The organism is Parachlamydia sp. (genome assembly GCF_050255895.1).
Classification (GTDB): Bacteria; Chlamydiota; Chlamydiia; order Chlamydiales; family Parachlamydiaceae; genus Parachlamydia; species Parachlamydia acanthamoebae.
In genome coordinates, this window is record NZ_JBFWIR010000001.1 from 1 (window position 1) to 57,671 (window position 57,671).

The following is a 57,671-nucleotide window of genomic DNA, read 5'->3' on the forward strand; positions in this document are numbered from 1 at the left end:
TCGCTTCAAAGATAAATTTAAACAATTCTACGTAGTATTTTGAAAATGTGTGCGCATTAAACTTGTTTACAAGGGCCCGCGATTGAACGAGGATATTGACGATTTCATTGCTTTGCTTCGCATGCAAATCGATTTCCTCAACATCATTTTCAACGAAAATTTTCACATTCAAAGAACTTCTTAATGCAGGCATACAAAATCCCAAAAGGTTCTTCTCCATCATAAATGCCGTGAGCTTTAAAAGCGGCGGATGGGCATTTATATCTGGAGATTCACTCTGAATAGTACTAATTAAAAGCACAATGCAGCGATAGAAAAGCATCACATTCATCTCCTCAATCTTGCTGTGGTGCGGATCTTCATTCACTAACATCGTGATTGCTTGATCAACCAAACGATAGAGCTCTTTTGATTGACCAAGAAAAGCACCTTTCTCGTTTGCTTCAAATAGGAATGTCATGAACTCGAGGTAATACGCTCGAAATTTAAATGCGTCAAAATCCTTTAAATGATCTCTGGCTTTTATTATCACTTCAGCAATTTGAAGAGTCAGCTTTGAAAAAAAATGTGTCCCTATTACCGATCCATAGAGATCCCGCAATTCCTCCCCATGAAAAAAGAAAATTTTTATAAAATATTGGATTAAAGGAGAACCATTAAATTCAAAAAAACCTTTTGTTTTTAATAAATCCCAAAAGACCTGGTAACAATCATACAATAATTGGTAACCATATTGATCCCGCTCTTCCACGCTGCGATTTTTTAAAACCTCTTGGATGTATTGCAGCATATAAAAACTATAAGACACAGGGAATCGATCGGATGCAGAACCTATTGCTAGATAGACCAAATTAAATAATAGTTTATTTTCTAAATATTGGAAAAGCTCTTCAACACATTGAGTACCTTCCTCTGACCTTGCTATAAAAGAGCACAGTATCTGTAAGCGACTTTCAAACTCATCGGTTTTGCACACATTTTGACTTAAGGAAAAAGCGCTTGCGAATGTATTCATCCAGTACGTCATTTCTTCGATCCGCTGCACCCTTTCCTTTAAGTTCATGGTAGGCACTCGATAATTCTCAATCTCAAGAAATAACAATGGCAAGAAGTCATGTTTATAAACCGACCGAATCTGGTCAACTTGGCATGCTTTCATGCAAGAAAACATGTGATTTCCAAACACACGCATTTTGGCATAAAAAAAGGCAAAATGTTCAGAAAAAAGACCGATACTTAAAGTTTTTTTAAATAATTCAGTTCCTTTTTCAAAAAAATCCTCTTGTTCTAAAAAGCCTTGCATAAGCTCTAAGACTTTCGAGAATAGCTCTATCGAAGTCTTTTGTTCTGCTTTGACCAAATAGACGCCATGACATATAAACAAGTCTATCACAGGTTTAACAAATGCTTTTTCTTCATGCGCAATATTTAAATAAACATCAAAAAACTCCCTATAGCGAGAAAAGAATTGCTCGATCACCAGGGATCCAAACTCTTTTAGGATTGCCATTCCGCTTTTGAGACTATCTTCCGATTTTTTTTCTAAAAGAGCAGAAAGTATTTCGACAACAATTTCAGCTCTCTCTTCTTCTGCAATCCCATGACTTCCTTTGAGATCAAACTCAGGCCATTTACCAAACAAACACACATAATATTTGAGCAAAGTGTGGGAAGAATGCTTTGCAGAAGAATGGCCCTTTAATAAGCTATTTAGATTGAATTTTGATGCAATTTTTTCTGTGCACGAAAGATAAAAATCTTCTCTTTGATTGATAAGAAGGCTCTCAAATTCATGCATAAGAAGGAGACTTCTTTTTATCTGAGAAAGATCCGGCTGATCTAAATAGATGAGAATAGCTTCCTCTAAAAGGTCCATTTTCTCTTTTGGATATTCTAACCATAATTCATTCTTTAGATGATCAACAACCGCATTCACTAAAGAGTTATCATCCTCCTTTAAGTTCTTGAGCAAATATTTTAAACTTAGCAAGTATTCATATGCGTTAGATTTTAAAAATAGTTTCCCGAATTTGACAAATAGGTCTAGACAAGCTAAGCGTGCAGTCGCATTGCCTTTTGAGAGAATTCTAAAAATGGCGATTAATTTTTCCCCTTTTTGTTTTCCTGAAAACTGATTGGACGTACCTAACCATTTTTTAAAAATTCCACTAAACCGTGCAAGTAAATTGAAAGAAAGTTTATTCGTTTGAACATCCTTCCATATCACCTGAAAACATGATAGATATGCATCCACATTTTCCTGAATCAGCAATGTTTCAAACTTGGTAAACAAACGAAGAGACATCGGAAAGTGATAATTATTTGGATGAGTCGTCAATAGCTTAATAAGGTCCACAACGCATTCAGCCTTTTTTTTGTTCTCTAAATTCAGAGGATGAGAAATTTCTTGGCCTTCGAAGAAGAAAATTCGGAGTCTATAATAAATAGAGGCGGAAATCTTATCTAAATCAATGCTAGTTATAATATCTTTATAATCTTGTCGGTTCACGTTATTGCCAAAAAGATAACAAAAGAAATATTTATCTAGATGACCATGCAAGATCTTTAGATACTCACCTTTTTTCTTCCCCGTAGTGTTCTCAAACATCAGTAAAAGAATATTCATCACAGATTTCAAATGCTTGAGAATGACTTCTTGATTAGATGCTTTAGAGATAAATTCAAATGTAATCCCATTGAACACCCCTTTGCAAAACTCGAAAACTTTTTCGCTAACAGAACTGTCTAAAAAGTCGCTAATCGGGTTCTCATCTAATAAGGCAAGCTCATGAATTTTTTTTTGTTCAGGAAATTGTTTAATCCAAAGTACCAAATAGGCGCTGAAATAACGATTAAATGTGTCCGAATTAAGTTTTCTTTGTGCAAGCATAAATTTTCCAAATGCTTCTAAGCAAAGAGCTTTTTCGGCGGGGTAAGGCTTAAATTTTAAGAAATACGCGTAAAAAAATTCCGCATTTTCATAATTCATATCCCTTACCATTCTTGCTGTAATGGCTCTGACAAATAATTCATCTAACTGATCTGGAGGAAAAGCTTCATGCATGCTATCATTATGTAACACCTGAAAAAGGACATGTCCTGAATTAGAAAGCTCCTGCACGCGTTTTAAAATAAATGTAAAATGCTTAGATTTTTGAGAAGCCAAAAAATGGGGAAATGTATCCTTCATTTTATCTCTGATCGCGCTGTTGGAATGTTCACAGCAAACCTCAAAGATTGGATCGATCAAAGCAAATTCTTTTCCCTTCATATAAACTTCTATGAGCTCAACTAGTTTAGGAATTAATTTTTTGGATGCAAAACCTTTCATGCAAGATTTTTTTAGTATTGTTAACAAATTTTGCTCATCCTTAAGCGAAGCTTGTCCTTCAAATCTTTGCTTAAGGATCTGGAAAGCCTTGATAACCATTTCTTGAACAGGATGATCGATAAGATATTCGACATTATCGCCATTTGCATATTCAGGAAGGATCAATCCCTTGTTGTGGCCTAGCTTATATAGACGCTCATAAAACTCCTTTTTTTCGGCCTGTAATTCTTCAACTTCCAAAAAGGCTGCAAGATCCGGATCTTTTATCCACAATTCAACGGAGAATAAACGACTTTTTTCGATTAATGGAAAGATTTCATTTAAACAAGCAAATTTTGTCTTTGGGAATGTTTTCAAACGATCTTTTCTAATAAAAATTTCCTTAAAAATGTCAACCAATTGCTCTTTGATTTTGCGAGATCCCTGTGCACTTACTTTTTTAATCAGATCCATCCAATATCGGGTTTTCTGCGTATCCATAGCTGCAATCAATTTTATGTATGCGCTTAAAAGGATATTATCAACCTGTGAAGTCTTTTTTAAGGCATTGAGAAGAGCCTTTGAATATTCTGTCTTGAAATTATCACGTACAACAAAGCGCTCTAGCGAAATCAAATGGTAAATAGGCCCGTAATTTTTTTTCTCCATGCAAACATCTAGCAAAGCTTCCCAAATCAAGCAGTCACTTGCCTCAACTGTCATTTTTTTATCATAGGAACTGATCAACAAAGATTTAAAACCATTTTCATCAGCTGGTAATAGATGATTGCCTAACAAGATAAGGGCTTGCACAGTCTCAGCATTCAGCTCGACAAAATGCTTACATATATAGTCGCCCCAAAATGATGCAAAAGGAAGATTTGCGTAATGTGTCAATGTTTTAATAAGCTCTTCAATCACTTTGATATGATGCTTTTCCATGCTTCTTTCCGATACAACCGCTTTCCACAAATGGTGGAAGCCAAGCACCTCCTCAACCGTTGCATCTGACTTTTGTAATGTTTCTATGCTCAGATCATACAAATGTTTTTTGCGATCCCCAAGAAAGCCTTGAGAAGTTTTCCACATGATTAGATTCTGTATAAGACGAGAAAATTTGTCTTTAGAACCGAGCGATAGGCTATAATTGATCAGATGTAATTGACGAACTTGCAGGGTCTCTTTTAAACCTCTAGAAATGTCTGAATACTCCAATAAAGTATCTAAACAAAATTCTGTTTGAATGGGGTAGCGATGATAGTCAGGCAAAACTTCGTCAAGTAGAAGAGAAAGCAGTTCATTAAACTCCATTAAAAAATCTTTCTTAGAAAGATTTTGAAGAATGGTAAAAATCCAAGTCACCTTCTCATTTTGTTCAATCTGCAAATGTTGGATATCAGGACTCAAAATGATCCCTTGAATCTTTTGTAAAATCCTTTTATTTTGATATTTCTTCTGTTCCGCAATAAATGTGGAGAAAAATTGTCTAACAATCTTTTTTAATTCCTCCGAGTGGTTTTTCAGACACCTCGAAGCCAAACGTTGGATAGATGCTGCGGCAGACTCAACATGTAACGAGTCAATCTCTTGTTTTAAAGCATTAAGCTGAATATCCATTTTGTCATCCTCGCTCAAATAAGCCATATAGCTAGAGGGAACTGATGCGCTTACAACAACTTTTCCTCCATTTCTTATGTGGTTTTGAACAAGGCTTCTTAATCGATGAGAATAGATTTCTGCATCAGGTAATGGACTTGTCTTGCAAATCAAATTGATCATTTTTTGCTGATCCTTGTGAAAATGCGTTCCAATCAAACGTGTAGCTAAATCCACGATTGGATAAAAATGCCTTGGAATCGGTTTCCAAACCTGAAAGTCTCTTCCTTCATTCCACAAAGTGACACTTGATTCAATCGATCCTTTTTGCAATGTTTTTTCTAATAAAGATGTCCATATTTCATGACGAGTAGAATGAATAATTTTATGACGCACTAAAAAGAGTAAAAATTCATGCGCAAAGGTTAAATGCCCTGCCTCACAAAGAGTATTCAGAAATTGGCCAAATATGAAGTGGCTTTCATTTTCAAATTGCTTTAAATATCTATTTAAGCGCGTATTTTCCAATATATGTCTGATTACTTCTAAAAATTTAACAATTTGATCTATGGGTAATTTTTGATAAGTAGAGGCAAGTTCTAAAACCAGACTGTAACATTCAGAAACATTTTTAAATGTTCCCAGCTTCATTTTAGAAAGAATATCAAAAATATAATGTGGGCTCGCAAATCGCATGGTTTTAATTAATTGCATTGCGCATGATTCGTCTAAAAGCACAAACGGAGATTCTTTCCACAGATAAGACGCATATACGTGTGAACTTTGAATACCTGCTAAGGCCAGTATCCAAGACTGCAAGGGCGAATATTGTTTTTGATGAAAAGCAAATTTCTCGAACAACTTTGTTCCCCAAGGTACATTGGAGAAAACCAATAAATTGTGAATTTGTTCTGTTAATATCACTTGCTTTTTCTCATCTACATTCGCATGCACAACAGGAAAATTGTGAATAAGCGCTTCTAGATAAAGTTGTTCTGGAATGCATGTTTGGCATGTCGCTAATAAGTAAAAATTCAAGCAAAATAAGAAATCATTTTGAACACCAGTATTTGCATAAATCGCTTCTTGGAGAGGATAAAGAAGATTTTTTAGATGAAAGTGATAAGGAGATAGCTGTGACCCTTCATTTGGATAAAAAGTATTAAGCGGCATATAGGCGTCAAAAAGTGCTTTCAAATACTTTTGATGATGTGTATTTCCTACGACAGTTTTTACGCAGGTATGATAGCCTTGCAATGGATCCATTCGAAGAAAAATGGAATACCCGTCTTCTTGAATTCGAATAGCTGGCAAACCTTCATGTTTAGTTAAGATAATCCTTATACCAGCATGATTAAATAGTGGACGCTTACTCCCTAGTGCCAATAGTGCAAAACATTGATGCATTTGAACCACTTCTTCTACCGAGAGACCATACTCCAAAATCCCCTGCCTCATCAAAGCAAAAATAGAGTAGGATTCTGCGGAATCATCTCTCGATAACAATTGATCACAAATAAGGTCTAAAGATTCTGAACTAACATGCTCTCGCAAGCTTAAACACGTATTCCAGATGATTGCAAAGGACATTTTTGGATTAAATGAGCCTTCTCTATTTTTAAAGTAATTTAAAATAAGGGATGTCACATTGCTAACTGTCGATTCATCATGTTGGCCTACGATGAATTTATGCACGATTTGCCAAACCATGCTCTGGGAGGCATCTTTTCCCTGTTGTGGTTCTTTAAAACCGTTTCCATAATCTCTTCTTCCCATAGAAATAAGGGTCATCAAAACAGGAAAAATATCTTTATTCACAGTATTGATAGAGGGAAGGTGCAAAATATGCGTTAAATAATCGATAAACCCTTGAAAGTTGTCATCTTCCAAAATAGGACATATGGGGATATGAAACATATGTGAAAAGAGATGTTTGTTAAAATGCTCAAGGATAGGATCGAGCGGAATGTGCACTTTCTCGTAAAAGTTTCCACTGGAAATTGCAATGGAGACAAGCTCATATTTCTTTGCAGGATCATTTACATCTGCCATCCATGATACACGTGAAAAATACGGGGGTATAGTATGAGAATCGACAAGCTTAGGATCATGTTTTGTAATGCACCTTCCTAGGGTTTTCAGGGCAATATAAGTGGAAACTTTTGCAACTGAACCATCCAATTCATCTTCAGATCCGCTTGAGTTAATAAGTGCCACTTGAAAAACATGCTTATTTTCTGCTGCTTCTAAGCCTATCTCTTTAGTCATGTAAGTGAATTGTCCTTCTGTAAGCCATGCTGAGAAACGAGAAAGATACGAGCCCTGCAGAATGCTTTGTGTCACGCCATCCCCTGCATAATAGGCATGGACTTGCGATCCAATTTTTCCTCCAAATACCTTTTGTAAACATTCAACCATGTTAAATCTTCCATATGGAGCTCCATGGATTTTCATACTACGGCTTAAAACATTCCAAAGCAGTTTAAACTCTGTTTCATCGAGAACAAGCTCTTGCCTATTTAAGCTTTTTAAATAATCTGTCGCCCATGCACCTACATCAAGCTTTCCAAGTGCGCATAATTGATTGAGAAGCCAATCTGAAATATCTTCAGCGGGGATAAAATGGGTAAAATCTAAGCAATTGGGAGCATAGTAAACGTTGTCATAACCTGAATAGGCTGTTTCAGCATAAACGGCATGAATGGGATAGGTATTATAACTGTACTGGGGGTGGCTAGAAATACGTGGATCAAGCATAATTTTATCTCTATAAAATTTTTAAAATAGAAAAATGGTTACTGTGCCAAAAATTGGATAGTAACTTTCCTATCAAAAAGAGATTTTTTATGTGTAGAAAATTGTGTGAGCAGGACAAGATTTAATAAAGTTTGAATGATCGGCCTGTAAAATAAGCTACAGACTTTTTAAATAAAAAAATAGGCATGCAAATATGAAATCCCTACGGCTAAGCATGCCGTACTGGGAATTGTCAAGATCCAAGCCACAACCATTTGAGAAACAATCTTCCACTTGATCGATGAAAGTCTTTTCCCAACAGATCCGACTCCCATGATTGCTCCTGTCATGGTTTGAGTAGAAGAAACAGGCACGCCCAGTGAAGTGGCTAGAAACAGGGTAACGGCGCCCGCAGCCTCTGCACAAAAGCCTCCCACGGAACGAATTTTTGCGATTTTCATTCCCATGGTTTTGACAATGCGCCAACCCCCTAAAGCAGTTCCTAAGCTCAATGCAGCCTGACAAGATAAAATAATCCATAGCGTGTGGATATCGAATAAGGATAACTTTTCATCCTCTCCTAAAATGCCTCCTGCAATTAAAATCGCTAAAATGATCCCCATCGTTTTTTGAGCATCATTTGCTCCATGAGCCAAAGAATAAAAAGCAGCCGAAACAAGTTGTGCTTTTCTAAAGCCTGCATCCAGCTTAGAAGGGCTCCAAGCATAAAAGATACGATATAACCAAACCATGAAGAGAGAACCCATAAAAAACCCAAGAAAGGGCCCTAGAACGATAAAGAATAAAATTTCGCTTAATTTACCCCAATCTAAAGCTTCCCATCCCGCATGTGCGAGCCCAGCCCCTGCATAACCCCCAATTAATGCATGCGAAGAGCTTGAAGGAATACTCAAAGACCAGGTAAAGGCATTCCAAAGAATAGCACTGGCAATCCCAATCAACACAACAAAAACATATTCGCTATGATTTGGTTGAATTTTTACAATTCTTGACATCGTTTCTGCAACACGTGGGACAAATAGCAAGATTGCAGCGAAGTTAAAACCCGCCGCCCAAAGGATTGCGGTTCTAGGTTTAAAAACACGCGTAGAGACAGCTGTTGCAATAGAGTTGGCCGCATCGTGAACTCCATTAACAAAATCAAAAATAAGCGCACAAATAACTGCGAGAATGATCAAAAACATTTTAGGAATTCTCCATCAAAATGCCTTCGACAATATTGGCAACTTCCTCACACTGATCAATTGTTTTTTCCAAGATTTCGTACATCTCTTTCCATTTGATGACGGCCAAAGGATCTAACTCTTCATCAAATAGGCGACCCATTGCGTGTCTAAAGGTAATGTCTCCCTCATCTTCTAAAGCATCGATGACAGAGCAATGTTGCTTGATTTCAGTATGTTTCATCAAACGAAGCTGTTTAATGGCTTTATGTAGTTCTTCTACACACATCAAAAGAATGCGTGCTAAGTGCTCAAAATCTGCGCGCATTTCACTAATTTTAAAAATGATGAGCGATTCAACCGCTTCTTCAATTCCATCAATGATTCCATCCATCCAACTGATTAACTTGTGTATGTCTTCTCGATCAATGGGAGTTAGAAACGTTTTATGCAAATCTTCAATGCATTCCCGTGTTAGCTCATCTGCTTGATGTTCAAGATGTTGAACGATAATGGAAAGATGTTTTGGATCTTCGTTGTCTTTCACAAGCACATAAAATTTTTGAGTGGCATCTAAAGTTAAATCCACGAGCTTCTCGAAAAAATCAAAGAAACGGGTCTCTTTGGGAATCAAATTCGAAAACATACAATCTCTCCATTAGTGATGGAATATTAGCCCTTATTTTTTGTGACATTTTTATAAAAAAAGATAAACAAAATTCATAATTATCTGAGATTTAGGAGATTGCCATTAATGGCACGAATTGTGTTAGTAAATATTTGAAAATGCTATGGTGCAGTTTAGGTCATGAGAAGTCAAAAGGGGACATATGGATAATCAAGATCGAGAGATTGCAGAAGAACTTCTATTCTCAGAAAAGAAAAATCCTAGCCTTGCTAAAAAATTATTCTTTGGGGAACTCGATCCTCAGCAAGTTTTTCCTTTCCCCACCGTCTCGGAGGAAGAAAAAAAGCGCACAGAGCAACTCTTAGAAAAAGTTAATGCATTTGCCGATCAAAATATTGATCCCGATCAGATTGATCGAAAGGCAGAAATCCCAACAAAAGTCATTTCAGGTCTGGGTCAGCTTGGCGTATTGGGAATGACAATTCCACAAAGGTATGGAGGGCTTGGCATGACCCAATACGCCTACTGCAAAATCATGGAATCGATTGCAAGACGCTGCGGTTCCACGGCGCTCTTTATCAACGCCCACCAAAGTATTGGTCTCAAGGCATTGCTTTTATTCGGAACAGAAGAACAAAAAGGGCGCTGGTTACCCTCTTTAGCTATAGGTGAAGACATTGCAGCATTTTCCTTGACGGAGGAAAATGCCGGTTCCGATGCTAATGGAGTTACTACACGTGCCATTTTTGATCCTGAACGCAACCTTTATCGCATTACAGGGAAAAAGCAATGGACCACAAATGGGAGTCTCGCAAAAGTTTTGACGGTCATGGCAAAAACAGAAGTCGACACCCCCACAGGCAAGCAAGATAAAGTAACGGCTTTTCTTGTCACTCCTTCGATGCCCGGTTTTAAAGTAGCAGCAGTTGGTTTAGAAAAGGTAGGCATGCGTGGCACGCGCACCAGTAACTTGGAATTCGATAATCTTGAAGTTCCCGCCGCGAATGTTCTAGGACCAGTGGGAGGAGGACTAAAAATTTGTTTAACCGTTTTGGATTATGGTCGCACAACTTTTGGAGCTTCATGCACCGGAACAGCCAAATTTCTTGTGGAAAAGGCCATTCAACACGCCCAAACCCGCTACCAATTTAAACGTCCTTTAGCCTCTTTTGCCCTGGTAAAGAAAAAAATTGCCGACATTTCAGCTCTAGCCTTTGCGATGGATGCCACCACTTATTTCACGGCCGGGATGATCGATCAAAAAATCGAAGATTTTATGTTAGAATCTGCCATCTTAAAAGTATTTGCCAGTGATTCACTCTGGACCATCCTTTATGAAACCATGCAAATCTTTGGTGGACGCTCCTTCTTTACCAATTACCCTTTTGAAAGAATGATGCGCGATGCACGTCTTAATATGATCGGAGAAGGCTCAAATGAAGTTATGCGTGCCTTTATAGGACTCGTGGGTATGCGCGATGTGGGCCAGCACCTACAAGAAGATTTAAAAAGATTAAAGAGCCCTTTTGAAAACTTTAAAAAAACCTTAGATCTCGCGGGTGATTACTACAAAAAACTACAATCCCCAACGATCCCTTCTTCCAAGCTCTTGAAAAGCGAAGCAGAACAACTGAGTGTGAATGTGCGCAATTTTGGATTAGCCATTATTCGCTTACTTGCCAAAGAACGGGAAGGCATTATTGAAAAACAACTTTCCTTAGACCGTATTACAAATGGAGCCATTGCGCTTTATACAACCACAGCAGTGCTGAGTAAACTTGAGACAGACTTGAAAAATGATTCTCCCTCTATTAAAAAAGATCTCATTTTAGGGAAACATTATTTTCAAATGGCTCAAGATCTGTTTTCACAAAACATTGGGTCAATTTTTTCTAATCATGATGTTGAAACTGAAGATGTTTCTGATCAACTTACCGAGCTGAAAAATCTATGGCAACCAAACAAGTAAAACAGCATAAGCTGGATCACATTCGTTCTCTGCGCCATTTGACAGAGAATATTCTGCAAGAAGAAGCCATTTTAAAAGAAGGGGGCGGACAAGCAGGTCAAGAAAGACAGCAACGTCTGGGGCGTCTGACTGCACGTGAAAGATTAAGATTCTTGCTAGATGATATTGATTCGTTTTTTGAGCTCGGCATTTGGGCAGGCTACCAAATGTATACCGAATGGGGAGAGCTGCCCGCTGCAGGGGTCATTACAGGTATTGGAAAGGTTCTCAACCGACCATGCATGATCATCGCAAATGATGCCACTGTAAAAGCAGGTGCGATGTTCCCACAATCTGTAAAAAAGGTATTAAGAGCGCAGCGTATTGCTTTTGAATGCCGTTTACCCATCATTTACCTAGTCGACTCATCAGGTGTTTTCCTTCCTTTGCAAGCTGAAATTTTTCCGGATGAAGATGATTTTGGACGTATCTTCCGAAATAATGCCATTTTATCTGCTGCTGCCGTTCCTCAATTTGCCGCCATTATGGGAAATTGTATTGCAGGCGGTGGATATCTTCCCGTTTTATGTGACAAACTTCTCATGACAAAAGGTAGCGGATTATATCTGGCAGGTCCTGCACTTGTTAAAGCCGCAATTGGGCAGGTTGTGGATCCAGAAGAGCTAGGTGGAGCGGACATGCATGCGGCAATCAGCGGTACCGTAGATTTTCTGGAACCTAATGATCACGCTTGTCTAGAACGTTTGAGACAGTTGACTGACCTCTTACCTTCTCCCAAGATATTCTCAGAATCTTTGCCTATTGGAGAAACCGAATACGAGCCCCTCGAGTTATATGATCTAGTGAGCGGAGATAATCAAACCAGCTATTCCACGCATGTTCTCATGAATTGCATTGTGGATAAAGGTTCCTTGATTGAATACAAAAGTGAATATGGCAAGTCCCTTGTTACGGCTTTTGCCAAAATTCAAGGAATGCCGGTCGGGATTATCGCGAATCAACGTGAGCAAACCACGAATGGACGGGGAGAAATTGAAATTGGTGGGGTCATTTATGCGAAAAGTGCCGATAAAGCCGCGCGCTTCATTATGGATTGCAACCAAACCAGAACCCCTCTCATTTTTTTGCAAGATGTGGTCGGTTTCATGGTAGGTAAAGAAGCCGAGCAATCGGGAATCATTCGAAGCGGTGCCAAATTAGTCAATGCGATCAGCAATTCCATCGTACCTAAAATCACCATTATTGTTGGAAATTCTTTTGGGGCTGGTAACTACGCACTTTGTGGTAAAGCCTACGATCCCAATTTCATTCTAGCCTGGCCCAACGCTAAGTACGCCGTTATGGGAGCAGACCAAGCAGCCAATACCCTTTTCACCATTCAAAAGCAAGCAGCCGAAAGAAAAGGCACTCCCATGGATTCTGAAGAAGCAGAAAAGCTGAGACAAAAGATCAAACAGGTCTATGACATACAAATGGATATTCGTTATGGGGCTGCACGTGGTTGGGTTGATGCCATTATTCCTCCTCACGCCACAAGATCCGTTTTGATTGATCTTTTGCATCTTGTCAACGAAGCCCCTCAGCTACCTAAAACCTTCCACACTGGCGTCTTTCAGGTATAATTGCAAATCAAGGTTATAAAAATACCGTTCATTGTCATTGATAGAAATGCAGACTTAATAATATCTAAAACTCCCCTACACTATATCTACCCACTCAAAAATCTTCTGCAAATTTTGAAAACCTCTGATTTGAATTTTCCGAAATTAACGCTAACGTTTATTTTAATGTATTCACCATATTTTCCTTGAAAATCTCTAAGAGAGTGGATTAGATTCAAAATTTCGAAACTCATACTTGCAAAGATCAAATGGATAGACTTATTCGCATTGCTAACGCATCCGCTTTTTGGGGAGATCGCCCTTCTGCAGCTGCAACACTTCTTCAGCAAGTTCCCGATTTGGATTACATTACATTGGACTACCTAGCTGAGGTCTCTCTGTCGATTATGGCCATCCAACGAGAAAAAAATCCTACTCTAGGTTATGCTAAAGATTTTATCGAAACAATTCGATCTCTTGTCCCCTTTTGGAAGAAGGGTTCGAAGGTTAAAATCATTGCAAATGCGGGTGGATTGAATCCATTTGGATGTGCCCAAGAATGCGCCAAAATCCTTAAAAGCACTGGCTGTGTTCATTTAAAGATTGGAATTGTGACGGGAGACGATGTCCTTTCCATCCTTCTCAAGTCCCCTGAAAATTTTCACAATTTAGAAACTCATGCGTCGATTGAAACGATTTCACCAAAGCTTGTCACCGCAAATGCTTACCTAGGAGCTTCTGCAATTGTCGAAGCGTTACAACAAGGCGCCGATATCGTGATTACAGGACGTGTCGCAGATCCCAGCTTAACAGTAGCTCCTGCAGCCTTTCATTTTGGATGGGATCTTCAAGATTATGATCTACTTGCCAACGCGACAATTGCTGGTCACTTGATTGAATGTGGAACGCAAGCAACAGGAGGAATTCTGACGAATTGGCTAGATCTTCCGGCATCAGAAATGATCGGATTTCCGATTATCGAAATGGATCAAAAAGGGCATTTCACCTTAACAAAGCCCCCTCACACTGGTGGAATTGTGAATCTTCCTGTCATTAAGGAACAGTTGTTATATGAAATTGGAGACCCTGGCTCTTATTTAAGCCCAGATGTCAATGTGTCATTTTTGAACATTCAACTGCAAGAAGAAGCCCCTAATCGAGTAAGAGTAAGCGGAGGTAAAGGATCTCCCCCACCTACCAGTTATAAGGTGAGCGCCACATATAAAAATGGGTATCGAGCCGATGGACTGCTCACAATAATTGGAATGGATGCGGATAAAAAGGCGCGAAAATGTGGTACCATCATTCTTGAACGTGTCAAACAAGCTGGATATAACTTGCAAGATTCATTGATTGAATGCATTGGAGCTGGAGATGCCACTTTAGGTATTATTCCGCAAGGCGCTTGTACAGAATGTGTATTAAAAGTCAGTGCCGCAGATGAAAACCGGGAAGCTTTAGAGTTTTTTGTTAAAGAATTTGCACCACTTGTCACAAGTGGTCCTCAAGGAACCACGGGCTATTTAACAGGCCGTCCCAAAATTTTACCCGTCTTTGGTTATTGGCCCTGCTTAATTGACACAAAAGATGTCACGCCTTGCACTCAAACGTATGCAGTGGAGCAACTATGCACAAATTGATCCATCTTTATGACATTGCCCATGCAAGAAGTGGTGACAAAGGTTCTGATTCCAATATTGGAGTTATTGCTTATACCAGTGAGGGTTATCAATTTCTTGTCGAAATACTCACATCGGAAAAAGTGCTGCAGTTTATGCAAAAGACGCAGGTAAAGAGCGTGATCCGTTATGAGTGGCCTAATTTAGGGGCATTGAATTTTGTACTTAAAGGGGCATTAGGAAAAGGTGCAAGCCGTTCCCTTCGCATTGATGCACAAGGCAAAGCACTAGGTCAAATCTTGCTTGAAATGCCTCTTGAAATCGATGAAAACAGATTAACAAAATGCTTAGCCTCATGAATACAAATATATTCGTCGAACATCCCAGCCATAACGTCGTGATCATCAAGTTAAACCGTCCTGAGAAAAGAAATGCCTTGAATATCAGCTTATTGCAGGATTTTCTTTCTACCTTGAAATCAACTGAAAAGGATCCCTCAAAAAGGATTTTAATTCTTCAAGGAGAGGGTCCCGTTTTTTGTGCAGGCATGGATCTTGCCGAAGCCTGTGATACATCAAAATCAATCGAGTCGAGCGAAATTCTCGCTCAAGTTTTTTCCGCCCTTTATCACACACCCTTAATTACTATTGCGGCTGTACATGGGGCAGCTATCGCTGGTGGAGCGGGCCTTGTCACAGCATGTGATCTCGCCTTAGCTAGTGAAAATACCTTTTTTGGCTATCCTGAAACTCGACGAGGTTTAGTTGCCGCGCAAGTGATGGTTTTCTTAATGCGACAACTTAAACAAAAAGATTTGAAAGAACTCTTGCTGACAGGTGAACTAATTGATGCAAAAAAAGCGCAAGTGATTGGTTTAATTAATCAAGTTGTTCCTCAGGAAAAACTTCTTTTTGAAGCCTTAAAAATGGCAAATTCGGTTATCAAGGGTGCTCCCGAGGCAACTCAAGAGACAAAACAACTCATTCAAAAACTCTATCCTTCAAAATTTGAAGAAGACCTCCTTTTAGCCCTCAGTAATCACCAACAAAGACGCCGCTCAAAAGAGGCACAAGAAGGGATGCAGGCCTTTCTAGAAAAAAGAAATCCGCAATGGGAAATATAAAGATGCAGCTACGTATTTTAGAAGGGAATCGACTGAGTTTGGATGGAGGAGCCATGTTTGGCAATGCTCCAAAAGAATTGTGGAAACGGTGGATTGCTGCTGACGAATTGAATCGAATTCCTTTAGCAAGCCGCACGCTCCTCATTCAAGTTCAGGATCAAAATATTCTACTAGAAGCAGGAAGTGGGGCTTTTTTTGACCCGAAATTGCGTGAACGCTATGGAATTAACAACGAGAATGTGCTGATTGAGAATTTGCAAAAGATAGGGCTTTCTCATCAACATATCGATGCAGTCGTGCTATCTCATTTGCATTTTGATCATGCAGGAGGCCTTTTATCTGCTTACAAAGCAAATTCTCCTCTCCAACTCCTTTTCCCGAATGCCCAATACTTTGTGGGAAAAGAGCATTGGGAATATGCTCAAAAGCCTCACATACGAGAAACAGCTTCGTTTATTCCTCAGCTCCATACTTTACTGCAAGAATCGGGTAGGCTTGTTTTGATTGAGGGAACATCCCACCCATCTTTGAATTTTGGTATTTCTTTTGTTTATTCCCATGGGCATACCCGAGGACTCATGCTAGCCAAATTGCGTGTTAATCATCACACAATTCTATTTGCCAGCGATTTAATCCCAGGCATTCCTTGGTTACATTTACCGATTACTATGGGGTATGATCGTTTTTCCGAGCTCATGGTGGACGAAAAAAGGCAAATTTTGTCCCAACTTGAAAAAGAAAATGGAGTGCTTATTTTTTGCCATGATCCATCCATGAGCTGTGGTAAACTTGGACGTAATCACTCAGAACGATATTCTGTCACTGCGATTCTAGAAAAAGATGGAATCCTTCAATTGAATTAAGCGACTAAATGCTTTTCTAAAATTTCTCTAAATTTTTTGGGGATTTCGATTTTTTGGCGCGTTGTGGCATCCAATGTCACATGAACCGTTTTGGCTGTCCCAACCAATTGTTGGTTTTCTTTATAAATGCGGTAATTCACAGTAAAAGCACTTGTTCCCACCCTTTCAATGGTCAAATGTACTTCCAACTTATTCCCTACTTGTAATGATACCAAATAATCGGCTTCCGCATGTACAATCACAAACACAAACTTTTCGTGATGGAAAACCTGGTTAAATCCCAATCCTTCAGATTCCACCCAATCTTCTAGAGCATCATGGGCAAAACGAAACTGACGCGGGAAATACAAAATTCCTGCCATATCTGTATCATGCATACGAACTTTATTATGACTGATGTACATGAGCATTCTCGATAAGTAAGAGGTTAAAAGAGTCCTTTGATGTAGCATATCCTGCAGAAAACTTTCAAGATTTTTAAAAAGAGGAATTGCAATTGCAGGATTTTTATGGCAGAACAGAAAGAAAGGTTTTGCCGTGAAACATCCATTGTCTCTTTACATGATTGTCACTCTTTCCGCCTTGGGAGGTTTGCTTTTTGGCTATGATACAGGCGTGATTTCTGGTGCCATTCTTTTTATTCGACATGATTTCAACCTGTCTTCATCACAAGTTGAAATTGTCATCAGTTCAGTCTTATTAGGCGCCATCGTGGGTAGTGCTTGCGCGGGTTTCCTTTCTGATCAATTAGGAAGATGGCGCTTGCTGTTCTTTACTGCTTGTTTGTTTACGATTGCCTCCGTTGCTTCAGCATTTGCGCCCCAGTTTAGTTGGTTAGCTATCAGTCGCATTTTTATTGGGATAGCCCTGGGGATTTCTTCTGCGATTGTTCCCCTATACATTTCTGAAATCTCCCCCGCTCCCATTCGGGGACGTCTCGTTTCTCTTAATCAATTAGCCATCACCATTGGCATTTTAGTTTCCTATTGTGTCGATTATGCTTTTGCGTATAGCGAAAACTGGCGTTGGATGATCGGGCTTGGAGCGTTTCCCTCTTTCATTTTTGGAATCGGCATGCTCTTTCTCCCAGAAAGCCCCCGTTGGCTGATCAAAAAAGGGCTAGAAACAGAAGCCAAACGGATTCTGCATATTCTTCACGGGAAGAAAGAAGCGGAACGGGAGATTCAAGAGATTCGTCAAGTATCTGCCGGCTCGAACACAAACGCTTTTGTTTTCACACCATGGGTAAAGCGCATGCTGGTCGTTGGAATTGGCCTGGCGATCTTTCAACAAGCGACTGGAATCAATACAATTATTTACTATGCTCCGATCATTTTTGAATTGGCTGGGTTTAAATCTGCTGTGGGAGCCGTTTTTGCAACGAGTATTATCGGTGCCGTTAATCTCATTGCCACCCTCTTTGCACTTAAGCTGTTAGACACTTTAGGAAGAAGAATTTTGCTCTTAATAGGGCTGGCAGGGATGATTTTCAGCTTGTTTGCTCTCGGTTTGGCCTCTTCAATCCCTCATGTTTCCGAAATGCTCGGAGAAATCACCCTCGCCTGCTTAATTGTGTATGTTTGCTCTTTTGCGATTAGCTTGGGCCCCATCTTTTGGTTGCTGATATCTGAAATTTATCCTCTCGAAATTCGCGGTAAAGCGATGAGTATTGCGACTATCACGAATTGGTTAACCAATTTCATCGTAGCGTTCACTTTTCTTACGCTAATCCACTCTTTGGGGCAAGCGGGGACTTTTTGGCTGTATGGCCTCATCTCCATCGTAGCATGGTTTTTTTGTTACTTTCTTGTTCCTGAAACCAAAAATAAAACATTAGAAGAAATCGAAATGCAGAAAATCGTCTAGTAATAAGCGGTTCACACTCTTGTGCGAATAATGCAAATCGGGTATTTTTTGAGGATCTTTACTGAATAAAAGGACGTTTAAAACGCCATGCAAATCTCCACGATTTCCTATTTAAATGAAAAAGGGATTCTCTCTAAAGAATGCAAGCATCAGATTGCGGATGATGTATTAATTCGCGGCTACGAAACAATGGTACTAACCCGCAGTGTGGATGATCGGATGATTACCCTCCAAAGGCAAGGTAGCATTTCATTTGCCTTAAGTTCGCTTGGAGAAGAAGCCTGTGCCGTTGCAAGCGCGGCCGCTCTCGATCTTGCGGATTGGATGTATCCGCAATATAGAGAACTCGGAGTGATGTTTTGGCGTGGTTTCACCATTCAGCAATACCTCCACCATATGTTCGGGAATAAGGAAGACTTGATTATGGGCAGACAAATGCCCAACCACTTTGGTTCTAAGGCTTTAAATGTTGTGCCTGTCTCCTCTCCCATCGGAACGAAAATCCCTCATGCTGCTGGCTGCGCTTATGCGATGAAAATACAGAAAGAGGAAGCTGTGGCAGTTGCCTATTTTGGCGACGGAGCTACTTCTGAAGGAGATTTCCACGTGGGCCTTAATTTCGCAGCAGTCCGTAAAGCTCCAGCCATTTTCTTTTGTCGCAATAATGGTTACGCTATTTCAACTCCTTGTACCAGTCAATTTGCCTCTGATGGAATTTATCCCAAAGGGATTGGTTATGGAATTCAAGCTTTTCGAGTCGATGGCAATGACTTTTTTGCTGTCCACGAAACGGTAGCAAAAGCTAAACAGCTCTGCCTCGAAGGGCATGGTCCTATTTTAATTGAAGCGATGACCTACCGAATGGGAGCTCACTCAACTTCGGATGATCCAAGTCGCTACCGTTCTGAGGAAGAGGTTAAGTCATGGGAAAATAAATGCCCTGTTCGCAGATTGCGTTTGTACTTGGAATCTAAAAAACTTTGGAATGCTGAAAAAGAAGAAGCTTTGCTTGCAAAAATTAAAAAAGAAATCGATGAAGCGATCCAAGTGGCTAAAAAAACGGAACACCCGCCCCTACACTCGATGATCGAAGATGTCTATTTTGAAATTCCACAACGCCTAAAAGAGGAATTTCAAGCTGTGAATCAATTATTTGGGGAAAAAGGATAGATCCATGCCAGAAATGAACATTATCCAAGCTTTAAATCATACGCTGCATCAGCAATTCGCTAAAGATGGCCGATTGGTCGCTTTCGGTGAGGATGCCGGTTCTTTTGGAGGCGTTTTTCGTGTCACAGCAGGTTTACATGATGCCTTTGGAGATGACCGCTGCTTTGATACACCTTTGGCAGAACAAGGGATTATTGGATTTGGTATCGGAATGGCACAAAGAGGATTAAAACCGATTTGTGAAATTCAATTTGCCGATTATATTTTTCCTGCTTATGACCAAATTGTGAACGAACTCGCCAAAATGCGCTACCGCACTGCTGGACAATATACCTCCTCGTTAGTAATACGCACACCCTACGGTGGAGGCATTCATGGCGGACATTACCATTCACAATCTCCCGAAGCACAATTTTTATCTGTACCAGGACTTGTTGTCATTGTAGTCACTTCTCCGTATGATGCCAAAGGCCTTCTCACTGCCGCTATTCAATCAAATGATCCTGTGATTTTCTTTGAGCCCAAACGGTTATACCGGGCTCTTAAAGAAGACGTCCCTGAAGAGGAATATGTCATTCCCATTGGGAAAGCAGCTGTTGCACGTATCGGAAAAGAAGTCACACTCATTGGCTGGGGAGCACAACATCATCAAAACATGGAAGCTGCCGAAAAACTCGCTCAAGAACATCATGTAGATGTTGAAGTGATCAATTTACGCACACTGAATCCTCTCGATATTCCTTGCATTGTCAACTCTGTACAAAAGACAGGTCGCTGTGTGGTAGCTCATGAAGCCCCTTTAACAGCTGGCTTCGGTGCTGAAATTGCAGCCACCATTATGGAACAATGTTTTTTAAGTCTCGAAGCCCCCGTTAAAAGATGCTGTGGCTTGGACACACCTTTTCCTCATACGCTTGAACATGAATATCTGCCAGATGCCAATCGCGTGATTCAAGCTGTTCTCGAAACCATGCATTATTAATCAGAGGTTGCAATGGAAAAAATCTTTACTGTGACACTTCCTGATATTGGTGAAGGCGTTGTCGAGGGAGAAGTGATCGAATGGATCAAGTCACTGGATACAAGACTTGAGCAAGATGAACCTGTGGTGATTGTCATGACAGATAAAGCCACCGTCGAACTTCCTGCCCCTCATCCCGGAAAACTTGTCAAAATATACTATCAACCGGGTGAAATCGCCATTAAAGGCAAACCTCTTTACGATATTGAATTGGAGGAGGCTATTCATCCGACGCCTCAGCAAAAAAAGGCTGAGCAAATAGCGAGTACACAGCCCCTTCCCAAAAAGGTCAAAACGAAAGCTCCAAGTTGTACACAGGAAAAAAGTCTGGCAGCTCCAGCTACCCGTAAAATGGCCCGCGATCTGGGATTAGATTTGTCCACGATTTCTGCAACTGGTGACCACGGTGAAATTACTATAGATGACATCAAAAAATATGTCTCTCAATCCCCTGAAGAAAGCTGCCCACCTCCCCTCTCTTTACCTGACGACCAAATAGAGCCTTTGATCGGCATTCGGCAGTTAATGGCGCAAAAGATGTCTCTTTCTAAACGTTTTATTCCCCATTTTTCCTACTTTGAGCAAGTAGAAGCTACACGTTTAGTAAAACTGCGCCAGAAAATAAAAGAAGAAGCCGCCAAAGAAAATATCAATGCCACCTACATGCCTTTTTTAATCCGAGCCCTTTCGTTAACGCTTAAACAATACCCACTTTTTAACAGTTCTGTAGATGCCAAAAATCAGTCCATTCGCATCCACCAACCTCACAACATTGGGATTGCAATGGCCACAAAACTGGGATTGATCGTGACAGTCCTTAAACATGTGGAAAAGATGTCTTTAGCAGACATTATTCGGGAATATGAGCAGCTCAAAAACCGGGCGACTCAGAATCGTTTAGCTCCAAGCGATATGAAAGAATCGACGATCACCATTAGCAATTTTGGTGTCTTAGGTGGAGGAGGATTGTGGGCTACTCCCATCATTAACTATCCGGAAGTTGCGATTCTTGCTGTCTCTAAAATCCAGAAACAACCAATCGCTAAAAATGGGATTTTAGAGTTGCGCGATACGTTGAATTTGTCTTGGAGCTTTGATCACAGGATTATTGATGGAGACATGGCTGCAACTTTTTCGTATCATTATGCCACTTTGATTCAAAATCCAGCTCCACTTTTATAAGCCATGTTTGCCTGTAAATTGTTGGCTAAGCCCTAAAAACTCTTGCTGAAGCCTCAATATTTTTTTTGCAATTCTTATTTTAAATATTAATTTTAGGGAGGCTTGCACTCCCCCCTTTCAAAAATTATCAATCCAATATACTTTTAAATTATTTAGCTAACTTATTTAAAACATCCTAATAGAATTCAGCCATTTCATAATGGTATTTTATCCAATATAATTTTTCATCTATTTCTTCCCACTCGGCCAAGCAGTCCAAACCATATTGAAGTAATAAATTTAAAATAGCGGCAATAAGTTTAGATTGAGGAGATCCTGGAACAGCCATAGCTACCGCTGTAGTAAAACAATATCTCGCTTTTTTTCTTTCAGATAAATCGGGTAACCATCAGATTTTTTTCTTTGTGAATTCATATAAAAAATCGGCTTTTTCCTGATGATATTTTACTTTGTTTTCGTAAAATTTGATATCCTCTTTAGATAAGGGCTTTAATGCATTGAGAGCAACTATTAAGTGCTTTATCTCAGTTTCAGAATTAGGAAAAGTAAAGCTTTCATTATGAATTCTATTTATCTCTATATACGTGTTTTTGTGTTTTTAAAGGACATTTTATCTCTTACCCCTTAAGACACATGATTTTTTGAAGTTATAGGATTTCTTTGAATAGAAGTCACCAAATTTGAGGATGAAAATCAAAATTTTTGAATTTCTTTACCAGATCTCATTCGCTTTCGAGTTTGACGAGCACGAGAACTTGATAAAGCAATAAAACTTATGAAAATCCAGCTTCACTTTTATAATTAGGCATAAAATTCTCAGTTATCTTATTATCTCGTTCATTTTAAAAACATGGGCAAAATAAGATGTCTGATATCACTCTTAAATGTGCACAATTAAATCCCCTTTATGTGGAATCTGCTCTAAAAATACTCCCCCCTGAGCTTTCTAACTTTTTTCGTTCCGATTCCATCAGCCTTTTACGGGAAAAAACCAATCGGATCTGGCATTTCGTTAAGACCGGGGGCGTTTGGATTAATGAACGCAAAATCGACAGCCTTCTCCTCTTAAACAAATTTGAAATTAAGCCCATTTTCCCCAAAAAAAGCTATTTTATTCCCCAAACTTATATCTATGGCATTCCGGAGCGTAAAAAATTTCCCGCGTTTCAAACCTTTCAAGTAAAACCTAAAACCACCTTTATCCCACCTCCTAAACCAAAAGCAGAACCTTTCACATTTGGAACCCCTTTTCCAAGAAATGCGTTTGAAAGGGCTATTGAAGAAAATGATTGTGAGACTTTGCGCAGATTTCTAGATCAAAAAATCAAGCTGGATGAGGGTTATCCTCCCCTTCTCCGGGCGATTCGGAAAGGAAACGTCGAAGCTGTTAAAATGCTCCTAGAATTTAAAGCAAATCCCCGAGCTCGCTATGGAAATTTCTCCATTTACGTCGCAGCGCTGCAGCAGCCGAAGCCCGAGATTATGGAGGCATTGCTTGAGCACGGATTTAGATACCAGGATAGGGATGATAAAATAAATGAAGATTTCCGTTTGACCTTACTTGCCAATGCATCGGTAGAAGTCTTAGAGTTATTTATCAAGAAAGGGTTAAAAGCTGAGTTGGATTCTTCCACAGGAGCTTATCATATCCTCTACTCAGAAAAAAAATTCGACCATCTAGAGGCTTTCCATCAAAATGGGATAAAAGGTGAAGATTATTCAAATTGGATTAGACAAAAATTTTTAGCTCATCGATTTGATGTCAGTGTGCCTGATCTGAAATTGGAATCCTTTGACCATCATCGCACCCTATCAGAAATGTATGAATCGCTTCAGGAATTTTTTAAGCACTTTCCTGCCCACTATACCGAATTGACCAAGGAAGCACGTAATCAAATCCTTTCTTCGTTTGAATACGCTTCAAAGGAAGATGAATTCGACACTAAAGACCTCCATACGCATCGTCTTTCTCGCTATGAACAAGGAGAGCCTGTCTTAATTCCGGCTGGCTGGGACACACACGCCATCTACCGCGTGGCTTATAAGCGGCTACTCTTAGAGTGTAATCGTGGGGCCCAATTCGAGGAAGAAACACCAACGGGATTGCAAATTCATACTTTTGAAACATTAAAAAAGGAGGATTTAAAACGAGCAAAATGTAAATCATCGCTCAGTGCAGCCCATCAAGCGAGTTCTCTTTTGTATCAAAATCTAAAAGCAGAAAAAGTGATCCAATTTAAATATAAAGCTCACAAAAAAGGAATTTGCGCTTGGGCAGGACTCAAAACAGCCTTTAGAGGCATCCTATTTGTTTTGATCACAGAAGAACTCCAACGGCAAGGATATTCCATCAATCGGGCGACAAATCAAGCCCAACGCATCGGAAACAAGATTTATAAAACTTGGTCTAAATGGGATCGTGAACAGGAGCTTTTAAAAGCATTGCGCTACTATGAAGCCCCCGATGCAGCCAAACCCAATCTACCTTTACTTAAGCTCATCAAAAAGAAGTTTCATGGATCAAAAAAAACAAGAGACTTATTGACTATTTTAATCAATTCCCCTCAGCTAAAAAAACTAAGCTAAATTAAAATAGATACACAACTAAATCCTCCACTATATCTCTTATTAAAATCTTAATAATTAAATGAGATAATACACTGAAATTGGTGAGGTTTTATGTCTATTCCTTCTTTTTATTATCATGATTTAAATCCTGTAACAGTTAAGAATCTTTTAAAAGTTGATAAGGAAGAGCTTCCTAAATATTTTTCTTCTGGAAATAAAAAATCATTGGGAGCAATTAGAGAACGCTTGTTGGTTAAAATCCATCGTTTAAAGCATCTAATTAAAACTGGAGTTCGCATTAATGATCAGAAGATTTTAAAGGTACGCAAATTATCTTCCTCGATTATCTCAGTAGAATCGCCTCCCCCATTTCCTGATTTACACCAGTTTATTTCTCATCCTACAACGCCTCCTCCATCTCCCTTAATCAAAAACGATGAAAAGTTCGCCCCTTTAGAGCCCATTCGTATCCCTTCGGGAACCTTTTGGACGCCTGAGCAAATCAAAGTCTTTAAATTAGGACTTGACTCCCTCTCTGTAAATGAATTGCAAATCGCTTTTATACATGCTGTGGGTGAGGGATGTTTAGAAGTCCTCGAACACTTTGCCAATCACGAGTTTGACTTCAATTTCGCCAATGATGCACATGAAATTCCGCCTTTAAACTTAGCCATTTTGACAAACCATCCAAAAACTGCTCTTTATCTTTTGGATCAAGGTGTTTCTCCCCATCCCCAGCAAGATTTTTCGCCACTGTTTGACGCTGTAAATTCTAATTATCCCGAAGTTATTTCCATGCTGATCGAAAAAGGAGCATCGCTATCCGAGATCAATGCATCAGGAGAAAGCTTACTCGAAAGAGCGCTTTACCATCGCAGTCATGAGGCATTAGAAGAACTGTTGGCACATGATGCGAACCCCAATGAGAACGCCATTCTTTATCAAGCCATCAAATATGAAGATTTAACAGCTGTACAACTTTTATTGCGCTATGGTGCTGATCCAAACATCCTCGCAAATGATATTCCTATTTTTGCGGCCACGTTGTCCCTTGATAATCCCGCATTCTTTCGGTCGATGTTTTCTTTCCTTGATCCGGAAATGCCTTCGGAAGCATTCGCTAATCTTTTACTAAGATATGCCTCACCTGCTGTACTAGAACTTATTCTACAGAACAAAATTGATCCTACACCTTTTGAACTCGATGGAATCTACAACCAATTTTATTTGGCCAACCAAGCGTTTTCAACTTCTAAGGGTGAGCATTTAAACGTTTTTCACAGATACGGAGTCGATGTAGAAGAACATCGAGATTGGTTACGACAAACCTTTTTAACCCATCGTTTTGGAATCAATTTTTCTTCCCTGTCAAAATCGAGTTCTTTTTTTACGATCCCAGAAATTGAAAAATCGCTCCGCACTTTTTTTCAAGCATTTCCATTAAGCGCCTTCCCAGAATTCACCGAGCAAGCCCGCACCAAAATTCTCACAGCTTTTAACGAAAAATTAGACATCAATTTCTCATCCAACGAGGTGATCCAACACCGCTTACATCACTACGAAGAAGGTCAAATCATTCTCATCCCGACAGGTTGGAAGGCACATACAACTTACCGCTTTGTATATAAAGGGATCATAGCTGAGAGCAACCGAGGAGAGGAAATTGACAGCTCCATTGCACCCGGACTTCAATTAAAAACATTTTCTGGTTCACCACAAAACGTTTTAGGCATCACTCCAGTCATGTCTCGCCAAGAAGCCTTACAGTTACAAAATAGACTGTACGAAGAGTTAAATACTCAGGAATTTTTATCTTTTAAATATCGGCCTCAGAAAGCAGGAACTTGCACTTGGGCTGGCCTAAAAACAGCTTTTAGAGGGATGCTATTTGTGCTAATTGCAGAGAAACTGCAGGAAAGCCTACCTCATGATCAAGTTACTTTGAAAGCAGAAGCGATTGCCGATTCTATTTATAAAAAGTGGTCTTCTTGGGACCGCGAACATATTTTGCAAGAAGCCCTAACCTATTATCGAACTCCTGGAACAATCAAACCCAATAAAGTTTTGCTTAAAGCCATCGACAAAAAATTCAAAGGACCTAAATCTACAAAGCATTTACTTAAAAAAGTCATCCATCAAAAATAATAAAGTTGCATGTCTCTATTTGCGGTTCATTTTCACAATTTGGATCCTGTAAAAGTTCAAGAAGTTCTCATAACAAAAAAAGAAAAACTTCATATACTTCCTAAATCCTAATTAAAGATAAGCAAATACGGTCTTCTTGAGATCGAGAACAAGCTCTTCTCATAGCTTTAGACATTACCAATCAATCGAAGGTCTCTCCCCATCAAGCGTTATTGACAGAAATCGCAAACAAATTTAAAGGATCCGAAGAAACAAAACAAAAGCTTAGCTCTGTTCTAAAAATGCTCGGTAATATATCATAAAGGGTATTTATAAATTAAGGAAATTTTTATGGCTGAAATCAATACAATTCAAACTTTTTTTTCAGAATCTCACTGGAAAAAACCTTTTAAGGTAAAGTCCGAGCTTAAATTGGCAGATGGCACAACACGTACCATAACTGATAGATTCAGTAAAAAACAAAGAGCGACGTTCATTACTCTGGCAATCGCGACTTTACTGCCTTCACTAGGACTCAATATTTTAGTCCTCATGCTAACCTTAGCCTATTTAAAACAGAAAAAAATTCACAAATTAGAATCCTCTGACTTTCCAAATATGCCCAACCCTTACAAAACAAAATCTCTTTTGCCTGATCCAGGACCTCTTCCCCTTCCACCTCCTTCAGGTATTCGAGTGGGCTCACCCAATGTGGGAAATACCTGCTGGTTAAATGCGGTTTTAAAAATGCTCGCATGTGATCCAAATTTTGATGGCCTCTATGATCAACAGGAATTCCCTAAAGCAACTTTTGCACTTGAGGGAATGCGTCCCTGGAAAAGAAAGCGTTTAATTGCAAATGAGACAAAAAAAATTCAAGAATTTCAGCGCACCTTGAAAGTTGTCATTTATCAACTTCGTACGCAATCTGAAGGAGTTATTGATCGAGATCTTTGCTTGCGCTTGGTGAAAGCCCTTCCCATTTTAATGCCTAATGTGATGGATATTTTGGAATTTAACCAACAAGAAGCGGCTGAGGCAATAAGTTTAATTCAAAGTCGTTTTGGATGGCCCAACACAGCTGGAATCAATCATGATAACCCTACCGATGAAACAAAAAACAACTTTCTTCGCACACTTAACCTTTACGAACCTCAAGAGGATGGTGTGATTAAATATGCTCATGCAAAAGAATTTGACACACAGACAATTTCGCTCACTTTTACGGCAGAAACTGCTGACAAAGAAGAACCCATCGACATTGGAAATTACTACCAAAATGAGCATGAAAGTTCAATCCCTTCTTTTTCCGATTTTGATTTGCAAACTCTCGAAGATAGAGTGGCTGAGAAGCAATATTTGATTAAGCAAATGCTCGTTAATATCCCCCAGCACCTTTACGTGAACATTCAAAGAAATGTTTTAACAGAAGAAGGGGTGAAAAAGAATTGTCGCCCAATTGAGTTGGACTCGGAAGGACGGTTGATACTCATTGAAAACGACCTCCAACAGGTGGGAATTATTAAAGAAAATCATTCGCTTTCCATTAGTCCTAAATACGCCTGTGCTTTCGAAGTCGCCACCGCCATTGTCCATGAAGGCGATGAAAACGAAGGACACTATATCTGCATCGAGAAAACACCCGAAGGAAAGTATTATCGTCACGATGACAGTTCCGTCACAGAACGCTCACCTGAGGAAGCTTTGGAGTCTTGTGCAGCGGCAACCTATCTAGGCTTGCGACTTCTCCAAAAACTCCCTCTTGATGAAGCACAAATTTCAAGTATTTTAACCAGTGGGCAAATTGTTCCGGCTATCACCCTTTAAACGACACTTGCCGAAAGCCATTCATTTGGCTTTCGGCTCTTTTTCCTTATAGCGCCGGATTAAAAGGCGTATAAGTGCTGAGTTGTTTCAGCTCTCCGATAGAACGCATAGGCGCATAATCTAAAATATTCCCGTCCGGTTGAGAGCCTTTTAGCAAGATTCCCAAGCGTCTCTTATTTTTTTTGTTTAACACAGAGTCCGCATATTCTAGACAATCTTCATAGGTAATGGTCTTTAACGCATGAATCCTTTTGTCAAGCCACTGAAAATCAGCATGGTAATCTGTCACCATGAGCCGCAATACTTTTCCCATCTCAACAAGACTTTTGGGGGGTTCTTGCAAAACAGCCAAAAGGGAAGACTTAATAGCTAAAAATTGCTCTTCACGCAACTCAGATCTTCTTAACTCTTGTAAAAAGCTTTCAATAAACAACTCAAAGCGTGCTAATAAATCTCTTGGATTATGAGTGTTGGATTGCACAGCAAAAAGATTAAATAGATGTTGCTTGATTTCTTCGGCGGAAGAAAAGACAATATAACCTGTTTGCTGCTTGGTGCGCAGGGTTGAAAAGAAAGGATCTTTCATGGCTTGCATCAAAATTTGTTGAGCCGCCCGCGCCGTAAACGAAATGGGTTCACTTTCAATCGCCAAGATCACCGCATTCCCTTGTGATTTTGTTTTGCAATCCACATAGAACGGACCACCTTCATTTGGCATGACCATCACTTCAATTTCGGGCCTCTCACTCTTTGGATAAACTTTGCCGGCAAATTGATCCATAACGAGTGATGTACACTTTTCAGCTTCTTGTGTGGACATGTTTCCGTACAAAACGCCTTCAATATAAGCCTGTTCAAAAAGCTTCTTCCGATACGTGCTAAATTGGTCGTAGGTGACTTTTCGGATGGCCAAAGCTTTTTGCTTTTCTGTCGTAAATCTTTTATATATGGCATCCCTTAACCATTCAGAGGCTTGCTTAATCGGCATTTCTTGATTGAAATTCAAATATTGCCGCAAGAGGATGTCTTTATAGAGATTAAAGTCTTCTTTGGTTAGCTCTTCATTTTTCAATGCAGAGAGAATTGTTTCAAACAACATTAAAGCATTTTCATTATAGCCATCCAAAGACACCGAAATTCCATTGAGCTCTTGACTAACGGAATAATTAAGTCCGGCTAACTTTGCAGTATAGCTCAGTTGGCTTAATGCTTCTACGACCCCTTTAACAACCAAATCGGCCATTACAATTTTTAATGGATCATCCGCCATCACTTCAGGGGTGCGAAATTGAAAAAACCAGTAGACCTTAGGTTCTTGATAACGTTTATCTGGTGCAAAATAGATGGTTGCGGTGTCGTTATCGATAATCTTTGTCGGCTGAGGAAGATACCCTAGATCCTGTACTTCTGTTTTAGGATATTTGATTTCTAAATGTGTTGGAACAAAAGGATTGGGTCCTGGAATATCTATGGATGGATGAGGTTCTGCGGTTTTCCATTTTTTCAAAATATCTTCCGGGATCGGACGTATAGCAAAGGAGGTTCCCAACCATTTTTCTTTTTGATCTGGCTGCACTTTTGACTCTTGTGGCGACGCAGTAACCTCTATCTCACAATTTTCAGGCGTTAAAGCACTTAAAAATTCTTGGATTAGTTGAGGTTGATAGGAAGTAATGATCTGAGTCTTCTCTGGATAAGTTTCTAATGGTTCATTGACGATCCATCGAATTTGTTTCATTAAATCAAAAAACTCATCCTCCCGAGATTGGTATTGGTAATCCAACGTTTCAGAGCGTTTTAATTCATTAAAGACATATTCGGGAACCCCCTTTTTCTTTAGATTGGCAATGGCTTGAAAACAGCGCAAAATGACTGTATTGACTTCCTGCAAGCCTTCTTGAGTTAGATCAACTTCAAGATAAAACTCGTATAATTTTTCTCCTGATTTGGCTCCCCCGCAACGCAATCCTTCTGCAAGCTTCTCCCTTTTTAATTGTGCTAAAAGGCTTTCTTTCCCTTCATGACCCAAAATAAAGCATAAAATATCATCGGGCTTCCCATCTTGCATTTCAGCAAATTTAGCGGGCATTTCCCAAATCAAAGTCACGGAACGTAAATTTTTTAGAGGTTCGATATAAGCGATTTTCCCTCGATTTTCCGCAGAAAAAGCGGGCATTGTTGTGCTAAACTGGGTTTTATGAGTATTTGGAATATCTGCGAAATCTTGCACAACAAGCTGTGTAAGCTTCTCAAGGGATTGATTCGAATAGATGATAAGCTTCATTAGATTTGCACTATAATGGGTCTGATACCAAGCCACTAAGGTTTCCTGCGAGACTTTATTTAAAGTGTCACTATTACCCATATTAAATCCTGCATTGGGATGATTAGGATTTTGCAAAGTCTTGTGCACGAATAAAGCACGAAAGTCATCATTTTCTAAATTTTTGGCGTACTCTTGATCGATGGCCATTAATTCACGATCGACTCCAGATGGATTAAAAAGCGGTTCTTTAAAAAACTGCGCAAAACGATCTAAGGCTTGATCAAAAGCAGGATTGTTAATCGTAAATAAATAACTGGTGGCACTGTTGGCTGTAAACGCATTGGATGTCCCTCCATTTTCACTCACAAAACTGCTATATTCAGATTCAATCGGATATTTTTTTGTGCCTAAAAATAGCATGTGCTCCAAGAAATGCGCAATTCCTGGATATTCTTTAGGGTCTTCCCAACTTCCCACTTTTACACTTAAAGCGGCACCAGACTTTTCGGCTAAAGGATCGGAGATAAGATAGGCCTCTAAACCATTTTTTAAACGGATTTTTAATGTTTTTCTCCCTGAAAATGCAGGAGTCAAAATCGGAATTTTAGCCTGATCTTGTACCACTGTATAAGAAGCGGAATCCTCTTCACATAACAGACATGACGACCATCCAAAAATTCCAAGAACCAACAGACCTTTGACGCACCAATTATTCCACATGATTCACCTTGCCTCTTTGCGTTAAAAAACCCCTATTTTCTAGCGTTTTCACATAACTCTCAAGCAAAAGGAGCAGAGGATGCAAATTTTATTTTTTTTAACACAGAAAATCAAATTTTTTATTTTAATCATCTCTTTATCATACAATCTTTCACAACTGATCAGACAATTATTTCTTTTTTTTGGTTGATTTAAATTTTTGATTTTGGTTTTCTTTTCCGCATGAAATGTTTGCTTTCTTGAAACCTTATTTGATGTAAGAAAGTTTTGATGAATAAAGTTGGAAGTGAAAAACTTTCTTTCCACCTTCATCAAAAAGTTTGAGCTATAAACCAAGAAGACAGAAGAATTAATAAAATTTATCGTCTTTAAATACATTTACTTATAGTCGATTTTAATTTCACAAGTCAAATAAATTAAAATAAAAACATACATTTCATTTTTGATATTTCTTTTATAAAATTTGATGATTATTTATTAAGTTTAAATTGGAGAAATTTTTTATTGATTGAATTTGAAAACCTTGGTAATTTTGATCTCGCGTCATTTGCTTTTTATGAATTTGGCTTGAGATGAATATAACCAAAAGGTTTTTGTGAAAAATACAATCAAATGTATTCGAAAGTTGCATTTTTGTGCTGGGCATCGAGTCATGGATCATGAAGGTAAATGTGCAACAGTGCACGGACATAATTACTATATCCACCTTACTGCCGAAGCACCTTGCTTAGATTCTTTAGGAAGAATTATTGATTTCTCCGTCTTAAAAGATCGCATTGGATCTTGGATTGAAGAGTATTGGGATCATAACTTCTTAGTCTATGAGCGAGACGAAAAAGTCGTGGAAATGCTTCGTAGTATCCCAAGAAAAAAGGAACCATTTATCTGCAAATTTAACCCAACCGCCGAGAATATGGCAGAATATATACTCCGAGAAATCGGCCCCCTTATGCTTGAAGGGACTGGGGTGACAATTACAAAAGTCACATTGTATGAGACAGATAATTGCTATGTAGAAGCCTATTTATAAGAAGGTATAAAATGCTAGAGTTAGAAGAAAAAGTACTCTCAAATCCATTTGCTACTTCCCATATTAACGATTCAGGGGATGAAATTCCTTATCCATGGAATGATAACCATTTAACGGACGATGAGAAAATAAAAAACATCGAATATTATTTTGAAAAAATCCTCCTAACTCTTGGAATGGATGTCGAGGATGATTCCATTCGAAAAACACCTTATCGTTATGCTAAGATGTTGGTTAAGGAACTCTTTCCTGGCTTGAATCGTAATAACTTTCCCAAGATTACCACACAGGAAAATAAGTTCAATTATCGGAATATGCTACTTGAATCTCACATTAGCATACACAGCATGTGTGAACACCATTTTGTGCCTATTTTAGGTTACTGTCACATTGCTTACATTCCAAATGATCGCGTTATCGGCCTCTCTAAACTTAATCGAGTGGCTCATTATTTCGCGCGAAGACCTCAAGTTCAAGAAAGATTAACTCGGCAAATCAAAGAATGCCTGTCTTCTCTCTTGAATACCCCTGATGTTGCAGTTGTGATCGATGCTTCTCATTTGTGTGTAAAAATGCGAGGAGTCCAAGATGCTGATTGCTTTACTCGCACATATGACATGGGCGGCCTCTTCGAAGAAGACACCTATCGCAATGAGTTTTTTGGCGCAATCCCTAAACATAGCGAAATTAAGCTCTAACGAGAATGTCTTGCGCACTGTTTGTGTATAATGCACAAATGTGCGCGCCCTTTTAAAAAGGTCTTTCGGTGTTAAGAAAGTAAAAATTGAAAATCTTCTTCTGATAGCTGAGTTTGCCCATACGTTTCATCAAACAAACTTTCGATAAGTTGCCGCTTGTTCTCTTTTAATTTTTGGATTTTTTCTTCAATACTTTCAATAGCAATTAAACGCTTTGCAATGACCGTATCTTGACGTCCAATTCGGTGAGCACGATCTATCGCTTGATTTTCAATTGCCTCATTCCACCAAGGATCAAATAAATAAACGTAATCAGCAGAAGTTAAATTTAATCCAACTCCACCTGCTTTTAAACTGATGAGAAAAAATGGAATCGAAGCATCCTCTTGGAATTGGGTCACAACCTTTTCTCGATTATGTGTACTTCCATCTAAGTAAACAAAATTCCATCCGCGTTTCTGAAATTCTTTAGCAATCAAGCCAAGCATGCTCGTAAATTGACTATAAACGAGCGCCTTCTTTCCTTCTTCAGCTAATGTCTCTAAATCTTGCATCAACACGTCCAATTTTGCACTTGCGACAAATGAACCTTCTTGAGCTGTCACCAGTAAAGGGTGACAGCAGATTTGGCGTAAACGTAAAATGGCTTCTAAAACTTCCATCCGGTGCTTAGAGATGCCATCAAGCTCCACCTTTTTAAACAAATTGCCGCGCACACCACTCAAATAGTCCTCGTATACTTGACGTTGCTCAGGATTCATTTCTACCCAGACAACTTGTTCAATTTTTTCTGGCAAATCTTTTGCTACTTCTTCCTTTTTTCTCCGTAGCATGAACGGACGAATTTTCTTCTTGATCCTTTGTAGATAGCGTAAATCCCCTTCTGAGGCTTGTAGATCATTTTGAAAATCTTTTTCACTTCCCAAAAGTTCCGGCATCAAAAATCGGAATTGGGACCATAGTTCACCCAGGTGATTTTCAATGGGAGTGCCTGTCAGAGATAATCGGAATTGGCCGTTTAGCTGTGTGAGCGCTTGAGCCGTCAAAGTATGTGCATTTTTTATCGCTTGCGCCTCATCTAAAATAATCGCTTGAAAATCTATGACTTTGAACATAGGTAAATCGATTCTTAACGTCGCATAAGACGTAAGAATAATCCCTTTTTTATCCCATGCTTCCCATTGCTGCAGACGATTGGGCCCATGATGGATGTGCAGACTTCGTCCCTCTAAGAATCGTTCAATTTCGTTTTTCCAATTGAAAATCAACGAAGTCGGCAAAACAATCAACGTAGGGAGCTCAGAATCCAAAAGCGATAAAAAAGCTAAAACCTGAATGGTTTTTCCTAACCCCATATCATCTGCTAAAATACCGTGAAATTTTTGATCGAACAGAAATTTTAACCATTTCACACCATGTTGTTGATAGGGGCGTAACGTTCCTTTAAAATGATTTAAAACCACAACCTCGGTCTCATTCCAATCCAGGAGTCCTTGCCTCAATTGCTCAAAAGAACGATCCGCCGAGATTTGGTAAGGGGTATCAAATAATTCCAGAAGAGAGCCAAAATGACTTTTTTTTGTTTTAATTCCACCAGAGACAATTTCGCCATCTTCAGCTAGATCAGGCAGCCCACTCTTATTGAAATTCTGTGGAAGTAAACCTACCACACCGGAACCGATTGTCACAAAATTTTCACGCCGATTGAAAGCTCCCACCACATCCCCTAAACTAGCCTCATAATCGTCAAAACGAAGCTTTCCGCGAATAAGGATTTCTTTTTGCCCTGTCTGAACATCTAAAGAGGCATTGGAATAATTGACCACCCGATTTCCCTGAAAATCAAGAAGGGTCCAACCTAATTCTAAAAGAAAACTTAGACTTTTGGGAACTTCATCTAGAGGACAGTAATATTGAGATGTCCCTACTTGCTTTCTTTGAAAGCCGGTTTCAAGCAAATCCTGTGCCCACAATTCTTCTGTTTTCAAATCGCGCTTAACGGGAGACCGCACAATCTCTCCATATTGAACCTTCTGCTCTCCATAGAGCATCCACAAATCTGCAAAAGCACCAAAGCGATCTTTTAAAATTAAGCAAGGCAATGGTGCCACATCTTGCGTTAAACTAGCCGATTCATTTTGAAAAACAATGCGAGGTCCACCAAGAGCAACGTCTTCTTGACATTCCTTTAAAAAAATTTTCACCCAGTCTTGCGATGGATTATTTAGCAATTTATGCAGATTTCTCCAGGAGATTTCCGTCGAGATAAGACGTAAAAAATGGCCTTTTATAAACCAGTGAGGAGGTCCTCCTGTCATAAAGTCACAGTCGCGAATATCAAACTCATCTTTAGATGCCTTCAGTTTGCCAGAGATAGACAATTCGGTAGAACCTTCTACAAAGTAATAAAATTCAACGGGTGTAAAAAAATCAGAAATCAGTAAGCGACCTTCAAAAAATAGGTGCCCAGTGGCAGCCAAAAGCTTTAAGGCTTTTAGAGAGGAAAGGCCGGGCACTTTGATAATCCAAGGATTGTCTTCAGAAGGAACCCCTTCTTTGGCGAGGAAATGAAGGACCTCTTGTTCAACCTTTTCTTTATCCTTAGCCAATGCGAGCAAAGAAGAGAACTTCGAAAGGGGCAATCCATCCGCATTTTCAATCTTAACTGAAAAACCGGTTTCACTGATTAGGGATTTTTTTTGAATAGAAAACTTAAGTGACATTTAACATTCTTTTAAAAGGAAGTTGCAGAGCAAATAGAATTTTACGGAAATTTCTATTTGTTGGAAACACAGAATCTTTTAGAATAAGCCATTTAAACCGTTTTTCAAACTCAAGGACTTAACTATGGTCGCTAATCTCACCCAACAAGAATACCTGACTTATTTCGATGCCGTCCAAGAAGTTGCAAAAATTTCAAACCACGGGATTTCAAATGTTTATATTGACGAAGGAAAAGTCTTTACGCCTATTCTGACATATTCATGGGCACATGCACGCCTCGTCGACATCAGCCGTTTGGTTAAGAGTGTGTTTTCTAAGAAAAAACGGCAAAAACGACAACAAGATACGGATCAAAAAATCGAGCGATTAGCTCAGCACATTCAAACAATCAATAAGACCACTAAACGTATTCTCCAAACTGTGAAGAAATCGGATGATGTGAGCTCCGTGGTCTCCCCCAACTACTACTCAGTACGTGCTGCAACACTTTTTAATGACCATTTAGGCATGTTTCAAAAATGGAATAAAAGCTCTGAAGAACCTAAAAAATGGTCTTGGAATTATCTAAAATCTTCTCTACGAAAATTTAATGGCTTTCGCATTCATTCAAATGAAAATTTAAAAATTAGCAATCAAACTGATCCTCAATTGATTAAAATAGCGTGCCCGAAGCTTTACGGTAATACTTCCATCCATTTTGTTCATGTATGCTTAAACATTCTGCGACGCGAAAAAACCATTGATTCCTATCGTCTGCAAAAAATGGGTGGATTCACCGAAAACGCAGCGAGTCAGGTTGCCGAAATCCTTAAAAAAGAAAAATCTAACCTAAATGGCTCTGAAAAAAAAGCTTTTGAGCACGTCAATATGACAGCGTCCGATCCTGCGGTTTTAGAAACCTATTGGGAAACCATGCGTGCAATGACACGACCTGGAGCCCATCAACAGCTCGAGCTGGGTGATGAAGGAAAAATTCTCCATTTCAAAACCCTTGTGGGGGAATCTTTAGAGGTCTTTTTTAAACAAACAAAAAGCACAGAGCTTTTATTTCAATTGTTCGCTGTTGCGAAACATCATTTTTGCCACAACGAAACATCTAAGATGCAAGCGATCGACAGCTTAATCGCTAAATGTTTGAAGCCTTATTGTGTGAAACAAAATCTAGAGATAGAAGAAGAGCACCTTTATGAATGGCTAAAAAAAACCATTGCATTTTTCCCGGAAAAAGAGAACTGGATAAAAGCCCTCTTTTTTAATGAAGTCATCTATGCAATGTGCCAGGATGATCACACCAAAAAAGAGTCTTTAACACAGTTTTCTATCAATTATTTAATCAACGATCTCTTGCCAGAATCACGCATTCATGAAAAGCTCGCTCATGAAAAACTCACTAAAAGGCCAAAAGCATCTTAGGATGCGTTTGGCTTCTCTAGACAAATTTCTTTCTTGCGCGTTTTTCTTGCTGTGGGGGACCGCTTATGTTGTTGCTGGGGTCTTAATTTAGTGAGATGATCGAGGTTGCTTTTCGAACTGCCAAGCCCACCTAAAATACTCCCCTCAGAATCTAATTTTAATGGGGAATTCGGATTCGCGGCTGAAGTTAAAAGTGCATCATCTGCCCTTGGCGGACTCATTAGGCCTGCAATTTGATGAGAAATAAACTTTGCTTGCTCTTGCTCTGGACCCGAATCGGTATCCGGGATTCCCTCATTTAAACTTCTTCTTGGCTGCCTAGGAAGAGGCCGTCTTTTTTCAGGCGTCGCTAAAATGCTAGGATCTGAACCGGTAGGTGCGGAAGAATCCTGCCGTGAATTGACATTTGAAGGCGTAGGAGTCCCAACTTGCACCGAACCAGTCACAGGTTCTTGCGAAAGAGCTGGAGCTGGATTTTTTTTAGGGGGGGTAGAACCGGGTAACGGAAGTCTAACATTCAAGCCTTCCATAAAACCTCCCATTTTATCTATTAACCTACCTGGATTAGGGTTCTGAGTTGATCTTTCAATAAGCTTTGGAGCAATCCTTGAAACTCTTTGTGCTTGCTCTTCAGTAACTACCTTTTGTGGAGATTCATGCTTTTTAGGCTGGCTAGATACTTCGGTTTCCACTGTTTGATTCGCAAGCTCAGCCATTCTTCTGTCTTCTTCTTGCGGATCACCCTTTTCCACATCTTCCTCAGCAGTGTCCACTAAACTAGTAGTGCCCCCTAAAAAAGGCGTTTCAAGAGGCTCCACTTTTCCTTCTGAATTGAAAAGGTCTAATCTTTTAGGAAGTTGCCCCGCCTCTGGGTCTTGAGAAGATTCCACTTTGATAAATTCTTCACCAAAATAAAACGAAGAATTGATGGGTTTTGATTCCGTTTTATCATTTTCTTTTTCATTTGTCTGAGAAACCTCAATAACCACAAAACCCTCCCCCGAAGATGAAAGATCTCTTGGGGAGCTTTCACCAGACGACAAAGCATCTTGAATTTTCTGCCTTGAAATTTCGTTCGGAACTGCAGACGATTCTAAAACTGGCTTTGGTTGCAAAGCATCGTCTGGAGCAATATATGCTGATGCTTCTTGTGTAAGAATAGATTCAACAGATAAAACTTCAGATTTTACGGGTGTTTCATCTTTTTTAACTGTTTTTTTCTCAAAAGTTCCTGCTTCCTTAGGCTTTGCACTGAATCTTTTGATTTGATCTTGAACAGATCCTGAGCCATTTGACTCTTCTGAATGATCAGACGCTTCTTTTTTTGCTTTATTTCTTTGAATTTGTTCTTCTATCGAAATGTTACTGCTATTTTTCCCTTTGTTTAACACAGCCTTGTTAAGCTCATTCATCATAGGAGATGAAGTGCTCACTGGTCTTTTCGCAGCACTCGCCCCTTCGGACTTCTCTTCTTTCGGAGCGGAAGGCATTGGAGACACTCTAGGATTTTTTTTTTGTTGAGAACTTACAGGAGATGCCTTTGATGGTGGTGGTGGTGGCGCAGCTGGAATCACATATGCTGAAGGTTTCTTAGAAGGTTTTTTTAGTTTTTGAGATAATTTAGATTTAATCCCTTTAAAGAATTGGACAATTTTTCGAACAACATACGTGAAAAAGTGTTTTATTTTATTCACTTTTCTAGGCTTATTTGTTGCTTGAAGTGCCGTCGGAGATACAAAGAGAAATTTCTTTGATAGAGTCGGTAAAGAGTTCTTTCTTTCAGTTCCGGAAAGCCCATAAGCAGGATACACACGTGAAAACTCGTTATTGACAGTCATTGCCAAATTCCTTCGATTATAAGTCGTGTTCAAATTAGTTAAAGAAATGACCAGCGCGGTTAGTTGGATATGGGTCACATTAATAAAATCCAAAAAACAATGCAAGTACGAAAAAAACATCGACTTATTTATTTATTCGCTATTCTTTTTAGATGTTTGATGTTTCAAAATAGGGTTTCTAGCAGCTAAAGTTTCATCAAGACGAGAAACCGACAGAGTATGGGGTGCGGTTTTTACAAGTTGAGGATCTGACTCTATTTCTTGAACGATCTTTTGAATACAGGCTATAAAATAGTCTAAGGTTAATTTCGATTCTGTTTCAGTTGGTTCAATCAGCATACACTCTTTAATAATAAGAGGAAAATAAATCGTAGGGGCATGCACACCATAATCTAACAATCTTTTTGCAATATCAAGAGCTCTGATCTCTTTTGAGAGATATCGGTCAGCCTGCATAACAAACTCATGCATGCAAGGTTGCGAAAAGGGAATGGTAAAAAACGGCTCCATTTTTGCCTTGAGATAATTCGCATTTAATACCGATTGTTCAGCAATTTTTCTCAATCCAAAATGCCCATGCAGTTTGGCATATAGGTAAGCTCTGACATTGATAGCAAAATTTCCCTGAAAAGAAGCCATGTGCCCAATAGAGTTCTCAGCTTGCCATTTCAAACGATATTCAATGCCCTCTTTAATGATGCGAGGAACCGGCAGAAATTCCTCAAGTCGTTTAACGCAAAGAACGGGACCAGATCCTGGTCCACCACCTCCATGGGGAGTAGAAAAAGTCTTATGCAAATTCAAATGCATCACATCAAAACCCATATCTCCTGGACGAGCCACATTCAAAATCGGATTTAAATTGGCTCCATCATAGTATAGCAATCCTCCACTGCGATGAATGATCTTGGAAATTTCCAAAATTGAGGGACTAAATAATCCCAACGTATTAGGATTTGTTAGCATGAGTCCCGCTGTCGAATGATTGACAGACTGCTTGAGTTGTTCAAGATCCATATCTCCTTTCTCATTCGTTCGAATAGAAATGATCTTGTATTGATTCATGGCAGCTGTAGCCGGATTTGTTCCATGAGCACTATCTGGAATCAGTAGCTCTCGCTTCCGGTCATCCCCTTGCTTTTCATGGTAGGCGGAAATCATCCGTATCCCCGTAAATTCCCCTTGAGCTCCTGCATTTGAAACAAGCGTTCCAGCAGCCATTCCACACATTTCACAAAGCAGATCAATCAATTCAGCCATTAACTGCAAATTTCCCTGTACAGTCTCGTCAGGGGAAAAAGGATGGCAACGGGTAAAACCAGGCAATGCGGCTGCCCATTCGTTAATTCTAGGATTTAGCTTCATTGTACAGCTGCCTAGAGGGTAGAAATTTGTATCAATGCTCATATTTCGATGTGCAAGTTGCGAGAAATGGCGCGTGAGATCGAGTTCTGAAATTTCTGGCAATAACAAAGGTGTTTGCCTGAGCAAATGTTGAGGCGGATGAAAAGCGTTAAAAGCCGAATCGCTAGCGGGAAGACTATAGGCATGCTGTCGGAATTGGGATTTTTCAAAGATGGTTTGCATTATACGCTCCGCCCTGCAATTGTGAGATAGTGATCAAGTTGCGCCTTGCTTTTTGTTTCAGTCACGGCGACTAACATCCAACCTTGCATCTCAGGATAAAATTTTCCCATGTCGAGACCGGGTTCTATTTTTGCATTTCGAAATAGGGTTTGGGTGCGCTGCATATTTCCTGGAAATCGGACAAGGAATTCATTAAAAAAAGGCGTATTAAACGTTTCCACACCTTCAATATTTTCTAAATGCTTTTTTAAATAGGAAGTGCGTTGAAAATTTGTCAGTGCGAGCTGAGGAATGCCTTCTTTTCCATACCATAACATGGCAATTAAACTTCCAAGTGCTGCCAGAGCTTGGTTTGTACAAATATTTGATGTGGCTTTTTCACGTCGAATATGCTGTTCTCGTGCTTGGAGAGTAAGGACAAATCCCCTCTTCCCTCCTGTATCCACAGTTTCTCCCACGATTCTTCCAGGTAATTGTCGCACCAAAGATTGATGACAAGCCATATAACCCGCGTAAGGCCCGCCGAAATTCAATGACAAGCCAAAAGGCTGACTATCCCCAACAGCAATATCCACCCCATTTTCACCAGCCGATGCAAAGAGACCATAAGCCAGTGGATTGGCACACTGGATCACTAAAGCCCCTACTTTTTTAGCTTGAGGAACAATCTTCTGCATGTTTTCCACAACGCCAAAAAAATTGGGTGATTGGATTAAAACAGCTGCGACTTGTTCATCCAGCATTTCATGTAATTTGTCTGGGTCTATTTCCCCCGAGGGAAGAAAAGGGATCTCTAGGATCTGAACGTCATGCCCATGCACATATTGCTTAATGACCGCTCGGTAATGAGGATGCAAAGAAAATCCTAATAGAATTTTGGAACGTTCTTTTTGACAGCGCATAGCCATTAAAACCGCTTCCGCACATGCAGACGCTCCATCATAAACCGAGGCATTCGAAACATCCATACCTGTTAGAGCACAAATGACCGATTGAAACTCAAAAATGGCTTGAAGCATTCCTTGCGAAGCTTCGGCTTGATAGGGAGTATAGGAAGTTAAAAATTCGGATTTGCCACATATAGCAGAAACAATTGCTGGCACATAGTGTTCATAGGCGCCTGCACCTAAATAATTTTCAAAGGAAGGATAGGTGTTTTGAGAAGCAAGGGACTCCACCCATTTAGCGCCTTCATATTCAGACATTCCATCATCGATGGTTGGACGCGCAAGCCTAAGCTCTTCTGGAATATCCTGAAATAAATTTTCCATATTCCGTATGCCTAAATCCTTAAGCATTTCCTGAATTTGAGGCTCTTGATTGGAAATGAAGTCCACTTGCAGCTCCTATTAACCAAATGATTTCTGATAATCTTCCCAAGTCATGAGTGTCGAAATTTCTTCTGGGCTATCCAATTGCACTTTAAAAAGCCATCCCCCTTTTTCTGGGGACTCATTCACTTTCTGGGCTTCTGTGGAAAGTTCATCATTCACCTCTAAAATAGTTCCTGAAACAGGTGAATAGACATCTGCCGCTGCTTTTGTCGATTCAAGCACAGCTGCTTCGCCACCCTTAGAGACTTTTTTACCCACCTGTGGGAGCTCGACATACACAATGTCTCCTAACTCTTTTTGCGCGTAATCAGTCACACCAACCGTTCCTATGGGTCCTTCGATTTCAATCCATTCATGCGATTCTGTATATCTTTTCATGACTTTTCCTTTCATTTTTCGATCTTGACAAAAGGTAGTTTTACGACCTGAGCAGGGCATGCTTGAGAGCGTATTTGAACTTCCACCAAACTGCCTGCGGTCAATTTTTTATTTACTAAGATTAGTGCTACAGCTTTTTGTAAACTGGGAGAGTATGTTCCCGAAGTCACATATCCAATCTCTTCGCCCGCGGATAAAACCTCGTTGCCTTCACGTGCGATCCCTTTTTCCAACAAGACCACTCCATAGGCATAACGCTTAGTCGCTCGCTTTTCTAATACAGGCAAAGCCTTTTTTACTGTCCATGCAGACACACTTTCTGGGGGGGAAATGGTGTCACTGAGTTCATGTCCATATAATGCATACCCCATTTCTAATCTCAACGTATCGCGCGCTCCGAGACCAATGGGAGGGATTTTTTCTTGATCGACAAAGTAATGCCAGAGCTGCTTGATGATTTTTTCAGAAGCTAAAATTTCAAATCCCCCTGAACCTGTGTAACCAGTCGCCGACAAAATCAGCTGCTCCCCATCATAAATAAGTTCTTCAAAATGCATAGGTTTAATGACAGAAGCGGAAGGAAAGAGATGGCTCACCATGCTAGGTGCTTGAGGACCTTGAATGGCTAAAATTCCGTCATTGTAACGAGGGGTAATCTCAACTCGTAATTTTTGGGCGTGATCTTCGAGAAATTTTAAATCTTTATCCCGATTAGACGCATTTACGATCACGAAAAATTGGGTAGGGCTTTGGCGATAAACAATCAAATCATCCACACTACCACCCTCCGCGTTTATCCAGACAGTGTAGGTAGCTGATCCATTCATTTTTCCACTAATGATATTAGTAGAAAGACTTTCTAATAATTGCTCGGCATCCGCTCCTTCCACATCGATTCTTCCCATGTGTGAAAGATCAAAAATACCCACAGTGTTTCTAACGGCTAGATGTTCTGCCAAGATTCCTTGGTAGGATAGAGGCATCTCCCACCCACTAAATTCCACCATTTTTGCACCTAAAGCATGGTGCTGACTATTTAGAGCTGTTTTTTGCATTGATCAACCTTAAGCTACCCCATAAAGCGGGCTGTTGATCGATTTGATATTCATCTGAAAGCACGGAAAAATGCTGAGATGGCCTTTTAGGGCGGTTAATCCGATAAGTGAAACCAAGCCGATCAAACTGTTCTGGATCATACCCATATAAACATTGTCGGGGAATAAAAATATAGATGGTGTAGTCTTTAGATGTAAAATCGGCCTTCATTTTCAATTCATTAGAGTCACATAATTCATGTGCATCTTCTGTTCGAAAACGGGTGATTTCTCCACAAGAGACTTCGTCGACACTTTTGGGCAAAAAGAAAAAATGATGGCAGAAACGGGTGTTAAAACCCGCATTTTTCATATCGCGTGTATCTAAGAAAAGCTCGATACTATCGCCATGTTGAATATTGGGATAATCAGCCTCGGTAAAAGGCTCTTGTACAACAACCGTACAAGCCATTCCATCCGGATGCCAACCTAAAGCAACTTTGGCAAAGGTATCTTCCGTGGATAAGCTTGATGTATCAGGCAGAAAAAACTTCTCTGGAATAGGCTTGGAGAGAAAGGGGTGCTTTCTCTCCATTTCACATCGGTAGCAGTCTACCTGGATCTGAAAAAAATTAAGGGGGCTTACAGGAATAAAGTCATCCATTTTCCCTCCTTATTTTGTTTCCTCAGGCGCAACTTCTTCATAAGAACGTGTCAGATAATCTAACGAAATCGCTTGTTTATCTGAAATTTCTTTTAACACACGCTCCATTAATTTTTGTTGTGCATCATCTGATAGTAACCGATGCGCCATACTCATTTGCTCTTCAAGCTGAAGGTTTTCTTCTCGTACTCCTTTTTTCAGCACCGTGAAGAAATGCACATCTCCATTCGGAAGCGGAAGGATCGGAGACCACTCCCCTTCATTCATTTTGTGCGCTTTTTCTTTCGCAACAAGAGTAGAATCCTGATTATGACCGATTGAGTAAGGTTCTTTTACAAGTTTCCATTGGTCTTTCAGATCTCCGTTCTGAGAGGATGCCTCGGCAATCAATTCAACACTCTTTTCAGGAGATTTTTGAAGCGCCTGTCTAGCTTCTCGGCTATAGGCATAAAAACGTAAAGGAGCACTCAATTCAGGTGTTAAGGTTTGAATCAACTGGCTGCTGTCCTGGGGCTTATTCTTTTGGTAATCCGCATTAATGGCTGTTAACAAAGGTGTAAAATAGGACTCTGCAACTTTTCCTTGAACCACTTGGAAGTCTTTCCAGGTTTTATCTTCATTCTGGAATTCTTCCTCTCTGTCAGTGCGAATTTTGGTGTAATAATTTTCCAAAGTCTTGTTAAGCAGATCATCTAAAACCCCCTGTTGATTCGCCTCCTGGAAAGTCATGACAGTTTCAGTCGGCGCTTTTTGCAACACTTCGATTCTGTAATAATTGTTTCCATTCACTGTAAAGTGTTTTAACGTTTCCACAGCTTCGATTTCTTGAGAAGCACTCGCACTCTGCCCTTTTAGAGGAGCTTTGTCTAATAAGCTCATCAATTCTTGAGAATCTTTAAGGCCTTTAATCAGGCTTGATCCCCCTTTTTTGCGTAAACCTAAGACAATTTCTTTCGATTTTGCTTCATCTAAAGCTTTTGACAACTTAGCTGGATTTTCTTCAAGCATCTGACCACGTGCATAAGCATCAACTTTTGTACGCATTTTTTGATCGAGCCCATCCAATACAGCAAAACGGGAGTCTTGAGTCTCAGCCTTATGAGAGGCTAGCTCAGGAAATTGTTTTGCAAGCTTTGCCCAATTTGCATCTTGCACTTCCCAATGCCATGTTTCTTTAATGCTAAACAGCGATTGTAAGGCTTTTTTGTCTACTTCAGCTACCTCAAGCGTATACTTTTTCTCTACGAGCTCTGGTGTAAGTTTCGCCACCTGATCGACAGAACGCAGTTGTGTAGGCAAGTTTAGCAGATCTTTTGCTGATACACCTCTTTTTGCAATCGCATCGAGGTAAATCTCAAATTTTTGCAAAGAACGCCAATCAGAGAAACGCAAAGCAGATGGCAAACGGTACACATCCCCTGCAATTGTTTCGTTTCCAAATTGTTGGATTTGACCAATTGTTAAAGGATCAATGAAAACCGAATTGCCCATATCATGGAAAAGACGTCTAAAAAGCAACACCTGTCTCCAGATTTGGACAGCTTTTGTTTGATCCATTCCCATACGACGCAATTGCTCATTAAAATACTCGCGACTACTTGCTAAGCCGAGATAAGGACTAGCCTGGTTTTCTTGGAAACTTTTTTCGCTGTGACGAATTAGATCCGCCAATGCTTCCCCTTTTGTGACCACATAACCTTTTTGCTCAGCAATTTTGGCTGAATTGGCAATAAATTGGGCTACTAAATGGACAAAGCGAGAACCAAACCAATCTTCAATTGTGTGATAACCAAACAAAGAAAGATCCATCCGTTCTAAATTAGGGTCAGGTGATATCCAGTCATACTGTCTTTCTTGATAGCGTAAAACATTGCTTATCAATGCAGGAGGTAGCTGACGCTCACCCAAGAAAAGTTGAACTCTTGACGCAAGGGTTTGAGGATCAACAGCTTTGTCAGAAAAGCGTAGGGTATCAAAATTGGTTTTCATCCCTGGAGCCAAATAGTTCCAAACAGATTCAACACCGACAAACTTCGCTTGCGGATGCGTGTAGAGAGAAAAACGTTTTTCTTTTTCGAGCTTTTTTTGAAGCTCCTCTTTCAAGTCATTCTGATAATGCAGAATTAAAATTTCTGCTAATCCTGTTTGAAGAAAATCTTTTTTTATGACCCCATCATTCAAAAAATTAGGACCCCACATACCCCCAAATGAAAGCTTGTCTTCAGAATCTGTCGAAATAAAATGGACAATATTTTGAACATCAGTTCGACTTACTTTTGAACCATCTACCGTATAAAATGCTGTTTCATCTGTTCCACCGGAAGAAAGGATCTCGTTGTAAGTACCAAAAAAAGAGAATGTTATAACAATAACAAACGTGATTACGATATAAAGATATCGTTCATAAGTACGAAAAAAATGGAGCATAAGGTTCAAGTCCTCGCTTACAAATTGGCTCACTCTTAATAAAGAGGAAATCGTAGCAAAATCGGAGGATAACCACAAACTTTTTTCTAGGGGAGCTTACTGTTAAGATTAAAAAAACATAAAATATTAGCATCTACCCACATTAAATTATCTATTTGGTATAATAATAGTATTAATAGAAACTATTAATAGAGAGTTTATTATATGGTCTCTCCTATTCATAGATTATCCCAAATTGCTTCTTCTCTCGGAAGTATTTCTATTTCAAAAAAGCTTAAATTAGGTAGCCACTCTGTTTCACTCGGTTTTTTAGGTAAAGACAAAAAAACTGACGTTAAAGTCCCTAGTGAAACAGTAGAAAAAACATACAAAAAACATGTTGCTTCAAATGCCACTTCCAAAGAAGAGGTGAACAAAACAAAGACAAGAGCCTTTGTTTTTTTCAAAAATCTCATCGGAAAATCTTCCGAAACAAAGCAGCCTGCTTCAACTATTCAAAAGAAAACTCCCCTCTCCTCTGAAACGGAAAAAGATATCTTAGATATTTCTTTCTCTGAAGATCCCCAAAACCCCGAGAAATTAGTCAAAACATTACTTCCTTTGATGGGGAAAAATAGCCCTTTACCTCTCACTTTTCTCCAATCACTTCCTATCGATCGACGGGATACCTTAATCGACACCTTTTTTAAATCAAAATCCTCTGAAAAAAAATTAAACGCTTATCTTCTGGAATTTGTAAAAACCAATCCCAAAGAAGTCTTGCTTTTGCTTAATGCTTCTCACTCCCCTGAATTGCAAAAATTGATGGGACCTTTAATAGACGAACCCAATAAAACGGTTAGCCAAGAACTCATCAAAATCTGTCAAAACGAGAAAAGCATCCCCGAACATACCAACCTTCTATTCAATATCCCCAAGGAAAAGCTAGACGCTTTTTTTACCTCTCTTTGGGTTGAGGATAATACCAAAGCCTTTAAAGCATTGAGCAAACTGAATACGCATCCTCAAATTCCTGCAGAGACCGAAAATGAAATACACGCTTTCTTAGAAAGTATCGCCCATGATCTGCTAGTCCAAGTTGTCATTGAGGACGCGATCTTAGAATCTTATGAGAAAAAAGACTCTGCTACAGCCAGTGCACTCCTGGCTATTGCACCTCCCTCGGTGCATGAAAATTTAAAAGGTCAAATACCCAAGCGTTTTCTTCAAGAAGTAAAAGCACATCAAGAAGCTGTTGAAGCAAGTAAACAAGAATATAGAAAGTGAGGAATTTGATATGCCAGATCCAATCAAAGGTTTCGCGCAAGTTGCCTATGCTTTAAACAAAGCTGCTGATTACGTTAAACAATCAACGACTGCTTTAGGACATCAAATTTCAAATGTCCTCGGACAAAAAACAGTGCCAGTAGAAAAGAAAATTCAAGATCAAACACCCAAGATGGAAACCCAAGCCCCTACAAGGAAAGTTCGTTTTGCGGTTTCAGAACCAACGAAAGAGACTTTAGAAAATCAAACAGTCAAAAAAACCATGACGGCTTTTCAATCATTTTTTTCCCAAATCAAACAACATTTTGAATCGTCATATGAACTCATCAAAACAAAAGATGAACTTAAGCAAGAGGTCACACAGATTTTAAATGAGAACCAGTCGAAACCGTTCAATGAACTCACCGCTCATGAACAGGGTATCATCAAACTATATATCTCCTCTGCCGATAAGAGCATTCTTGACACCCTGCGTACATTAGCGGATGAAAAAAATCCCAAAACACTTGATTTGCTTCTCTCCCTTCCTCCTGAATATCAATCGAAGTTTTTTGCAAAATTATCTCCAGATACGGGCGTTAAAATGCGCGATTTTTTAATCCAACAAACGAAATCCTCTCGTCAAGATGACGTATTTCAACTGCTTAATAGTACTCCACTACCTTTTTATAAAAGTGTTTTAAATAGCTTGCTAACGCCTAATTATACCGAAAAAATGACCAATCCAACGACAAGTCAAAGAGACCTTGTTAGTCACACAATTCGAGATTCCATTATTAATCTCTGTCATGCGGATACCGAGAGCTTAGTGAAAAATCAAAATTTGTTATTAAACGTTCCTGCCAATCACTTGACCTCGATGTTAAAAGAAGTATGGGAAGAAAATCCAGAAGCAGCTTTACATACAGTCCAAGTGTTAAGCTCTAGAATCGATGAGTCTCCTGAAACTGCCAAAGGGATTTCTCAGTTTGTTCAAAATCTAAATGAAAAACAACAAAATACACTTTTTGAAATGACTTTAGAGCATCCTCCAAGAGGGATTAGCCAAATTCTTTTAGCCCTTCCATCCTCTGTTAGTGTTTCCATGGCTGAAATGATGATTAACAGTGGAGCCCTCTCAGATAACGATTTAGCTGACATCGCCAGTCACCTGATAACAAATGAAGTTAAAACGCTAGATTCTCTTCAAACATTTCTCGTTAAAGATAATGTTGCAATGAAATTTGTCAGCATGCTCCAGCGCAAAGAAAACGAAAAATCTTTAAACTACATTTGGGGACATATTCCTAATAATTTTGAACTCACTCATTCTAATCTAGAAACCAAAGAAATTATAGTCCCCAACCCTGAAAACTTTTTAAATATCCATCAAACAATTTTAAAGGATATCACCCATCATCTAGAAACTAACCCTCCAACACCTGCGATGAAAAAGGTCTACCAACACTTACAGAATGAAATAGATAGAAAATTTCCTTCTGCAAACCATGAAAATGGAAAAATAGCTGTCCTGGGCCTATATTTAATTAAAATGCAAAATGCGATGCTCGTCAATCCTCAGCAATTTGACGACAGTTTTGTATTAATTGATAAGCAAGCCCCCAACGCCATTGAAATCGCTAAAATTTTAACCAAATTTGCTCTCGGAGAAAAATTTGAAGCTTCTTCCAATTATGCCTTCATGAACCCTTTCTTTGAAGACACCACACAGCTAAGAAATCAGATGTTCCAAGGACTTACACAGTAAATGTCTTGATTTGCGACAAAGTTCGGAGAATGCTATAGTGCGTAGCTTATTCTTCTTTCGAACGGAAAATGATGCAAAAGTTACTCGTCATCCTACTTTTTTTATTACACTCATCTGCCCAGGCGAATCCGTATACGCTTTTGGGTGCATGCGAATTTGTTCTAGATTCTCAAAGAATTCAAGAAGAAGGAAAGTTTGCCATTGAAGAGCTTCAGGGCCACTATTATGCAGAGCTTCCTGAAGATGCCTTTACGCCTTATTATCCCGTCATTTGTGAAGATGATGTATTAAATATCACACTTTACCATCCCTCTCGCCGCGATCTCATGGCGGCTGTGCAACTGATTAACGCTCGTACAGGTGGATTTCGAGTTGTAAATGGCAAAATTACTTTACCGGAATTAAATGCTGTGGATGTGCGAGGTTTGACGCTTCCACAAGCTCGTCAGGAAATTAAAGCCCGCTTTAATGAACAAATCAAAGACATTGAGATTTACCTTTCGTTCAAGGCAAAGGAATCCAATAAGATCATCATCACCGGATTAGTATCCCCCCCTCCGATTGCAGCTGATGGCCAGCTGAGATTATATGAAGTTCTAACAAAAGCCTTTATTCCTCCCACGGCAAATTTATTTGCAAGCTACGTTTTAAGAGATAATCTCCCTCTTAAGTTAGATTTATCCCGCCTTCTAAAAATGGGAGACATGAACCAAAATATTGTCATGAAAGGCGGCGATAAAATTTTTATTGCGAGTCCGACAGATCATGTTGCTATGGTACTTGGAGATGTCCATGCACCTAAACGTATTCCTTTGCTCTCGGGATCCATTTCATTAAAAGAAGCCCTTGCGCTTGCACGCGGCATTCGATTCACGGGGAATAAGAATCACATCCAGGTGATTAGAGGAAATATTTCTTGCCCTAGAATTTACACGTTTACCTGGGATTTTGTGGTCCACGAACCTAATAAAAACTTACTGCTCATCCCCGGAGATGTAGTTTTTGTTTCTCGCAAAGCCATTACTGAATGGGCGTTATTTATGCGTGAATTGGAAGGGACCATCCGCCTAATTCCAGCCGTTGAACTGATTAACCAAATATCGAAATAAGGCCTTTGGGCGAGTTGAATTTTAAGCAAAAACGTGAAATGATGTGAGAAAGTAACGGAGAGTACAGTCATGAAAATAGCATTGGTTGGCTATGGGAAAATGGGAAAAATGCTTGAGAAGCTTGCGATACAGAAGGAGCATCAAATCGTTTCTCGCGTTTCTTCTGAAAACTGCGAAGGCTGGAAAAGTATTCACAAAGCAGATGTGTGCATTGAATTTTCAAAACCCGATGCTGTCCTCGAAAACCTTGAAAAAATTTGCAATCATGGAATTCCTACTGTGATTGGGACAACGGGGTGGTATGATCAATTTGATCAATTGAAAAGCTTGGTTGATAAGTATCAAGTGGGGGTTCTTTATAGTCCCAACTTTTCCTTAGGTATTCAACTTTTTTTAAAAATGATGCGCTATGCAGCCCAACTAATGGCCCCTTTTCCTGAATATTCGGCCGCAGGCATTGAATACCATCATAGCCAAAAATTAGATAGCCCTTCTGGGACTGCTCAAAAGCTTGCTCAAGTACTAAATGAGGAACTGAAATCTACCCCTCCTCTCGCCTTTTCTAGTGTGCGATGTGGGACATTTCCAGGAACACATACCATCCTTTTTGACACATTTGCGGACACCATCTCCTTCACGCATGAAGCCCGAAATCGAGAAGGATTTGCAGCAGGAGCTATTCGAGCGGCAGAATGGGTCGTGGATAAAAAAGGAATTTTCACTTTCGAACAATGCCTCAATCTAGAGAGATTTTCATGACTTTAAAAGGAACGATCACAGCGCTTATCACCCCTTTTACTGCGCAATACGATTTGGATGAGCAAGGATTATCCAAAAATATCCAATTTCAAATCGCATCTGGCGTCAATGGGATTCTTGTTTTAGGAACAACAGGAGAATCTCCCACGTTATCTCCTGAAGAACAAACACAAATTATCAAAATTGCCGTACGGGAAACGCAAAACAAAATTCCTGTTATGGTAGGAGTGGGTTGTAATAGCACCCATCAAACAATCGAAAAAGCCAAAAAAGCACAGGATTTGGGCGCGGATTCTCTTTTAGTTGTCACTCCCTACTACAATAAACCATCGCAAGAAGGCATTTTTAAGCACTTTGAAGCTTTGTCACAGCAAGTTTCATTACCCATTTATGTTTATAATATTCCTGGCCGAGCAGGCGTTAATATTGAAATCGCAACCCTACAAAGAATTGCAACTCTACCTCATGTTGCCGGGATTAAAGATGCAACTGGAAATTTGCTGCAAACCAGCGATACCATTCATCAGATCAGTCGTATCAATCCCAATTTCACCGTTTTTTGCGGAGATGATGCCTTAACTCTCCCCATGATTTCTTTAGGTGCGCAGGGAATCATTTCGGTGATTAGCAATCTAGTTCCCACACAAGTGAGCCACCTCGTTAACTACGCTTTGGAAGGACAATTTGATTTAGCACAAAAAAGCCATTATGAACTTCTCTCCCTATTTAAAATGGCTTTTGTTGAAGTCAATCCCGCTCCAATTAAAACGGCCATGCAAATGTGTGGAAAACCCGCCGGGAGCTGTCGACTTCCTCTTTGCGATCTTTTACCTGAAAATAAAGCCAAGCTCCTTCAATTGTTACAAGAAATGCGCTTAATCAAACATTAGGACCACTATGGAAAAAATCCCTGTTGGAATTTTAGGTGCTACTGGCATGGTAGGACAAAATTATTTGCGCTTATTGGAGAATCATCCCTGGTTTGAAGTCACATTTCTGTGTGCATCCCCACACTCCGCGGGGAAAACCTATGAAGCTGCTGTTGAACGCAGATGGCACATGCCCACACCTATTCCTAAAAGAGAAAGTCAGCTATATGTGTATTCTATTGATCAAATTTCTAAAGCTTTAGAGAAATGTCAGTTTGTTTTTTCGGCTATCGATACCGATGTAGCCAAAGAATATGAAGAGCAATATGCCGCTGCAGGTCTCCCTGTTGTATCCAATGCAGGCTACCATCGACAAACTCCCGACGTGCCGGTATTGATTCCTGAGATTAATGCCTCTCACCTCTCGATTCTCCCTTCCCAACAACAAAAACGGGGATGGGAAAAAGGGTTTATTGTCACCAAACCCAATTGCTCAATTCAAAGCTACATGATCCCCTTGGCAGCTTTACACGAAAAATTTCAGCTAAAAAAAATCTTAGTGACCACCATGCAAGCAGTGAGTGGGGCTGGCTATCCAGGGGTTCCTTCGTGGGATATTTATGAAAATGTTGTCCCCTACATTGCTAAAGAAGAGGAAAAAACAGAAAATGAACCTCTTAAAATATTTGGAAGCATTGTGGATAATGAAATTATTCCCACGCCTGATGTCCGTATTTCAGCCCATTGCAATCGTGTTCCTGTCTTGGATGGGCATCTCGCTTGCGTCTCGGTGGAATTTGCCACCCCTCCATCGCGAGAAGAAATCCTCTCCATTTGGAATGCCTATACACCCATAACACAAACACTAGAACTTCCTTCAGCCCCAGAAAAAACAATCCTCTACCGAGAGGAGTTAAACCGCCCGCAACCCCGCCTAGACCGAGATGCCGGGAAAGGAATGGCCATCACAGTCGGACGCCTACGCCCATGCAATCTATTAGACTTCCGCTTTGTCGCGCTTTCTCACAATACCTTAAGAGGAGCTGCTGGAGGAGGAATTCTGAATGCTGAACTACTTTTTACCCAAAGATATCTCACATGACAAAACGTAACCCCCATTTCAGCGCGCTAAAACCTACCTACCTTTTTCCAGAAATCAACCAACGGAAGTTGCAGTACCTGGCACAACATCCAACTGCCAAATTAATCAGTCTTGGCATTGGAGATACAACCGAGCCCATTCCCTCTACCATTACACATGGCTTAGTGGATGGAGCGGCTCGTCTAGGGACCAAGGAAGGATATACAGGCTATGGGCAAGAACAAGGGCAAAGTTTATTAAGAGAAAAAATCGCAGAGAACATCTACCACAATCGAGTCTCTCCGCAGGAAGTTTTTATTTCAGATGGAGCCAAATGTGATATTGGACGTTTGCAAGCTCTTTTTGGAGGAGATGTTTCCATTGCGGTTCAAGACCCCGCCTACCCAGTCTATGTAGATGGAAGCCTTATGCATGGTGTAAAACAGATTCGCTATATGCCATGTACACCAGAGAATCATTTTTTTCCCACATTGAAAACCACGCCACCCGTCAACTTGATTTATTTTTGCTCACCCAATAATCCAACGGGTGCCGTTGCAACGCACGATCAGCTAAAAAAACTCGTGCAATTTGCAAAAATCCATCAATCGATCATTATCTTTGATTCTGCCTATGCACATTACATTCAAGATCCGACCCTTCCCCGCTCAATTTACGAAATTGAAGGCGCTCACGAAGTCGCGATTGAAATGGGATCTTTCTCCAAAATTGCAGGATTTACAGGAGTTCGATTAGGCTGGACGGTTGTTCCAGAAAAACTGTTATTTGAAGATGGCACACCTGTAATTAGGGACTGGACGCGTCTCTTCACGACCATTTTTAATGGTGCTTCCAATATTGCCCAACAGGGAGGAATCGCGGCATTATCCACGCAAGGTTTTGATGAAATGCAACAATTAACCCAATTCTACCTTGAAAATGCCCGTCTAATTGTAGAAGGCCTCAAACTTTTTCCCCTTGAAATTTATGGGGGAACAAATGCTCCTTATGTGTGGATTCGCTTTCCAGGTCAAAAGTCATGGGATGTTTTTCAAATGTTGCTTGAGAATGTCCAAATTGTGACAACTCCAGGATCTGGTTTTGGACCAGCCGGAGAAGGATTTGTACGTCTGAGCGCTTTTGGTCATCGCGAAAATGTGTTAGAAGCTATTCAACGTTTACAAAAACTCTTTTGAATGAACATATATGTATTCAATCCTTCATTCACTCATTGCAAATAACAATTTTGGATTTAAATGAATCATCGTTGTAATAGCGAGGATTGTTATAAATCGTTTTGCATCCGGGACATGTCGTCAAGGCATCGACAAGAGAGGAAGACTCCCATGCATCAATGCATGCAGGACAAATCAACCAGTTTTCATCTCCAATATCAGCGACAGGCTCTATGGAAGGGTGTGGAAACTCTTTGTCCATTAACATTCTGTATCTGGCAAAATTTTCGACATATGGAACATCCCCCTCAACAAGCTGTCCATAATAATAAGGATCATTTATCCATTCTGGAAATGCCCATAAGGTAAAATAATCTTTTCGAAGATATGTCTCTAAACAAGCATACATCCAATATTTTGACATTCTTCCATCGATCACCTCAAATAGCGGAGAAGGGTACCAAAAAGGATAATCGCGACCATGATATTCACAAATAAAATACCAAATCTAACCTTGTTCGATGACCATGGCATAAACAACATATATTTTACCGATGGTTAAATGAAATTCGGCCTCTTTGGAAAATCCTGTCAACTTTCCGATCAAGTTTTCGGGAAGATTTAGTCCTTTATTCGTCAAACATCTTATAAGCATTATATCCCTTTCATTTAAAGATCATACAAACAACTCTTTCTCCTGATTCGCAAGAGCCTCTCCAGAAGAGGAACTCTTAGACATTCATAGATTTGAGAATGGTGGTTGTTGAGAATAAGAAACGATGCTTTACATTCGTAAATGAGGGATTACAAAAGTGTTGTTTTTTTACCTTTATTTTCCCTCATCTTGCAGATTTAGACGGTTGTCTTTTTTTCAGCAATAAATTGAATGCATGTTGATTCCGAAGTGGGGTCATCAATTCGGTATATACATTTTTTTATCTCGTACCCAGCTTGAGTTAAAAGAGGCCTTACCATACGTCTATCGTGAAGAAACCAAGCTCCCATTTCTTTCAACATGTTCATTACTGGAACTTCTTCAGATTTTGTAGTATCACGGAAAAGGCTTCCAACAAAAAAACCATTATCTTTGATAAAGGTATCATGAATTTTTGTCCAGGTTGCGTGGAATTTGGAGGGATTGATGTAAGGAAGAACATCTGCTGCAATAACAAGATCTGCGGGCTCGGAAGGAACGAAGGCTGCCACTTCTGCTTCAATGATGCGCAATTGACCTGATTTAACTTCCTTGCTATTTTGCAATTCAAGAGCCTTTAATGCAGATCTCGAATAGTCAACCGCAATAACTCTCCATCCTTTCTGTAACAAATAATTGGTTGCACCCCCTTTACCACACCCAAGATCAATCGCTAACTTACCTTGACCAGATGTGCTATCGATAAATTCTTGTGCAACAGGTAAAATTTGTGGCTCGTGACCCTGTGCAAAAGCACCCCAGAATTCCTTTCGATTGCTTGGCATCCCAGGAACACGAGAATCTTTTTCCCCTCGCCATCGAACTGCTAAAGCATCTATAGAAGCCCATATGATATTCATATCCCGGGCAGTTTCGTCGTTCATCTCAACGATTGGTTTTTCATCATTTGGCTCTAGAACTATTTGACGAAATAGACTTATAGCTTCTGGATTATTTGGAACAAAATGGATATTCATGATATTTCCTTTAAATCTAATTATGTATCTACGTTGTATTTTGCAATACAATTTAAGATGATTATTTAAAATTTACTAATTGATGCTGAACCGATGATACAAGGATAATGACTGTCATAATTGTTGCAAGTCGTTTTTTTGTGGCGACATCGAAGATGAGTAAAAAATCGACTAAATTCATCCGAGGAATCTCATTTCAAAGGAGATTTGCCCCCCCCTAATTGCAAAGAGTTCAAATGTTACAAAGAAAACGAACATTACGAGGAAAAATTTTTTATTGGGGCAACCAGGAATAATGTTCAAGTGAATTTATAACGAATAAAATCATTTTTGATTAATCATACGAGCAACTCTTTCTCCTGATTCACAAGCAGCTTCCATTGTTCCTGGTGCTTCTATTAAAATGGAAGCATGCTCGCCAACAAAATAGAGCCTTTCGTTAATTGGAGCAAAAAGCTTTTTAACTTGCTCTCCGAGCTCCTCGTTAATGGCAGTCAATGTCTTTTCTTGACCCGGGCCAATGCAGGAATAAGAACCTTTTGCAAAAGGGTCGTTTGGCCAACTATAACCAACCGGAGCCTCATACGTGATAAACACGTGATCTGTTGCAAGCACTGGGGAAATAAAAGGAGGGCATATATCCCCAAAAACAGTTTTGAGCATGGACCAATCTTGTTTATAAGTATCTTGGATCGTATCTGTGGAAAATTGACTTGCTTGGCCCATGTAATGTAGCGTTAAAATATTACAATTCACATCAAAATGACATCCCACCTGCCCATTGTTAAATCGGATTCTCTTTGAAAATGCCTTGGAAAAAGGAATCATGATTTTTGCGTTTGTGCCATACTGCACATTTTTTATGTCCTCAAGCCTTTTTGATGGAAGAACATTTTCTTCAAAATTAATGTCTTCATAAACAGAACAAGGAATGGCTAATACAAGGATATCCGCAGTTATCTGTTGACCATTTTGAAATGTAAGAACAAATGTATCATTTACTTCTTTTGAAACCTTTTTGAGTACTTGATTCAGATGAAGTTTTCCTATAAGCATTTGAGCCAGTTTTTCCGGTAGTAAGGCATTTCCTCCTTTAATGCTCAAAAGATTAGTAAAATCATCTTCTTCTCCATTTTCTTTCTTACTAGCTGACACTATAGCAAGAAGCATATCATACAATGTTTCCGTATAAAGAGGCGAAAGTTGTTCAATAGGAGCACCTTCATAGCTGGCTAACCTTACCGCCAAAGCCTTATAAAGAGGATCTTCTTCATCCAGAATTCCATTTAATACCTCACGCATATTCTTAGATGTTTGGGAAAGATCGTCTAGTTGAGTTTTGAGATTCTCTGGATTAAATGATTTGCTTAAAAGTTGGTATACGGGAATCAGCTCTTTTCCATTAAAATAGGAATGGTTACGGTTAGCTTTATTTTTGACCAGCTCGAGGCCTAATTCTTCAATTAAACAAAGGATATTGGAGGATTCGCCATC

41 protein-coding genes (1 of these 41 running past the window's edge) are annotated in these 57,671 nt (G+C 39.6%); 23 read left to right on the forward strand and 18 right to left on the reverse strand.

Features of this window, described 5'->3' with window-relative positions; genetic code table 11:
* The 3 genes from AB7E63_RS00005 to AB7E63_RS00015 all read right to left on the reverse strand — a co-directional run.
* On the reverse strand, positions 1-7,663 hold a 7,663-nt coding region (locus AB7E63_RS00005), incomplete at its 3' end, for a hypothetical protein (protein WP_428418365.1).
* Between the two features lie 167 nt (positions 7,664-7,830).
* A complete protein-coding gene (locus AB7E63_RS00010; protein ID WP_006340536.1) occupies positions 7,831-8,847 on the reverse strand; it encodes an inorganic phosphate transporter in 1,017 nt (338 codons plus the stop codon).
* A gap of 1 nt (position 8,848) precedes the next feature.
* On the reverse strand, positions 8,849-9,472 hold the full coding sequence (locus AB7E63_RS00015; protein WP_284452786.1) for a DUF47 domain-containing protein: 624 nt from the start codon (positions 9,470-9,472) through the stop codon (positions 8,849-8,851).
* 184 nt (positions 9,473-9,656) lie between these two features.
* Between AB7E63_RS00015 and AB7E63_RS00020 the strand changes: the two genes are divergently transcribed.
* The 6 genes from AB7E63_RS00020 to AB7E63_RS00045 all read left to right on the forward strand — a co-directional run bounded on the left by AB7E63_RS00020 (position 9,657) and on the right by AB7E63_RS00045 (position 16,629).
* Complete coding sequence (locus AB7E63_RS00020) at positions 9,657-11,423, forward strand: acyl-CoA dehydrogenase family protein (RefSeq protein ID WP_284452787.1); 1,767 nt, start codon at positions 9,657-9,659, stop codon at positions 11,421-11,423.
* On the forward strand, positions 11,405-13,045 hold the full coding sequence (locus AB7E63_RS00025) for an acyl-CoA carboxylase subunit beta (protein WP_284452788.1): 1,641 nt from the start codon (positions 11,405-11,407) through the stop codon (positions 13,043-13,045). Before AB7E63_RS00020 ends, AB7E63_RS00025 begins: the two co-directional genes overlap by 19 nt.
* Positions 13,046-13,293: 248 nt before the next feature.
* On the forward strand, positions 13,294-14,664 hold the full coding sequence (locus AB7E63_RS00030; RefSeq protein ID WP_284452789.1) for an acyclic terpene utilization AtuA family protein: 1,371 nt from the start codon (positions 13,294-13,296) through the stop codon (positions 14,662-14,664).
* On the forward strand, positions 14,652-15,002 hold the full coding sequence (locus AB7E63_RS00035; protein WP_006340546.1) for an AtuA-related protein: 351 nt from the start codon (positions 14,652-14,654) through the stop codon (positions 15,000-15,002). The genes AB7E63_RS00030 and AB7E63_RS00035 overlap by 13 nt, the downstream gene beginning before the upstream one ends.
* On the forward strand, positions 14,999-15,766 hold the full coding sequence (locus AB7E63_RS00040) for an enoyl-CoA hydratase/isomerase family protein (RefSeq protein ID WP_284452790.1): 768 nt from the start codon (positions 14,999-15,001) through the stop codon (positions 15,764-15,766). The genes AB7E63_RS00035 and AB7E63_RS00040 overlap by 4 nt, the downstream gene beginning before the upstream one ends.
* Positions 15,754-16,629, forward strand: coding sequence for an MBL fold metallo-hydrolase (locus AB7E63_RS00045; protein WP_284452791.1), 876 nt, complete (start codon positions 15,754-15,756; stop codon positions 16,627-16,629). Before AB7E63_RS00040 ends, AB7E63_RS00045 begins: the two co-directional genes overlap by 13 nt.
* On the opposite strand, the gene AB7E63_RS00050 is transcribed toward AB7E63_RS00045, so the two are convergent.
* The gene (locus AB7E63_RS00050; protein WP_013924235.1) at positions 16,626-17,033 is read right to left on the reverse strand and encodes an acyl-CoA thioesterase; all 408 of its coding nucleotides are present in this window, start codon (positions 17,031-17,033) and stop codon (positions 16,626-16,628) included. The two genes, AB7E63_RS00045 and AB7E63_RS00050, sit on opposite strands and share 4 nt — an antisense overlap.
* Positions 17,034-17,166: 133 nt before the next feature.
* Here AB7E63_RS00050 and AB7E63_RS00055 point away from each other — a divergent pair, with 133 nt between their 5' ends.
* The 4 genes from AB7E63_RS00055 to AB7E63_RS00070 all read left to right on the forward strand — a co-directional run bounded on the left by AB7E63_RS00055 (position 17,167) and on the right by AB7E63_RS00070 (position 21,868).
* Positions 17,167-18,495 carry a sugar porter family MFS transporter gene (locus AB7E63_RS00055; RefSeq protein WP_036745963.1) on the forward strand — a complete coding sequence of 443 codons (1,329 nt, stop codon included), beginning with the start codon at positions 17,167-17,169 and terminating at the stop codon, positions 18,493-18,495.
* 87 nt (positions 18,496-18,582) lie between these two features.
* The gene (locus AB7E63_RS00060) at positions 18,583-19,665 is read left to right on the forward strand and encodes a thiamine pyrophosphate-dependent dehydrogenase E1 component subunit alpha (protein ID WP_059360333.1); all 1,083 of its coding nucleotides are present in this window, start codon (positions 18,583-18,585) and stop codon (positions 19,663-19,665) included.
* A gap of 4 nt (positions 19,666-19,669) precedes the next feature.
* Positions 19,670-20,647, forward strand: coding sequence for an alpha-ketoacid dehydrogenase subunit beta (locus AB7E63_RS00065; protein WP_006340552.1), 978 nt, complete (start codon positions 19,670-19,672; stop codon positions 20,645-20,647).
* A 12-nt stretch (positions 20,648-20,659) separates the two neighbouring features.
* Positions 20,660-21,868: a dihydrolipoamide acetyltransferase family protein gene (locus AB7E63_RS00070; RefSeq protein WP_006340553.1), complete on the forward strand. Its 1,209-nt coding sequence runs from the start codon at positions 20,660-20,662 to the stop codon at positions 21,866-21,868.
* Positions 21,869-22,043: 175 nt separating this feature from the next.
* On the opposite strand, the gene AB7E63_RS00075 is transcribed toward AB7E63_RS00070, so the two are convergent.
* Complete coding sequence (locus tag AB7E63_RS00075) at positions 22,044-22,196, reverse strand: hypothetical protein (protein ID WP_006340555.1); 153 nt, start codon at positions 22,194-22,196, stop codon at positions 22,044-22,046.
* A gap of 536 nt (positions 22,197-22,732) precedes the next feature.
* Between AB7E63_RS00075 and AB7E63_RS00080 the strand changes: the two genes are divergently transcribed.
* The 3 genes from AB7E63_RS00080 to AB7E63_RS00090 all read left to right on the forward strand — a co-directional run bounded on the left by AB7E63_RS00080 (position 22,733) and on the right by AB7E63_RS00090 (position 28,387).
* Complete coding sequence (locus tag AB7E63_RS00080; RefSeq protein ID WP_006340556.1) at positions 22,733-24,454, forward strand: ankyrin repeat domain-containing protein; 1,722 nt, start codon at positions 22,733-22,735, stop codon at positions 24,452-24,454.
* A 93-nt stretch (positions 24,455-24,547) separates the two neighbouring features.
* On the forward strand, positions 24,548-26,581 hold the full coding sequence (locus AB7E63_RS00085) for an ankyrin repeat domain-containing protein (protein ID WP_006340557.1): 2,034 nt from the start codon (positions 24,548-24,550) through the stop codon (positions 26,579-26,581).
* 330 nt (positions 26,582-26,911) lie between these two features.
* Positions 26,912-28,387: a hypothetical protein gene (locus AB7E63_RS00090; protein WP_006340558.1), complete on the forward strand. Its 1,476-nt coding sequence runs from the start codon at positions 26,912-26,914 to the stop codon at positions 28,385-28,387.
* Between the two features lie 46 nt (positions 28,388-28,433).
* On the opposite strand, the gene AB7E63_RS00095 is transcribed toward AB7E63_RS00090, so the two are convergent.
* On the reverse strand, positions 28,434-31,373 hold the full coding sequence (locus tag AB7E63_RS00095; protein WP_428418374.1) for an insulinase family protein: 2,940 nt from the start codon (positions 31,371-31,373) through the stop codon (positions 28,434-28,436).
* Positions 31,374-31,968: 595 nt separating this feature from the next.
* Here AB7E63_RS00095 and AB7E63_RS00100 point away from each other — a divergent pair.
* Together AB7E63_RS00100 and folE are read left to right on the forward strand one after the other, a co-directional pair.
* Complete coding sequence (locus tag AB7E63_RS00100; RefSeq protein ID WP_226987514.1) at positions 31,969-32,403, forward strand: 6-pyruvoyl trahydropterin synthase family protein; 435 nt, start codon at positions 31,969-31,971, stop codon at positions 32,401-32,403.
* Between the two features lie 11 nt (positions 32,404-32,414).
* A complete protein-coding gene (gene folE, locus AB7E63_RS00105) occupies positions 32,415-33,101 on the forward strand; it encodes a GTP cyclohydrolase I FolE (protein ID WP_006340563.1) in 687 nt (228 codons plus the stop codon).
* A 71-nt stretch (positions 33,102-33,172) separates the two neighbouring features.
* On the opposite strand, the gene AB7E63_RS00110 is transcribed toward folE, so the two are convergent.
* Entirely contained in the window at positions 33,173-35,824 is a 2,652-nt protein-coding gene (locus tag AB7E63_RS00110; RefSeq protein ID WP_006340564.1) for a DEAD/DEAH box helicase, read from the reverse strand.
* Between the two features lie 124 nt (positions 35,825-35,948).
* On the opposite strand from AB7E63_RS00110, the gene AB7E63_RS00115 reads away from it, so the two are divergent.
* Positions 35,949-37,238: a hypothetical protein gene (locus AB7E63_RS00115; RefSeq protein WP_006340565.1), complete on the forward strand. Its 1,290-nt coding sequence runs from the start codon at positions 35,949-35,951 to the stop codon at positions 37,236-37,238.
* On the opposite strand, the gene AB7E63_RS00120 is transcribed toward AB7E63_RS00115, so the two are convergent.
* The 7 genes from AB7E63_RS00120 to AB7E63_RS00150 form a co-directional block, all read right to left on the reverse strand.
* Positions 37,235-39,076, reverse strand: a complete 1,842-nt coding sequence (locus tag AB7E63_RS00120) for a hypothetical protein (protein WP_059360349.1) — start codon at positions 39,074-39,076, stop codon at positions 37,235-37,237. The genes AB7E63_RS00115 and AB7E63_RS00120 overlap by 4 nt on opposite strands.
* Before the next feature lie 132 nt (positions 39,077-39,208).
* A complete protein-coding gene (gene gcvPB, locus AB7E63_RS00125) occupies positions 39,209-40,663 on the reverse strand; it encodes an aminomethyl-transferring glycine dehydrogenase subunit GcvPB (RefSeq protein WP_006340568.1) in 1,455 nt (484 codons plus the stop codon).
* The gene (gcvPA, locus tag AB7E63_RS00130; protein WP_006340569.1) at positions 40,663-42,000 is read right to left on the reverse strand and encodes an aminomethyl-transferring glycine dehydrogenase subunit GcvPA; all 1,338 of its coding nucleotides are present in this window, start codon (positions 41,998-42,000) and stop codon (positions 40,663-40,665) included. The genes gcvPB and gcvPA overlap by 1 nt, the downstream gene beginning before the upstream one ends.
* 12 nt (positions 42,001-42,012) lie before the next feature.
* Positions 42,013-42,375: a glycine cleavage system protein GcvH gene (gcvH, locus tag AB7E63_RS00135; RefSeq protein ID WP_226987515.1), complete on the reverse strand. Its 363-nt coding sequence runs from the start codon at positions 42,373-42,375 to the stop codon at positions 42,013-42,015.
* Positions 42,376-42,386: 11 nt separating this feature from the next.
* Positions 42,387-43,430 (reverse strand): glycine cleavage system aminomethyltransferase GcvT, encoded by a 1,044-nt coding sequence (gene gcvT / locus AB7E63_RS00140; RefSeq protein WP_006340571.1) that lies wholly within the window; start codon positions 43,428-43,430, stop codon positions 42,387-42,389.
* Entirely contained in the window at positions 43,408-44,073 is a 666-nt protein-coding gene (locus AB7E63_RS00145) for a hypothetical protein (protein WP_006340572.1), read from the reverse strand. Before AB7E63_RS00145 ends, gcvT begins: the two co-directional genes overlap by 23 nt.
* A 9-nt stretch (positions 44,074-44,082) precedes the next feature.
* Positions 44,083-46,500 carry a SurA N-terminal domain-containing protein gene (locus AB7E63_RS00150; protein WP_006340573.1) on the reverse strand — a complete coding sequence of 806 codons (2,418 nt, stop codon included), beginning with the start codon at positions 46,498-46,500 and terminating at the stop codon, positions 44,083-44,085.
* Positions 46,501-46,704: 204 nt separating this feature from the next.
* Here AB7E63_RS00150 and AB7E63_RS00155 point away from each other — a divergent pair, with 204 nt between their 5' ends.
* The 7 genes from AB7E63_RS00155 to AB7E63_RS00185 all read left to right on the forward strand — a co-directional run bounded on the left by AB7E63_RS00155 (position 46,705) and on the right by AB7E63_RS00185 (position 54,527).
* Positions 46,705-47,766, forward strand: a complete 1,062-nt coding sequence (locus AB7E63_RS00155) for a hypothetical protein (protein ID WP_006340574.1) — start codon at positions 46,705-46,707, stop codon at positions 47,764-47,766.
* Between the two features lie 10 nt (positions 47,767-47,776).
* A complete protein-coding gene (locus AB7E63_RS00160; RefSeq protein ID WP_006340575.1) occupies positions 47,777-49,513 on the forward strand; it encodes a RasGAP domain-containing protein in 1,737 nt (578 codons plus the stop codon).
* A 68-nt stretch (positions 49,514-49,581) separates the two neighbouring features.
* Positions 49,582-50,622: a polysaccharide biosynthesis/export family protein gene (locus tag AB7E63_RS00165; RefSeq protein ID WP_006340576.1), complete on the forward strand. Its 1,041-nt coding sequence runs from the start codon at positions 49,582-49,584 to the stop codon at positions 50,620-50,622.
* Between the two features lie 69 nt (positions 50,623-50,691).
* The gene (locus AB7E63_RS00170; RefSeq protein ID WP_006340577.1) at positions 50,692-51,381 is read left to right on the forward strand and encodes a 4-hydroxy-tetrahydrodipicolinate reductase; all 690 of its coding nucleotides are present in this window, start codon (positions 50,692-50,694) and stop codon (positions 51,379-51,381) included.
* Positions 51,378-52,271, forward strand: a complete 894-nt coding sequence (gene dapA, locus AB7E63_RS00175) for a 4-hydroxy-tetrahydrodipicolinate synthase (protein WP_241208971.1) — start codon at positions 51,378-51,380, stop codon at positions 52,269-52,271. The genes AB7E63_RS00170 and dapA overlap by 4 nt, the downstream gene beginning before the upstream one ends.
* A 7-nt stretch (positions 52,272-52,278) precedes the next feature.
* Positions 52,279-53,352 carry an aspartate-semialdehyde dehydrogenase gene (gene asd / locus AB7E63_RS00180; RefSeq protein WP_006340579.1) on the forward strand — a complete coding sequence of 358 codons (1,074 nt, stop codon included), beginning with the start codon at positions 52,279-52,281 and terminating at the stop codon, positions 53,350-53,352.
* Complete coding sequence (locus AB7E63_RS00185) at positions 53,349-54,527, forward strand: LL-diaminopimelate aminotransferase (protein WP_006340580.1); 1,179 nt, start codon at positions 53,349-53,351, stop codon at positions 54,525-54,527. The genes asd and AB7E63_RS00185 overlap by 4 nt, the downstream gene beginning before the upstream one ends.
* Before the next feature lie 28 nt (positions 54,528-54,555).
* Here AB7E63_RS00185 and AB7E63_RS00190 read toward each other — a convergent pair whose 3' ends face one another.
* From AB7E63_RS00190 to AB7E63_RS00205, 4 genes are all read right to left on the reverse strand, one after another.
* Positions 54,556-54,930: a hypothetical protein gene (locus AB7E63_RS00190; protein ID WP_050784548.1), complete on the reverse strand. Its 375-nt coding sequence runs from the start codon at positions 54,928-54,930 to the stop codon at positions 54,556-54,558.
* A gap of 84 nt (positions 54,931-55,014) precedes the next feature.
* Positions 55,015-55,161 (reverse strand): hypothetical protein, encoded by a 147-nt coding sequence (locus AB7E63_RS00195; protein ID WP_186003464.1) that lies wholly within the window; start codon positions 55,159-55,161, stop codon positions 55,015-55,017.
* Positions 55,162-55,358: 197 nt separating this feature from the next.
* Positions 55,359-56,177 carry a class I SAM-dependent methyltransferase gene (locus AB7E63_RS00200; RefSeq protein ID WP_284452792.1) on the reverse strand — a complete coding sequence of 273 codons (819 nt, stop codon included), beginning with the start codon at positions 56,175-56,177 and terminating at the stop codon, positions 55,359-55,361.
* A gap of 324 nt (positions 56,178-56,501) precedes the next feature.
* A protein-coding gene (locus AB7E63_RS00205) for a flavin monoamine oxidase family protein (RefSeq protein ID WP_428418383.1) crosses the window boundary here: on the reverse strand, positions 56,502-57,671 show its 3' portion. The gene runs 219 nt beyond the window's last position; only the last 1,170 of its 1,389 coding nucleotides appear in the window; its start codon lies off the right edge, out of view; the stop codon is at positions 56,502-56,504.

Coding starts and splice junctions, on each gene's coding strand:
- AB7E63_RS00010 (WP_006340536.1), bottom strand. CDS start 8,847: ATGTTTTTGATCATTCTCGCAGTTATTTGTGCGCTTATTTTTGATTTT.
- AB7E63_RS00015 (WP_284452786.1), bottom strand. CDS start 9,472: ATGTTTTCGAATTTGATTCCCAAAGAGACCCGTTTCTTTGATTTTTTC.
- AB7E63_RS00020 (WP_284452787.1), top strand. CDS start 9,657: ATGGATAATCAAGATCGAGAGATTGCAGAAGAACTTCTATTCTCAGAA.
- AB7E63_RS00025 (WP_284452788.1), top strand. CDS start 11,405: ATGGCAACCAAACAAGTAAAACAGCATAAGCTGGATCACATTCGTTCT.
- AB7E63_RS00030 (WP_284452789.1), top strand. CDS start 13,294: ATGGATAGACTTATTCGCATTGCTAACGCATCCGCTTTTTGGGGAGAT.
- AB7E63_RS00035 (WP_006340546.1), top strand. CDS start 14,652: ATGCACAAATTGATCCATCTTTATGACATTGCCCATGCAAGAAGTGGT.
- AB7E63_RS00040 (WP_284452790.1), top strand. CDS start 14,999: ATGAATACAAATATATTCGTCGAACATCCCAGCCATAACGTCGTGATC.
- AB7E63_RS00045 (WP_284452791.1), top strand. CDS start 15,754: ATGGGAAATATAAAGATGCAGCTACGTATTTTAGAAGGGAATCGACTG.
- AB7E63_RS00050 (WP_013924235.1), bottom strand. CDS start 17,033: ATGTACATCAGTCATAATAAAGTTCGTATGCATGATACAGATATGGCA.
- AB7E63_RS00060 (WP_059360333.1), top strand. CDS start 18,583: ATGCAAATCTCCACGATTTCCTATTTAAATGAAAAAGGGATTCTCTCT.
- AB7E63_RS00065 (WP_006340552.1), top strand. CDS start 19,670: ATGCCAGAAATGAACATTATCCAAGCTTTAAATCATACGCTGCATCAG.
- AB7E63_RS00070 (WP_006340553.1), top strand. CDS start 20,660: ATGGAAAAAATCTTTACTGTGACACTTCCTGATATTGGTGAAGGCGTT.
- AB7E63_RS00075 (WP_006340555.1), bottom strand. CDS start 22,196: ATGGCTGTTCCAGGATCTCCTCAATCTAAACTTATTGCCGCTATTTTA.
- AB7E63_RS00080 (WP_006340556.1), top strand. CDS start 22,733: ATGTCTGATATCACTCTTAAATGTGCACAATTAAATCCCCTTTATGTG.
- AB7E63_RS00085 (WP_006340557.1), top strand. CDS start 24,548: ATGTCTATTCCTTCTTTTTATTATCATGATTTAAATCCTGTAACAGTT.
- AB7E63_RS00090 (WP_006340558.1), top strand. CDS start 26,912: ATGGCTGAAATCAATACAATTCAAACTTTTTTTTCAGAATCTCACTGG.
- AB7E63_RS00095 (WP_428418374.1), bottom strand. CDS start 31,373: ATGTGGAATAATTGGTGCGTCAAAGGTCTGTTGGTTCTTGGAATTTTT.
- folE (WP_006340563.1), top strand. CDS start 32,415: ATGCTAGAGTTAGAAGAAAAAGTACTCTCAAATCCATTTGCTACTTCC.
- AB7E63_RS00110 (WP_006340564.1), bottom strand. CDS start 35,824: ATGTCACTTAAGTTTTCTATTCAAAAAAAATCCCTAATCAGTGAAACC.
- AB7E63_RS00115 (WP_006340565.1), top strand. CDS start 35,949: ATGGTCGCTAATCTCACCCAACAAGAATACCTGACTTATTTCGATGCC.
- AB7E63_RS00120 (WP_059360349.1), bottom strand. CDS start 39,076: ATGACTGTCAATAACGAGTTTTCACGTGTGTATCCTGCTTATGGGCTT.
- gcvPB (WP_006340568.1), bottom strand. CDS start 40,663: ATGCAAACCATCTTTGAAAAATCCCAATTCCGACAGCATGCCTATAGT.
- gcvH (WP_226987515.1), bottom strand. CDS start 42,375: ATGAAAAGATATACAGAATCGCATGAATGGATTGAAATCGAAGGACCC.
- gcvT (WP_006340571.1), bottom strand. CDS start 43,430: ATGCAAAAAACAGCTCTAAATAGTCAGCACCATGCTTTAGGTGCAAAA.
- AB7E63_RS00145 (WP_006340572.1), bottom strand. CDS start 44,073: ATGGATGACTTTATTCCTGTAAGCCCCCTTAATTTTTTTCAGATCCAG.
- AB7E63_RS00150 (WP_006340573.1), bottom strand. CDS start 46,500: ATGCTCCATTTTTTTCGTACTTATGAACGATATCTTTATATCGTAATC.
- AB7E63_RS00155 (WP_006340574.1), top strand. CDS start 46,705: ATGGTCTCTCCTATTCATAGATTATCCCAAATTGCTTCTTCTCTCGGA.
- AB7E63_RS00160 (WP_006340575.1), top strand. CDS start 47,777: ATGCCAGATCCAATCAAAGGTTTCGCGCAAGTTGCCTATGCTTTAAAC.
- AB7E63_RS00165 (WP_006340576.1), top strand. CDS start 49,582: ATGATGCAAAAGTTACTCGTCATCCTACTTTTTTTATTACACTCATCT.
- AB7E63_RS00170 (WP_006340577.1), top strand. CDS start 50,692: ATGAAAATAGCATTGGTTGGCTATGGGAAAATGGGAAAAATGCTTGAG.
- dapA (WP_241208971.1), top strand. CDS start 51,378: ATGACTTTAAAAGGAACGATCACAGCGCTTATCACCCCTTTTACTGCG.
- asd (WP_006340579.1), top strand. CDS start 52,279: ATGGAAAAAATCCCTGTTGGAATTTTAGGTGCTACTGGCATGGTAGGA.
- AB7E63_RS00185 (WP_006340580.1), top strand. CDS start 53,349: ATGACAAAACGTAACCCCCATTTCAGCGCGCTAAAACCTACCTACCTT.
- AB7E63_RS00190 (WP_050784548.1), bottom strand. CDS start 54,930: ATGTCAAAATATTGGATGTATGCTTGTTTAGAGACATATCTTCGAAAA.
- AB7E63_RS00195 (WP_186003464.1), bottom strand. CDS start 55,161: ATGCTTATAAGATGTTTGACGAATAAAGGACTAAATCTTCCCGAAAAC.
- AB7E63_RS00200 (WP_284452792.1), bottom strand. CDS start 56,177: ATGAATATCCATTTTGTTCCAAATAATCCAGAAGCTATAAGTCTATTT.